The organism is Psychroflexus curvus (assembly GCF_020164585.1).
GTDB classification, from domain to species: Bacteria; Bacteroidota; Bacteroidia; order Flavobacteriales; family Flavobacteriaceae; genus Psychroflexus; species Psychroflexus curvus.
This window is the reverse complement of the sequence record NZ_JAIQZF010000001.1, coordinates 461,372-510,259: the sequence shown is the minus strand read 5'-3', so window position 1 is coordinate 510,259 and position 48,888 is coordinate 461,372. Positions and strand designations below refer to the sequence as shown.

At 35.6% G+C, this 48,888-nt stretch carries 41 protein-coding genes and 2 rRNA genes (1 of these 43 running past the window's edge); 19 read left to right on the top strand and 24 right to left on the bottom strand.

Annotated elements, in window-relative coordinates; genetic code table 11:
• Together LB450_RS02230 and rrf are read left to right on the top strand one after the other, a co-directional pair.
• Positions 1-110, top strand: a 23S ribosomal RNA gene (locus tag LB450_RS02230); the annotation flags it as partial.
• A 204-nt stretch (positions 111-314) separates the two neighbouring features.
• Positions 315-423: ribosomal RNA gene (rrf, locus tag LB450_RS02225) — 5S ribosomal RNA — on the top strand.
• 663 nt (positions 424-1,086) lie between these two features.
• Here the strand turns inward: rrf and LB450_RS02220 are convergent.
• The 7 genes from LB450_RS02220 to tsaD all read right to left on the bottom strand — a co-directional run bounded on the left by LB450_RS02220 (position 1,087) and on the right by tsaD (position 5,839).
• Positions 1,087-1,260, bottom strand: a complete 174-nt coding sequence (locus tag LB450_RS02220; protein WP_224486216.1) for a hypothetical protein — start codon at positions 1,258-1,260, stop codon at positions 1,087-1,089.
• 160 nt (positions 1,261-1,420) lie between these two features.
• On the bottom strand, positions 1,421-1,546 hold the full coding sequence (locus LB450_RS13685) for a hypothetical protein (protein WP_262902671.1): 126 nt from the start codon (positions 1,544-1,546) through the stop codon (positions 1,421-1,423).
• Between the two features lie 94 nt (positions 1,547-1,640).
• Positions 1,641-2,840, bottom strand: coding sequence for a THUMP-like domain-containing protein (locus tag LB450_RS02215; protein WP_224486215.1), 1,200 nt, complete (start codon positions 2,838-2,840; stop codon positions 1,641-1,643).
• A complete protein-coding gene (locus tag LB450_RS02210; protein ID WP_224486214.1) occupies positions 2,824-3,333 on the bottom strand; it encodes a TrmH family RNA methyltransferase in 510 nt (169 codons plus the stop codon). Before LB450_RS02210 ends, LB450_RS02215 begins: the two co-directional genes overlap by 17 nt.
• A complete protein-coding gene (locus LB450_RS02205; RefSeq protein ID WP_224486213.1) occupies positions 3,326-3,970 on the bottom strand; it encodes a DUF4159 domain-containing protein in 645 nt (214 codons plus the stop codon). Before LB450_RS02205 ends, LB450_RS02210 begins: the two co-directional genes overlap by 8 nt.
• Positions 3,967-4,695, bottom strand: coding sequence for a 16S rRNA (uracil(1498)-N(3))-methyltransferase (locus LB450_RS02200; protein ID WP_224486212.1), 729 nt, complete (start codon positions 4,693-4,695; stop codon positions 3,967-3,969). Before LB450_RS02200 ends, LB450_RS02205 begins: the two co-directional genes overlap by 4 nt.
• Positions 4,696-4,813: 118 nt before the next feature.
• Positions 4,814-5,839, bottom strand: coding sequence for a tRNA (adenosine(37)-N6)-threonylcarbamoyltransferase complex transferase subunit TsaD (gene tsaD / locus LB450_RS02195; protein WP_224486211.1), 1,026 nt, complete (start codon positions 5,837-5,839; stop codon positions 4,814-4,816).
• Between the two features lie 167 nt (positions 5,840-6,006).
• Between tsaD and LB450_RS02190 the strand changes: the two genes are divergently transcribed.
• Positions 6,007-10,398: a translocation/assembly module TamB domain-containing protein gene (locus LB450_RS02190; protein ID WP_224486210.1), complete on the top strand. Its 4,392-nt coding sequence runs from the start codon at positions 6,007-6,009 to the stop codon at positions 10,396-10,398.
• On the opposite strand, the gene LB450_RS02185 is transcribed toward LB450_RS02190, so the two are convergent.
• Genes LB450_RS02185 through LB450_RS02175 form a run of 3 tightly spaced genes read right to left on the bottom strand, consistent with a single transcriptional unit; the run spans position 10,391 to position 15,205 of the window.
• On the bottom strand, positions 10,391-12,115 hold the full coding sequence (locus LB450_RS02185) for a sodium:solute symporter family protein (protein ID WP_224486209.1): 1,725 nt from the start codon (positions 12,113-12,115) through the stop codon (positions 10,391-10,393). The two genes, LB450_RS02190 and LB450_RS02185, sit on opposite strands and share 8 nt — an antisense overlap.
• Before the next feature lie 6 nt (positions 12,116-12,121).
• On the bottom strand, positions 12,122-12,505 hold the full coding sequence (locus tag LB450_RS02180; RefSeq protein ID WP_224486208.1) for a Rid family detoxifying hydrolase: 384 nt from the start codon (positions 12,503-12,505) through the stop codon (positions 12,122-12,124).
• Positions 12,506-12,511: 6 nt separating this feature from the next.
• Positions 12,512-15,205 (bottom strand): putative LPS assembly protein LptD, encoded by a 2,694-nt coding sequence (locus LB450_RS02175; protein WP_224486207.1) that lies wholly within the window; start codon positions 15,203-15,205, stop codon positions 12,512-12,514.
• Between the two features lie 115 nt (positions 15,206-15,320).
• Between LB450_RS02175 and LB450_RS02170 the strand changes: the two genes are divergently transcribed.
• The 8 genes from LB450_RS02170 (at position 15,321) to bshA (ending at position 24,576) form a co-directional block, all read left to right on the top strand.
• The gene (locus LB450_RS02170; protein ID WP_224486206.1) at positions 15,321-16,436 is read left to right on the top strand and encodes an N-acetylmuramoyl-L-alanine amidase family protein; all 1,116 of its coding nucleotides are present in this window, start codon (positions 15,321-15,323) and stop codon (positions 16,434-16,436) included.
• Between the two features lie 43 nt (positions 16,437-16,479).
• Positions 16,480-17,418, top strand: coding sequence for an MlaD family protein (locus LB450_RS02165; RefSeq protein ID WP_224486205.1), 939 nt, complete (start codon positions 16,480-16,482; stop codon positions 17,416-17,418).
• Positions 17,418-18,755, top strand: a complete 1,338-nt coding sequence (locus LB450_RS02160; protein ID WP_224486204.1) for a (Fe-S)-binding protein — start codon at positions 17,418-17,420, stop codon at positions 18,753-18,755. The genes LB450_RS02165 and LB450_RS02160 overlap by 1 nt, the downstream gene beginning before the upstream one ends.
• A gap of 8 nt (positions 18,756-18,763) precedes the next feature.
• Complete coding sequence (locus tag LB450_RS02155; RefSeq protein ID WP_224486203.1) at positions 18,764-19,183, top strand: LNS2 domain-containing protein; 420 nt, start codon at positions 18,764-18,766, stop codon at positions 19,181-19,183.
• Positions 19,184-19,192: 9 nt separating this feature from the next.
• Positions 19,193-19,984: a (Fe-S)-binding protein gene (locus LB450_RS02150; RefSeq protein WP_224486202.1), complete on the top strand. Its 792-nt coding sequence runs from the start codon at positions 19,193-19,195 to the stop codon at positions 19,982-19,984.
• Between the two features lie 6 nt (positions 19,985-19,990).
• Positions 19,991-20,473, top strand: a complete 483-nt coding sequence (locus LB450_RS02145) for an ABC transporter ATPase (RefSeq protein ID WP_224486201.1) — start codon at positions 19,991-19,993, stop codon at positions 20,471-20,473.
• A gap of 42 nt (positions 20,474-20,515) precedes the next feature.
• Positions 20,516-23,392 carry a glycoside hydrolase family 3 N-terminal domain-containing protein gene (locus tag LB450_RS02140; RefSeq protein ID WP_224486200.1) on the top strand — a complete coding sequence of 959 codons (2,877 nt, stop codon included), beginning with the start codon at positions 20,516-20,518 and terminating at the stop codon, positions 23,390-23,392.
• 65 nt (positions 23,393-23,457) lie between these two features.
• Positions 23,458-24,576, top strand: coding sequence for an N-acetyl-alpha-D-glucosaminyl L-malate synthase BshA (gene bshA / locus LB450_RS02135; protein ID WP_224486199.1), 1,119 nt, complete (start codon positions 23,458-23,460; stop codon positions 24,574-24,576).
• Positions 24,577-24,652: 76 nt separating this feature from the next.
• On the opposite strand, the gene LB450_RS02130 is transcribed toward bshA, so the two are convergent.
• From LB450_RS02130 to LB450_RS02110, 5 genes are all read right to left on the bottom strand, one after another.
• Complete coding sequence (locus LB450_RS02130; RefSeq protein ID WP_224486198.1) at positions 24,653-25,564, bottom strand: mechanosensitive ion channel family protein; 912 nt, start codon at positions 25,562-25,564, stop codon at positions 24,653-24,655.
• A gap of 7 nt (positions 25,565-25,571) precedes the next feature.
• On the bottom strand, positions 25,572-26,060 hold the full coding sequence (locus tag LB450_RS02125) for a Dps family protein (RefSeq protein ID WP_224486197.1): 489 nt from the start codon (positions 26,058-26,060) through the stop codon (positions 25,572-25,574).
• Between the two features lie 36 nt (positions 26,061-26,096).
• Positions 26,097-26,585 (bottom strand): Dps family protein, encoded by a 489-nt coding sequence (locus LB450_RS02120; RefSeq protein ID WP_224486196.1) that lies wholly within the window; start codon positions 26,583-26,585, stop codon positions 26,097-26,099.
• A 1-nt stretch (position 26,586) separates the two neighbouring features.
• Positions 26,587-26,886, bottom strand: coding sequence for a phosphoribosylpyrophosphate synthetase (locus LB450_RS02115; protein WP_224486195.1), 300 nt, complete (start codon positions 26,884-26,886; stop codon positions 26,587-26,589).
• A 298-nt stretch (positions 26,887-27,184) separates the two neighbouring features.
• A complete protein-coding gene (locus LB450_RS02110; protein WP_224486194.1) occupies positions 27,185-29,737 on the bottom strand; it encodes an ATP-dependent Clp protease ATP-binding subunit in 2,553 nt (850 codons plus the stop codon).
• Between the two features lie 218 nt (positions 29,738-29,955).
• Between LB450_RS02110 and gyrA the strand changes: the two genes are divergently transcribed.
• Together gyrA and LB450_RS02100 are read left to right on the top strand one after the other, a co-directional pair.
• Positions 29,956-32,472, top strand: a complete 2,517-nt coding sequence (gene gyrA, locus LB450_RS02105) for a DNA gyrase subunit A (protein ID WP_224486193.1) — start codon at positions 29,956-29,958, stop codon at positions 32,470-32,472.
• A gap of 35 nt (positions 32,473-32,507) precedes the next feature.
• Positions 32,508-33,776, top strand: a complete 1,269-nt coding sequence (locus tag LB450_RS02100; protein ID WP_224486192.1) for a tetratricopeptide repeat protein — start codon at positions 32,508-32,510, stop codon at positions 33,774-33,776.
• A 124-nt stretch (positions 33,777-33,900) separates the two neighbouring features.
• Here the strand turns inward: LB450_RS02100 and LB450_RS02095 are convergent, their stop codons facing one another.
• Positions 33,901-34,317, bottom strand: coding sequence for an arsenate reductase family protein (locus LB450_RS02095; protein ID WP_224486191.1), 417 nt, complete (start codon positions 34,315-34,317; stop codon positions 33,901-33,903).
• Between the two features lie 111 nt (positions 34,318-34,428).
• On the opposite strand from LB450_RS02095, the gene LB450_RS02090 reads away from it, so the two are divergent.
• From LB450_RS02090 to LB450_RS02075, 4 genes are all read left to right on the top strand, one after another.
• A complete protein-coding gene (locus LB450_RS02090; protein ID WP_224486190.1) occupies positions 34,429-35,673 on the top strand; it encodes an NAD(P)/FAD-dependent oxidoreductase in 1,245 nt (414 codons plus the stop codon).
• 21 nt (positions 35,674-35,694) lie between these two features.
• On the top strand, positions 35,695-36,267 hold the full coding sequence (locus tag LB450_RS02085; RefSeq protein WP_224486189.1) for a DUF4251 domain-containing protein: 573 nt from the start codon (positions 35,695-35,697) through the stop codon (positions 36,265-36,267).
• 462 nt (positions 36,268-36,729) lie between these two features.
• A complete protein-coding gene (locus LB450_RS02080) occupies positions 36,730-37,299 on the top strand; it encodes a Crp/Fnr family transcriptional regulator (protein WP_224486188.1) in 570 nt (189 codons plus the stop codon).
• A gap of 68 nt (positions 37,300-37,367) precedes the next feature.
• Positions 37,368-38,108, top strand: a complete 741-nt coding sequence (locus LB450_RS02075) for an acyl-CoA desaturase (protein ID WP_224486187.1) — start codon at positions 37,368-37,370, stop codon at positions 38,106-38,108.
• Positions 38,109-38,520: 412 nt separating this feature from the next.
• Here LB450_RS02075 and LB450_RS02070 read toward each other — a convergent pair whose 3' ends face one another.
• The 5 genes from LB450_RS02070 to ychF form a co-directional block, all read right to left on the bottom strand.
• Positions 38,521-38,967, bottom strand: coding sequence for a KTSC domain-containing protein (locus LB450_RS02070; RefSeq protein WP_224486186.1), 447 nt, complete (start codon positions 38,965-38,967; stop codon positions 38,521-38,523).
• Positions 38,968-39,189: 222 nt separating this feature from the next.
• A complete protein-coding gene (locus tag LB450_RS02065; RefSeq protein WP_224486185.1) occupies positions 39,190-41,001 on the bottom strand; it encodes an ABC transporter ATP-binding protein in 1,812 nt (603 codons plus the stop codon).
• Positions 41,002-41,322: 321 nt separating this feature from the next.
• Complete coding sequence (locus LB450_RS02060) at positions 41,323-42,639, bottom strand: DEAD/DEAH box helicase (protein WP_224486184.1); 1,317 nt, start codon at positions 42,637-42,639, stop codon at positions 41,323-41,325.
• Positions 42,640-42,646: 7 nt separating this feature from the next.
• Entirely contained in the window at positions 42,647-43,975 is a 1,329-nt protein-coding gene (locus LB450_RS02055; protein WP_224486183.1) for a DEAD/DEAH box helicase, read from the bottom strand.
• 307 nt (positions 43,976-44,282) lie between these two features.
• A complete protein-coding gene (gene ychF / locus LB450_RS02050) occupies positions 44,283-45,377 on the bottom strand; it encodes a redox-regulated ATPase YchF (RefSeq protein WP_224486182.1) in 1,095 nt (364 codons plus the stop codon).
• 680 nt (positions 45,378-46,057) lie between these two features.
• On the opposite strand from ychF, the gene LB450_RS02045 reads away from it, so the two are divergent.
• Positions 46,058-46,297, top strand: a complete 240-nt coding sequence (locus tag LB450_RS02045) for a ribbon-helix-helix domain-containing protein (protein ID WP_224486181.1) — start codon at positions 46,058-46,060, stop codon at positions 46,295-46,297.
• The gene (locus tag LB450_RS02040) at positions 46,290-46,577 is read left to right on the top strand and encodes a type II toxin-antitoxin system RelE/ParE family toxin (RefSeq protein WP_224486180.1); all 288 of its coding nucleotides are present in this window, start codon (positions 46,290-46,292) and stop codon (positions 46,575-46,577) included. Before LB450_RS02045 ends, LB450_RS02040 begins: the two co-directional genes overlap by 8 nt.
• Before the next feature lie 9 nt (positions 46,578-46,586).
• On the opposite strand, the gene LB450_RS02035 is transcribed toward LB450_RS02040, so the two are convergent.
• The 3 genes from LB450_RS02035 to LB450_RS02025 form a co-directional block, all read right to left on the bottom strand.
• The gene (locus LB450_RS02035) at positions 46,587-47,909 is read right to left on the bottom strand and encodes a Y-family DNA polymerase (protein ID WP_224486179.1); all 1,323 of its coding nucleotides are present in this window, start codon (positions 47,907-47,909) and stop codon (positions 46,587-46,589) included.
• On the bottom strand, positions 47,909-48,361 hold the full coding sequence (locus LB450_RS02030) for a LexA family protein (protein WP_224486178.1): 453 nt from the start codon (positions 48,359-48,361) through the stop codon (positions 47,909-47,911). Before LB450_RS02030 ends, LB450_RS02035 begins: the two co-directional genes overlap by 1 nt.
• Before the next feature lie 134 nt (positions 48,362-48,495).
• Positions 48,496-48,888, bottom strand: partial view of a DUF2254 domain-containing protein gene (locus LB450_RS02025; RefSeq protein ID WP_224486177.1) — the end only. It continues 924 nt past the right edge of the window; only the last 393 of its 1,317 coding nucleotides appear in the window; its start codon lies beyond the right edge, outside the window — the gene reads right to left on this strand; the stop codon is at positions 48,496-48,498.

The window sequence follows — 48,888 nt, the reverse complement described above, 5'->3', positions numbered from 1 at the left end:
GATGAGATTTCTTTAAAGGATCCCCAAAGACGATGGGGTTGATAGGTCACAGGTGTAAAGGCAGTAATGTCATAGCCAAGTGATACTAATTATCCGAAGAGCTTATCTATGAAGATGATTATTATTTAATACAGATACTCCAACGTAAAATTAGCAATGCAATTACTATCGCTATTCCTATATATTTTTATTATGTCAACACATAATCCCTGTCCCCTCCTTTGGAGGGGCTAGGGGAGGACTTAAGGTGGCCCGCCCTTTTAAAAAAAAAGGTTCGGGTAAATTATAGCAACAGGCTATAGTGCACTAAGATTTAAGGTGGTTATAGCAACGGGGCTCACCTCTTCCCATTCCGAACAGAGCAGTTAAGCCCGTTAGCGCCGATGGTACTACATACCGTGGAAGAGTAGGTCGCCGCCTTCTTTATAGAAAAACCCTGACTTTTTAGTCAGGGTTTTTTTTGTTTAAAAAAATTCCCCTTGGCTTAGTGAATGAGCTAAGATGACTCTCATATAAACGATCATCAGCGTGGAAGAGCCTGCCCGAACGCCGACCTGTTTCAATTCTGGCAGGTCACCTTCAGCTGCGGGCGGGTAGGTCGCCGCCTTCTTTATAGAAAAACCCTGACTTTTTAGTCAGGGTTTTTTTTGTTTGATAAAAGCCCTTGGCTTAGTGAATGAGCTAAGATGACTCTTATATAAACGATCATCAGCGTGGAAGAGCTTGCCCGAACGCCGACCTGTTTCAATTTTGTCAGGTCACCTTCAGCTGCGGGCGGGTAGGTCGCCGCCTTCTTTATAGAAAAACCCTGACTTTTTAGTCAGGGTTTTTTTTGTTTAAAAAAATCCCCTTGGCTTAGTGAATGAGCTAAGATGACTCTCATATAAACGATCATCAGCGTGGAAGAGCCTGCCCGAACGCCAGCCTGTTTCAATTCTGGCAGGTCATCTTCAGCTGCGGGCGGGTAGGTCGCCGCCTTCTTTATAGAAAAACCCTGACTTTTTAGTCGGGGTTTTTTTTGTTTAAAAAAATTCCCTTGGCTTAGTGAATGAGCTTAGATGACCTCCCTATAAATTGCTGTGCTTTTTATTTAATCTCCAAGTCAAGTTGTCTTCCAGATTCATATGCTTTTTTATCTATACTAGAACCTAATGCCATGCCAATGACCATTCCGATAGGTAATCCTATTCCAAGGAATACATATTCCCAATACTTGTTCCAAAAGCAACTCCAAGAGGAAGCCCAAATGCGGTCATCCAAATAGCCAACCAAGTATTTCGATAGTGACTTTTCGTAACAAGTTTAAGCTCCTTCTCAATCAATTTAAGAATACTTGATTGAGCCTTTCTTACTTGCTTTCTCAATTCTTGTTCTGAATGCGAAACGGAGTTAATTTGGTCAATTTCATTATTAATAGACTTTACAATTTCATCTGTAAGTTTCTTTTTTTCAATTCCGTTAAAAGCTTATCGAATTGAGCAAAAGAATTTGCTAGCTTTTTATCTTGCTTAAAAATTGGTCTTTTTTTCAGTTCTTTTATTTCCATCTTACTATTTTATATGATGCACAATCCAAAACAAAACAATCTGAACAGACTTATTTATGCAGGTATTTCCAGATTGCTTCATTCTACTAAGTGTTTATAATCTAGTTGCTTTTATCACTTTATTACCTTCAATAGTTTTGGTAAAAATCAAATAATCCATATCACTTCCAATTTTACAATTTAATTTTTTTTGAATTTTATCCGTTGTTACTTTTATGTTCTTACTGATAATATTGACAAACCTTCCTTTGTATTCTTTCTTTAGATTCTTGAAATTGATAGAATTAACGCTTTCAACCTGATATATTTTTCCAGGAAAGCTGACTAATTGCAAGTCTGAAGTATATAAATTAGTGCTTTTTTCAAGCTTGCTTAAATTGTACTTACAGGCTAAAAAATCATATAAGCCTGATTTCATGATGCTTGAATTGAATTCGTAAATGTATTTTTTAGATTCTGAGTATGAAATCGTATCATTTGAAATAAAATTGGGTTTGATTTTTTGATATGAATATTTTTTGAACGAATCATAATTGAAAAGCTTCATAATTCTGCTGTTTTTAGCTCTCCAATCGATAATCCATAGCAATTCCTTGACTTCATTTTTAACAGATACAACATGCAATTCTTTGATACCTGAAAGCTCTTTATATCCCATTTCAATGTCATACATCGGAGAGGTTTTGATCATCAAATTGATTGACTTTTTTTTCAATAACTTCTGATGTTCCAACAAATTTGGTAACGAATCTTTAAGTAAAAATACTTTTTGATTTTTATTTCTCCGCGATGGATCTACGTAAATCCAATCGTATTTAAAATCAGCTGTTTTTAAATAATCAATCGAATCGGTATGATGACACTCAATATTTGTAAATGTGAAGGCATGGAAATTCTGCCTCGCTATTTCAAACAGTTCCTGATTAATTTCAACATAGGTAAGTTGATTTACTCTTTTTGAGAAATAAAAGTCGTCAACACCAAAACCCCCGGTTAAATCAATCAATTTTTCTCCGGATACTAATTTTGATTTATGATTTGCAGTAATCTCTGATGATGTTTGCTCCAGATTGACTTTATGAGGATAAACAATGCTTTTATTTTTAGACCAAGTGGGTAGTTTTTTCCTTGCTTTGTTTTTTCCAGTAATTTGGTTTGCTAAAAAGTTGATACTGATCGATTCAAAAGGACTCCCTTTTAAAATTAGTTTTGGAATAGGCGTAGTTAAGTTATCTTCAATGAACTGAATAACTTCAGGGTTTGATAACGCTTTTAAATCATCTTCTAACTTCATGTAGAGCAATACCTAGGGATTGTGAGACATTCAAACTTGAATTTTTTCCAAACATGTTTATATGATAGACTTCATCCAGTTCTTCAAGAATATCTTCTGCTATCCCAGATTTTTCATTTCCTAAGACCAAAAGAATCTGATCTGTTTCAATTTTACCTAATTTATAAATATTCCTGCTGTTACTGGTAATTTCTAAGCCAACTTTGAGACCTTTAGAGTATTTAAATACGGATTGATAGTTTTCATAAAATTCAATCTTTAAATTCCTCCAGGTAGATCTAGACGTTCTTTTAAAGCGAGTGCTTTCTAAATCTTTTTTGTTAGAATTATTTATCCAAATGGTCTCCACTCCAAAAGCTTCAGCATTTCTAAAGATGCTTCCCAAATTTGCCGGACTATCTATTTGTTCCAAAAATACATCGATTTGAAGGTTTTTAGATTTTTCAAAATTAACCTGATGGTGGTGAAGTTGCTTTTTTATCATTTTATTCATTAAAAGCATACTTAAGAAGGTTTGTACCCATCTTTAAAGCTTCAAGTCTAATTTCCTCCGGATCTCCATGTACCGAGGGATCTTCCCATCCATTTCCTAAATCGCTTTCATAAGTAAATAACACCATCAATCTTCCATTATCATTTTCAATTCCAAAAGCTTCAGCTGGTTTGCCATCATGCTCATGTATTTTTGGCAATCCATTTTCAAATTTGAATTCAGTATTAAAAATAGGATGTGAGTTTGATAGCTTTTTGAGTTTTCGGTCTGGGAATACTTTTTTAATAGCTTCTTCAAAATAAGGCCTTAACCCATAATTGTCGTCAGCATGCAGAAACCCTCCACTTAATAAATAGTTTCTCAGGTTTGTTGCTGCTTTATCAGAAAAAAAAATATTACCATGACCTGTCAGATGAACAAAGGGAAAATTAAACAGTTCTTGATCATCAGGCATCACTTCCTTAATTGTTTTACTGATTTTGCTTCCGGTTGTTTGATTAGTGAATTCAATCAGATTTGGCAAAGAGGTAGGATTACTGTACCAATCGCCACCGCCATCATATTTCAAGAGGGCAATTTCTTGAGCTTTTAAATATCCAATACTCAAAATCAAAACTAAAAAAAGTATGAGTCTCATAAAGATTGCATTAAATTTGCTGTATGACAAGCTACAATTCCGGCGGTTTCGGTTCTCAATCTTGAATCTGATAGCGATACAGCTTTAAAGTCATAAGAGAGTGCTAAATCTATTTCAGATTTGGAAAAATCACCTTCAGGACCAATCAATATTAAATTACGTTCACCAAGCAGTTTGGAAAGATTTTCTTTAGGTTCGTCTTCACAATGCGCAATAAATTTAGTTGAATCAAACCCTCCTTCACTTCCTGGACGGGCAGGTTCAGAAGTGATAAAATCAGAAAATGAAATCAAGTCATTTAATTTTGGTAAAAAAGAGCTCAAGGATTGTTTCATGGCTGCCTGCAAAACTTTTTCATAGCGTTCCAGCTTAATAATTCTTCGTTCACTGTGTTCGCAAAGCAAAGGAGTTATTTCCTGTATTCCTATTTCAGTAGCTTTCTCCAGAAACCATTCAAACCTGTCGTTGGCTTTAGTCGGAGCTATGGCTATATGAAGTTGTTGCTTTGAAGCCATTTTTTCTTCAATATTCAAGACTCCAATTTCGCATTTTTTAGGATGGTTGCTTTTTATAATTCCTTCAGCCAACAACCCTGAACCATTGGTAATAAAAACTTTATCACCGATATTCTTTCTAAGCACTTTAGAAATATGACGGCTTTCTACGGGATTGACTAGTATAAGCTGTGCATGAGCATCGAAATGAGGTTCGTAAAATAATTGCATGGATCTGGAGTTTCTAAGCCTAAAATTTATAATTCATATTAATTACACACATTTCATTGAGTAGGATGCTTAAGGCTAATCAAGTATAAGAAATATTAAATAATTTCATAGTTACAAATTAGATAGCATATCTGGCTTTTGAGGCCGTAGCGAAATCAGTAAATTGATTTTCTTTATATTTAAGATAACCTACAATTCCAATCATAGCTGCATTATCTGTGCAATATTCAAATTTTGGGATAAACACATTCCACTGATTTGTTTTTTGCTTTTCTAAAAGTGCTTCTCGGATACCCGAGTTAGCAGAAACTCCACCGCCAATGGCTATCTCCTTAATTCCGGTCTCTTTGACGGCTTTCTTCAATTTGGAGATCAATATGTCAACGACTTTTCTCTGAAAGGAAGCACAGAGGTCTTCTATATTTTCTTCGATGAAATCTGGATTTTCCCTTGTCTGTTTCTGAAGAAAATAAAGGACAGAAGTCTTCAATCCGCTAAAGCTAAAATCTAATCCCTTAACATTAGGTTTTGCAAATTCAAATTTTTGAGGATCCCCTAACTTAGACAGTTTATCAATTTCCGGACCCGCTGGATAGGGTAGGTTCAGCATTTTACCACATTTATCAAAAGCCTCACCAATGGCATCATCGAGTGTTTCACCAATCACTTCCATGTCAAAATAACTCTTCACGTTCACGATCTGAGTATGACCACCACTTATAGTTACCCCTAGAAATGGAAACTTTGGCGTTTTAGACGTTGTATCCTTTATGAAATGAACGAGTAAATGCGCTTGCATATGATTGACTTCTATGAGTGGAATTTCTAAGGCAAGACTCAGAGATTTTGCAAACGAACTGCCAACCAGTAAAGACCCCATCAAGCCAGGACCTCTTGTAAATGCAACAGCTGACAACTCATTTTTAGTAATCTTGGCCTTTTTAAGGGCTTGGTCTACAACTGGTACAATATGCTGTTGATGAGCTCTGGAAGCAAGTTCAGGCACCACACCGCCATATTCTTTGTGAACCTGCTGTGTTGCCACAATATTACTCAGCACTTTATCATTACAAAAAACAGCCGCAGACGTATCATCACAAGATGATTCTATACCTAATATGTAAATGTTTTTTGTGTTTGACATTGCTTTTTCCTTATTCTGTAATTTAATAGCAAATCTAAATAAATTTGTGGCTTGGTTGAAGGCATTTAGGATTAGTATTTGATATATCTTTGAAAAAAAATACAATTATCAGATTACTCAGAAAAGTTTGGAAATTTATAAAAAAAACATTTATAGCTTTCCTGTTGATGTTTTTACTCCTTGTGTTAATTTTCCTGATTCCACAAGTCCAAACTTATTATGGAAAAAAACTAACCGATAATTTTAACAATGCATATCAAACCGACCTTAGTGTCAGTGGTTTGAAGATTAATTACAAGGGAAATATAGTTTTAGATAATCTTTTGCTTAGGGATGACTATGAAGATACCATCATCTATGCGAAATCTCTATCGACTTCTCTGATTAACCTCTCTAATATTTCAGGTAGCAATCTTCATTTTTCAAATACAGAATTCGATCAGCTTAAATTTAAGTTGAAACACTATCGAAATGAAGAATCCGATGAATTTACAAAGTTTATTGAAAAACTAAGTGATACAACATCTCAATCAAAAGCTTTTCAGCTTAAAATCAACAGAGCCCTTGCTTTTGAAAGTGAATTTGTTGTCATCAATGAAAACATAAGCCCAGACCCGACTTTTTTTATAAAAGATTTGGATTTTAATATTTCCAATTTTAAACTTCTTGGACCAGATTTGAATTTCAATCTTAGACGAATGTCAGGAATTCTAAAGCAAGGAATTCTGATTGAAGATTTTAAAACTCAATTTTCTTACAGTCCAAAGCAAATGGATTTTCATAATCTCTTGTTGGAAACCCCGTATTCTCATGTAGAAGGCAAACTTAAATTTACTTACATACGAGAAGACCTTCAGGATTTTTTTGATAAGGTAAATATTGAAGCTGCCTTTGAAAAATCCCTACTATCTACCACAGATTTGCGTCGCTTTTATGATGGATTTGGATATGCTCAGGAAATGAATTTAAGTGGAATTGCCAGGGGCCAGCTTAACAATCTGGATTTGCAATCTTTAGATGTTCAAGGTGTTGATAATACAAGTATTAAGGGAAGCTTGAAGCTCATCAATTCTTTTGGGGATTCTCCTTTTAAAATGGATGGGAACTCTGTAGATATCACTACAACTTACGAGGACCTGATAGCCCTTTTTCCTAAAGCCTTACAAGCTAATTTACCAATATATTTCAAATCGTTTGGAATAACTCAGCTCAATGGAAAAATTGAATTGTCAAACGACAAATTGTTCACTGTTTTAAGCATGAAAACAGAGTTGGGAAACGCAGCAATGAACTTAAATTTTGAAAATTACCAAAAACCTGAAACTGTACAGTATAAAGGCTTTTTAGATGTTTCTGAATTTAATATCGGTGAATTTTTTAATATCAATACCCTTGGAAAAACAACATTTAATTTTAACGTAGATGGTTCTGGCTTTACAGAGTCTTCACTCAATACATTGGCCAAAGGCAGCATCAAGTCAATAGGAGTGAATGGATATACCTATACTAATATCAAGCTCAACGGAAACCTAAAAGCTCCATATTTTAACGGGGAGTTAGAAAGCTTAGATCCAAACTTTTTGTTCTCTTTTAAAGGTTTACTTGATGCTTCCAAAGAAGAAAATACGTTCAACTTCAATGCAAATATTGACCACGCAGACCTATATGCCCTAAATATTATAAAGCGTGATACAATGGCCGATTTTCAAGGAAACTTAAGAGTTGATTTGAAAGGCAATTCCATAGATGACTTGAAGGGTAAGCTGGACTTTAATTCCTTTAGATATGAAAACGAGCGGGAAATTTATGCTTTTGAAGATTTGGTAGTAGAATCTTCGTTTAAGGGTTCTAAACAAATCATAAGCATAGATAGTCCAGACGTCATAAGTGGAAATCTTGAAGGCGAATTTAAATTGTCATCATTACCGCAATTATTCTCTGATGCAGTAGAAAATTTGTATTTCAGGAGAAAGAAAGATTCAGTAGATAATTACCAGTATGTAGATTTTGACTTGAATATTTATAATAAAATAGTCGAAGTTTTCTTTCCAGAGATTGAAGTAGCCTCCAATACTTTTATAAGAGGAAGCATTGATGCAAGTGAGACCGACTTTTCTTTAAATTTTAGATCTCCAAGAATTCGTATTTATGATAATACCTTGGAAAATATAAATATCCAGGTAGATACGGATAGTCCTCTGTATAATTCTTATGTTGAAATTGAGAATATCATGACTTCGTATTATGATATTTCAGACTTCAATATGATCAATGTTAACTTAAAAGACACTCTTTTTGTAAGAACTGAATTTAAGGGAGGGCGACTTCAAAAAGACAATTTCAATTTGAGTATTTATCAAACTTTAAACGATAATAACAAATCAACATTTGGCTTTAAACGTTCCAGTATTGTTTATAACGAAAATTTGTGGTTCATCAACAGAGAATCTAACAAGAACAATAAAATAGAGATAGAACGGGGTTTTCAAAATTTCAATATTGATTCTTTAAAATTATCGAGCGGTGAACAGTCTTTACTGTTTGATGGGATTTTGAGAGATTCTACTTTTAAAGATGTAAAACTGAATTTTGATAAAGTACAACTTGCTGATGTCATACCAAAGCAGGACAGCATTCAGTTTGCGGGCGTCATGAATGGTAAACTGGATGTTTACCAAGAAAATAAAATTTATGCACCAAATCTTGATGTTGACATTGAGGGTTTTGAGTTTAACAATGTAAAATATGGTCAGTTTTCTTTAGAAGCTGATGGAAACAAAGATTTAAGTTCATTTGATATCATTTCAGAATTGAGATTGAATGACAATTCTTTATTTAAAGCTGAAGGTTCTGTGTTTACCATTGAAAATGATCAATATTTTGATGTTGGGGTAAATTTCAATCAGTTTGATTTGAGTTCATTCAGTGTTTTTGGAGAAGATGTGATTTCAAACATCAGAGGATTCGCCTCTGGAAATGTCCAGATAGGAGGAAAGGTAGGTAATCCTTTTTTGAATGGGGAACTGAGACTGAATGATGCCGGTCTTAATGTTCCATACCTCAATATTGATTTTGATTTTGATGAAAATTCAAGAATAGGATTTGAGGATAAAGATTTTGTTTTTAATTCTATTGGCATTGCCGATACTAAATATAATACTAAAGGCTTACTTGATGGAAAAATCAGTAATCAGAATCTTAGTGAATGGTTTTTGGACCTGAATATTAGTACTGACAATTTGGTAGCTTTAGATACTAAATTCAATGAAGGAGATTTGTATTATGGTACAGCTTTTATCGATGGGAGTGCTTCTATTGTTGGACCTTCAGATGAAATTGAAATTAACGTTCAAGCAGAAACACAGGAGAATACAGTTTTCAAAATCCCACTTGACGATACTGAATCGCTGGGAGATAATTCATTTATTTACTTCTTAAGTTTAGAAGATAAACTCTCTAAAAAAGCAGGTCGAAAAATTAAATTGAAAGAAATAAAAGGTTTGAACCTCAATTTTGATTTAGATATCACAAGAGATGCAGAAGTAGAAATAGTAGTAGATCCAGTGAATGGCAGTAGTTTAAGAGGAAGAGGGGTTGGTACTTTATTGATAGAAATCAACACAAATGGAAAATTCAATATGTTTGGTGATTTTGTAGCTTATGAGGGAGAATATATGTTTAAATATTCAGGCTTAGTTCAGAAGCGATTTGAAGTTGTTCCTGGATCCAGCTTAACCTGGAATGGAGATCCGGTGAGGGCTAATATTGATATCCAAGCAAAATATGTTACTGAAGCCAATCCAGCCATTCTCTTAGAAAATCCTTCAATAAACCGTGAAATACCTGTTGAAGTTCTTATAAATCTTGGTGGACAAATCGTTCAACCTAATATTGAATTCAGTTTAAACTTCCCCAACCTGTCTTCTGTGGTTAAAAGTGAGCTGGAATATCGAATTCAAGGCCGGGAAAATACAGAGCTTCAGGCTTTATCTCTTGTAACTCAAGGAACTTTTTACAGTCAGGCAGGATTAGGTCAAAATGCCATCACTGGAAACCTAATAGAAAGGGCTTCTGGTATAGTAGATGATATTATATCCAAGGAAGACAACAAATTTAAGCTTGGATTGAATTATCAACAAAACGACAGAAGTTTAACACAAAATAACCTGGCCGATAGGGTAGGACTTTCAATAAAAACAAAAATCTCCGACAGGGTATTAATCAACGGCAGATTTGGTGTTCCAGTTGGTGGAGTCACAGAATCTGTGGTCTTTGGTGATGTAGAAGTCAACTTTTTATTGAATGAAACAGGAAGCCTCAGAGCAAATGTTTTCAATAGAGAAAGCGATATTCAATTTATAGGTGAAGAACTGGGATATACTCAAGGAGTTGGACTTACTTATACTGTAGATTTTGATACTTTTAAAGAATTGATGAATAAGATATTGAATAATGAATTCACTAAAAACGGCAAAGAGAAAAACGAAAAAGAGCCTCTTACCGACAAAAAAGAACTGCCTTCATATATCAAGTTTCCATCAAATAAAAGCCTTAATTGATTATCCTTTTCCAGTAGGCTATCAAAATGGAAATGGATGCCAGACAAACTACTGCCGAAATTGAAAAGAGAAGCATGTCGCTATATATAAGATATCCAGTTGCGAACAAGGCAGAGTAAACTCCAGCAACACCAGCAATAAAACCGATTATTTTATATTTAAAACCTTCAAATTTTTGATTGTTGTCGAAGACCTTATTTTCAAAAGTTTTAATGGTTTCTTCTGAAGATGGTTTCGTTAAAAAAGTGACTGTAACCCAAATACAGGTTGTCACTACAACTCCGATAATGAGTTCTACATAAGAGTCAATCTGCCAAAAATTATTCGTCTTTCCTACAAAGAATATAACCGCAATGATAAATGAAGACAGCATAGCGGCGATCTCACTGTAAGGGTTAATTTTATACCAGAACCATCTCAATATAAAAAGCAAGCCCGTACCAGCTCCAATTTGTAGTAACAAGTCGAAAGCTTCTTTTGCTTCTTCCAGAACAAGTGCTAATAGTGCCGAAAAAACCATCATCAGTAAAGTGGAAAGTCTTCCGATTAAAACTTTATTAGCTTCAGAAGCATTCGGTTTCAAAAACCTGACATAAAAATCGTTGACTACATAGCTACTTCCCCAGTTGAGATGCGTTGAAATTGTACTCATAAAAGCAGCTATTAATGAGGTGACAACGAGTCCTAAGAGTCCTGCAGGCAAATAGGAAAGCATAGCGGCATACGCCAAATCATTTTTGATAAATTCGTCGCCGAGATCTGGAAAAGCCAAGGCTAAACTCTGTAAATCTGGAAATAAAACCAAAGAAGCAAGACCAATTATGATCCAGGGCCATGGTCTTACGGCGTAATGAACAACTGTAAATAGGAGCGTAGCAAGTGTTGCATGTTTTGTGTTTTTAGCTGCCAGCATACGTTGAACGATGTAGCCGCCTCCACCTGGCTCAGCACCGGGATACCAAACACTCCACCACTGAACGGCGAGAGGCACAACAAGTATAGGAACATAAACTTTAGGGTTGGAAAAATCAGGAAATATGGAACTTTTATTTTGAACTTCAGGAATAGAAAGCAGTTCCTGTATGCCTCCAATTTCAGGCATCTCAACAATATAAATGGTAGCCCAAATACTTCCTACAATCGCTATCGCAAATTGAATAAAATCTGTAAGGACGACGCCTTTAAGACCACCAAGCATTGAATATAGCACAGTTACGGAGCATGAAATCACCAGTGACTCTACAGCTGAAAAATTGAACATCACATGTCCTATTTTTATAGCAGCCAGGCAAACTGTAGCCATGATAACAATGTTGAAAAACACCCCTAAATAAATTGCCCTGAATCCTCTTAAAAAGGCCGCGCTTTTACCACTGTATCGTAATTCATAAAATTCTAGGTCTGTTGAAATTTCACTTTTTCTCCATAATTTGGAATAAAAGAAAACGGTTAGCATACCGGTAAGAAGAAAACTCCACCAGACCCAGTTGCCATAAACCCCGTCATTCCTTACGATGCCAGCCACAAGTCCAGGAGTATCTGCGGCAAAAGTCGTTGCCACCATAGAAATACCAAGTAGCCACCACGACATATTTCTTCCAGAAAGAAAAAAATTCTTGGAGCTTTTGCCACTGGTTTTTGAAGCGTAAATACCAATTCCCAGGCTTATGGCAAAAAAAGCTATAATGATGACCCAATCTACAAAGCTTAGAAGCATACGGGTTTATTCTTTAAATGCAATAAGGCTAATTTCTACACTTGCATCTTTGGGCAACCTTGCGACTTGTATGGTTTCCCGTGCAGGAGCAGTCTCTTCATCAAAATAAGCCCCATAAATCTTATTGATTTTACCAAAATCATCCATGTTGGAGATGAAAATACTCGTTTTTATAACATGTGAAAAATCCAGTTGGGCTTCTTTTAAAATAGCTTCGAGGCTCTTCATCACCCGAGTAGTCTCCTGTTCAATAGAACCAAATTCTGTCTCTCCAGTTTTAGGATTGATAGCGATTTGACCTGAGGTGTACAAAAAACCATTGATTGAAATTGCCTGATTATAAGGGCCTATTGGTGCAGCAGCATTTTTAGTTTTGATAATTTTTTTCATGATATGTTATCTTAAAGTTCTATCTCGTTCTCTGTTTTTATCGTATTTCACATCCTGCAAGATGTTGGATTTTATACCGATAAAGAAAAACCAGGACCTTCTCACACCGAAAGGTGTCCAGTTGAAACTCATTTGCCAGCTTTTCAAATCCTTTGCAAACCTAAGTTGTGTAAATGAAAATCCCTTATTTTTAATATCATAACCAGAGGATACCCCAACTTTCCATGTTGGCGATAATTCAACATCTCCAGAAAACATAAGCGAATGAGAACTTATCTCGTTTTCCCTCGCATTGTTGGAGTAGGTCATTGTGTAAGAAAGATTTAGATTCCATGGTATAGCATAGTTATACCTCTGGTTTTCATCCTTCTTGGGGTCTTTATTTTGATTTCTCTGATTCATCAACTCACTGGAACCAAAAAGATCATCGGGTCGCCCCCCATTTCTGAAACTCTCCGAATCATACTCCTCATCTTCTTCTTTTTCACCTTTCTCATCATCTTCTTTTTGAAAATCTTTATTGGAAAATGAATAACTGAAGCTTGCATTAGCTCTTGTAAGTCTGAATAAACTCCCGCCATTATTTATGTTGAGCGTATTAATTCTCCTGTTATTGCTATTTAAAGCATACATATCCAAAGTTCCTAAAAAGTTGATAGACAACTTGTCTTGAACAATTGGCAGAGTTCCTCTCATCGAAATAGGACTTAAATTTAGAGAATCTGCAGCAAAATTATAATTAGTGCTCAATCCAAAATTGCTTAAAAGGCTTCTTTTTTCAAAACGGTCTTCTCCTGTGAGTGTAGAATCTTTTTTTCTGACTTTTGCTTCAAAGTCGTTTGTAAGACTGAAAGACATACTGCTGGAGAAATTATTTCCAGGTGCACCATTTAGAGTCCCTTCAAATCTTGAATATTCCACAACTTCATCTTCTAGTCCGGCTATACCTGTTCTGGTATATTCATCGTAATATTGATCAAAAGCTGGGCTTATATTATAAGAAATTGAAGGTCTTATGACGTGTCTAATGGCCTTTATCTTTTTATCATCTCCGAAATCAAACATACCGTAGACTGTAGTTCCTACAGATGTAGAAAAATCATAAGTTCTATAAGAATCAAAACCGTTTATGGTGTCTCTTTCAACCTGGCGAAGTTGTTCATCATAGCGTTGTTCAAATGTTTTAAGTGTCCATACTTCATTATAGTTGGCACTAGTACTCACGCTGAAATGTTCAAACACTTTAAAGTTTGTAGAAATTGGAATCGAATGTCTTGCCCCAACATCAGCGCCTTGAAACATTTCTGGCTGAAAGAATAAGGAGTCAGTTGTTTTTATTCTATTTTCAGCTCTTACATTATATTGTAAATTGATATTATGAATTGCTCCTTTTTTAGTTCCTGTTTCTGGTGCAAAAGGAAAAACCCTTCCTATACTGAATTGTAAAGTTGGTAAGGTAAGGTTGATGACTTCAGTATTTGTATTCTGATTGTGTGTCGCAGATATGTTTAAATTCATAGCTGGCTCGCCTTCAAAGGTTTTCGAATAAGATACAGAAGAGCTCAGCGTGTTGTTTAAGAAGTTACCCGTATTATTTTGATTTACAGATTGTTGGTAATAGTCGCTTGAGCCAAGATTTACAGAAGCTGAAAATCGTGATGACGGATTAGCTTTTTGATCCTGACTATGATTCCATCTCAAGTTATAAACAGTAGTTTCACTAAAGTTGGGAAACCCTCGTTCTTCAAGCAATAGTTTTTCATATCTAAAAGCTACATTACCATTAAAACGATACCTTACTTTGTAATTACTTTCTAGTCGCAAACCGTAACTTCCGTTGGTATAATAATCTCCTTGCACTGCTAAATCCACATAATCATTTATAGCAAAGTAATAACCACCATTCATCAGAAAAAAACCTCGATTTCTATTTTCGCCATACGAGGGAATTATAAAACCAGATGCTTGCTTATCTGTTAGAGGGAAATACCCAAAGGGTAAACCTAGTGGTGTAGGAACATCTGCAATGTACATATTCACAAAGCCTGTCACGATTTTACTGTCTGGCACAAATTTTATTTTCCTTGCAAAAAAATAATAATCAGCATCATCCACATCTTCTGCTGTTGTAAATTTTGCATTGGCAAGATAGTATATAGAATCGTTTTGCCGTTTGGAAATTTCACCCTTGACTTTGAACCCTCCTTGCTCAGTTCTGGAATTGAAAACCAGGGCTTTTTTAGAGTCGAAATTAAAAATTAAACTATCGGGTTCTACTAGATTATCACCTTGTTTAAAGGTGGGAGCTTGCGTATAAGTTCCTGTAGAATCAACAATACCAGATGCAAAAACCTCTTTTGTTGAATTATCTACAATGATCCATCCTGCATTTATTTTCATGTCCCCATACTCAACAACTGCTTCATTAAATAAGTACATTTTATCATTCTTCCTGGACAGCCTTTTGTAATCTTTGGCATAGGCATCAACAATATCGGTAAGGGTTTCACGTTTTTTTACAGGTTTGTTTTGACTCAGTGTATCTCCAATGACATATTTAATACGCTGTGTAATTGAATCGGCTTCATTTTTGATAAGGTAACCAAAGTCTACTTTCTGAGGTTCTTTCTCTTGAGCATAAAGCCCGAAATTGACAAGAAACCCAATGCAAAAAAGTATATGAAGTAAGTTTGTACGCAATGCTTTTAGTACTATTTTTGTAAATGAAGTCACTATTATTAAGAAGTTTCAAAATTACATTTTATTTTTATGCTTCCTAAAGAAGTTTCAAATAACATACAGAATTATAAAATCTATGTTTAGACCCAACTCCCGTCTACGATTATTACTACTAGCATTTCTTGTGACTTTTTGCTTTAATTTCATGTACTCTCAGACTAACCCAAACAAGTTTGTAGTGGTTATAGATGCAGGTCATGGTGGTGAAGATGCAGGTAATACAGGTAACAATTATTACGAAAAGGATATCGCTTTAAAAATTGCTTTAAAGGTTGGTAAACAACTCGAAAAGTATGAAGGATTAGATGTTCTTTATACCAGAAAAACAGATGTCTTTATTCCGCTTAACAAAAGGGCTGAGATTGCAAATAAATCTAATGCAGATTTATTTGTGTCAATTCACTGCAATGGAGTTAGAAATCAAGCTCCTTCTGGTACAGAAACATTTATTCTTGGTCTCCATAGAAATAAAGATAATCTAGAGATAGCGATGAAAGAAAATTCTGTTATCAAGTTTGAAGAAGATTACGAGGTGAAATATGATGGTTTTGATCCAAACTCTCCTGAATCGTACATCGGATTTACAATTATGCAAGAAGAGTTTTTAGATCAAAGTGCTTTGCTTGCAAATTTTGTTCAAAAACAATTTTCAAGTACGATGACTCTTAAAGATAGGGGTGTGAAACAGGCGGGGTTTCTTGTTTTAAGGGAAACTTATATGCCAAGCGTTTTGATAGAAACAGGATTTTTAACCAATAAGAAGGAAGGCGCTTTTTTAAATTCCAGAGCAGGGCAAACTCAACTTGCAGATGCAATAGTGAATGGAATCAACAACTATAAAAACATCATCAATATAGAGGCTTTGGAGTCTGAATTAAAAGAATATAAAGTAAGTTCTAGCGATGTAATGGAAGATTTCTCTTCAGTTATATTTAAAATCCAGTTAGCTGCGAGTTCAAGAAAAATAGATCCAAGTCCGGAAAATTTCAAAAAATTAAATCCCATTACACGTTACCAGGAAAATGATTTGTTTAAATATTTATTTGGAAAGACCAGTAACTATCTGAGTGCACAAACTTTGAGGGATAAAGCTAAAGCAGAAGGTTATACGTCTGCATTTATAGTTGCATTTAATTCTTCAGGTGATAAAATTTCAATAAAAGAAGCCCTCAATACAAGAGTTGGGGAGTAATTTTCATTAAAGTTTATTACATTTGAAGCAAAACAAAATTCCTTTGAAAAAAGAACTTAAAGTAGGTATTCTAGTTATAGCAGCAGTTGCCTTGCTCGTATTTGGATATAATTTCCTGAAGGGAAATAACTTATTAAACTCATCACGTACGTTTTATGCAGTTTACGATAACGTAGAAGGCCTTAGTGCTTCTGCTCCAGTCACTATCAATGGTTATCAAGTAGGAACGGTGACTGACATTAGATTTGTTGATTCCGGTGATTTACTTGTGACTTTTAATTTTAACAGTGATTTCGAGTTTCCTAAAGAAAGTGTTGCTCAAATTTACGGAGGCGGATTAATAGGTGGTAAATCTATACAAATCGAACTCGATAAAGATTCTGATGTTATGGCAAAATCTGGCGATACATTACAATCTGCTGTAGAAGAAGGTTTAATTGAGTTGGTGAATGAAAAGCTTACGCCTCTTAAAGATAAAATAACTAACGCTGTTGTTGAAGTGGACAGTCTACTGAAGTCAATAAACTATGTTCTGGACATGGATACCAGGAATAATTTGAAAAAATCTATAGAAAACCTAAGCGGCACACTTGGTTCATTGAATTCATCTTCGTCTGATATTGAAAGTGTTTTAAAGGTTAATAAAGATAAAATAAATAATTCTATAGATAAATTTAGCCAAACGGCAGATAATTTGTCTAAGTTCTCTGACACCTTATCTCAAATTGAATTGAATAAAATTGTCCAAAATGCTGACGAGACCATTTCAAATCTTAATGAATTTTCAGATAAATTAAACAATGGTGAAGGAAGTATAAGTAAGCTATTAAACGACGATCAGTTTTATCTAAATTTGGAAAATGCAACCAAAGAAATGGAAGAACTTATGCGAGACATAAAATTAAATCCTAAACGTTATGTTCATTTTTCCTTATTTGGAAAAAATGATAAAAAGTACGACAACTCTGAAGAAAAAGAATAATGCTAGACTATTTACCACAAATTTTATTTGCCTTAATTTTACTTGGAGCAATTTTGTTTTTTGTAAAGAATGTATCCTCGTTAAAACGTAATATCAATTTAGGGAAAGATGTTAATCGAACCGATCAGAAAGATAAGCGTTTCAAAAAAATGATGAGGGTGGCTCTAGGCCAGTCCAAGATGGTAAATAGACCCATAGCAGGTATTCTTCATATTATTGTTTATGTAGGCTTTGTAATTATCAATATAGAAGTTTTAGAGATCATCATTGATGGTGTTTTAGGTACACATAGAATATTTGGTTTTCTCGGTCCTGTATATGATTTCCTGATTGGAAGTTTTGAAATATTGGCTTTTTTAGTGCTGGTGAGCGTCATCATTTTTTGGATTAGAAGAAATATGATGAACATCAAGCGATTTTTATCTAAAGAACTGAAAGGCTGGCCTAAAAATGATGCTAATTATATTCTTTATTTTGAAGTGGTTTTAATGGTTTTATTTTTAACCATGAATGCTGCAGATTATCAATTACAGTTAATGGGAGCATCACATTATACAAGTGAAGCTGGGATAATGGGGTCTTTTCCAATCAGTCAATTTTTATTGCCACTATTTGATGGAATGAATATAGGAACTCTTATTCTAATTGAAAGAACAGCATGGTGGCTGCATATTGTTGGCATTTTAATTTTTCTAAATTATCTGTATTATTCAAAACACCTGCATATCCTTCTTGCTTTTCCAAACGTTTACTTTTCTAATTTAGATAACTTAGGTAAATTCAAAAATCTTGAAGCTGTAACAAATGAGGTGAAATTGATGATGGATCCTAATGCAGATCCTTTTGCAGAACCCGAAGCTGATGAGGCTGATGATGTACCAGAGAAATTTGGAGCTAGCGATGTTCAGGATCTTAACTGGTTTCAACTATTAAGCGCTTACACCTGTACTGAATGTGGACGTTGTACTTCAGAATGTCCAGCAAACCAAACCGGTAAAAAATTATCTCCAAGAAAGATAATGATGGATACCAGAGATCGATTGGAAGAAGTTGGTAAACAGCTGCATAAAGATGTTGAAATAACAAGTGATAATCAGCTTCTGGACAATTACATCTCCAGAGAAGAACTCTGGGCGTGCACAACTTGCAATGCATGTGTGGATGCTTGTCCAATAGGAATTGATCCATTATCCATTATTATGGATATGAGACAATACCTGGTCATGGAACAGAGTGCTGCACCCCCCGAACTCAACAATGCAATGACTAACATAGAAAACAATTCTGCACCTTGGCCATATAATCAACAGGATAGATTAAACTGGGCAGAAGAATAAAAATTATTATGTCTTTAAAAAACGAACAAGAAACTTCAAAAGGGCAAACCGTTAGTCCAAGCTTACCAGATGGTGTTAAGAACTATCTAATAGATATCGATGGTACAATAACAGATGATGTTCCAAACGAGGAACCTGAAAGAATGGCTACTTGTGCGCCATTTCCAGATGCATTGGAAACTGTGAACAAGTGGTATAATGCAGGTCATCAAATTTGTTTTTTTACTTCAAGAGTAGAAGAGCACAGACAAGTCACGGAAGATTGGTTAAATGAACATGGATTCAAATACCATAGTTTATTGATGGGAAAACCTAGAGGAGGAAATTACCATTGGATTGATAACCATATTGTAAAAGCAACTCGTTACAAAGGTCAATTTACAGACTTAGTGGATAAGCAAGAGACTATTCAAGTATTTAAAGATTAAAAAACAGATATGAGTGATAATTTGAAAGTGCCTACAATGGCATCTTACTTAGCAGAAGGAAAGCAGCCCGAAGTATTGTTCTGGGTAGGTTGTGCAGGTAGTTTTGATGACAGAGCTAAAAAGATCACAAAAGCTTTTGTAAAGATTTTAAATAATATCAATGTAGATTTTGCAGTTCTTGGAACTGAAGAAGGCTGTACAGGAGATCCTGCCAAAAGAGCTGGAAATGAATTTTTATTTCAAATGCAGGCTTTGACTAATATTGAAGTATTAAATGCTTATGAAGTCAAAAAGATCGTTACTGCTTGTCCTCATTGTTTCAATACTCTTAAAAATGAATATCCATCTTTAGGAGGAAATTATGAAGTGATTCATCACACTCAGTTTTTAAAACAGCTATTGAATGAAGGAAGATTGAAAGTAGAAGGAGGAAAATTCAAAGGAAAACGAATCACGTATCACGACCCTTGTTATTTGGGTAGGGCTAATGGTGAATATGAAGCGCCAAGAGATTTATTGCGTAAACTTGAAGTTGAGTTGGTCGAAATGAAATCCTGTAAATCTAAAGGGCTATGCTGTGGAGCAGGAGGAGCTCAAATGTTTAAAGATGCAGAAAAAGGAGACAAAGAAGTAAATATTCATAGAACAGAACAAGCGGTAGATGTGAAACCTGAAGTTATTGCTGCAGGTTGTCCGTTTTGTAATACCATGATGACTGATGGTGTGAAAAATAAGGAAAAACAAGACGAAATTGAAGTTTTGGATGTCGTAGAAATGATTGCAAATGCAGAAGATTTATAAAAATTTATGGTAGTAGAATTCAATGAATTACCAGATTCATCACGGGTATGGGTCTTCCAGGCCAATAGAGGATTTAGTGAAGACGAACTTGAACAAATAAAACCTAAAATTAAAGGTTTTTTAGAAAACTGGACCGTTCATGGTCAATCCTTAAAAGCGGGTTTTGAGATTAGATACAACCGCTTTATCGTATTAGGTCTTGATGAGTCTCAAGCGAATGCGAGTGGTTGTTCTATTGATGCTTCGGTACATTTTATCCAAGGTTTAGAAAAAGAATACAATGTCGATTTGCTGGATAAAATGAATGTCAGTTTTAAAAATGGCGAATTTGTAGCGTATAAGCCACTTTTGGATTTCAAAAAAATGGTAAAGCAAAAAGCAGTGTCACCTCAGACTATTGTTTTTAATAACCTGGTAAATACAAAATCAGAATATAAAGAATTTTGGGAAGTGCCCATGACAGAGAGCTGGCACAGCCGATTGTTATAAAAAGATATGAGTTCTGACAATTATTTTAAAGTCGTCTTTTTGATGACTTTTTTTTCATTCAATTGTGTATTAGCACAAAGCAGTTTGTTTTCTGAAGATATAAGGTCTCAAAGAAAATGGGTGGATTCTGTGTATTCGAACTTGAGTCTGGAAGAAAAGATCGGACAATTATTTATGATCGATGTCTTTACCAATAAATCTGATGCGGAACTTGAAAACATAGCAGACTTTATAAAGTCCAATCACATTGGTGGTGTCATTTTTTCAAAAGGAAACCCTTACAGACAGGCTAAATTCACCAACAAAATTCAATCTGAAAATAAAGTACCTTTGCTTATAGGTATGGATGCAGAGTGGGGGCTGGCTATGCGTTTGGATTCAACCTATGCATTTCCCTGGAATATGACCTTAGGGGCTATAAAAGATACATCTATAGTAAGAAAGGTGGGATACCAAATTGGAAAGCATAATAAAAGACTTGGTGTCCATATCAATTTTGCACCCGTAGCAGATATTAATACCAATCCATCAAATCCAATAATTGGTAATCGCTCATTTGGTGAAACCAAAAAAGTAGTAATCTCTCATTCTGTAGCATTGATGAAAGGAATGCATGATGCTGGAATACTCACAAGTGCCAAGCACTTTCCAGGTCATGGAGATACACATCAGGATTCCCACAAAACCTTACCAACAATTAACTTTTCTGAAGAACGCATCAGAAAAATTGAATTGGAGCCTTTTAGGGCATTGATAAAAGAGGGGGTGAGTAGTATCATGGTGGCTCATCTCAACATCCCAAGTCTGGAAAGCAAGACCAATTTGCCCTCTTCTTTATCACCTAAAATTGTATCAGAATTGCTAAAAAAAGATCTTGGTTTTAATGGTATCGTCATTACAGATGCTTTAAACATGAAAGGAGTAAGTAATAATAATTCCCCAGGTCAAGTTGATCTAAAGGCTTTTAAAGCAGGCAGTGACATTTTATTGATTTCTGAAAATGTTCCTAAAGCTGTTCAAGTAATTAAAAAAGCAATTTTAGACGAGGAAATTTCTAAAAAGAGATTAGCGAATTCAGTGAAAAAAATACTGTATGCTAAATATAAAGTAGGGCTAAATAATTTTGAATCTATCGAAACCGCCAAGCTAACCTCAGATTTAAATTCAGAAAAAAATGACGCCATTTATCAAATGGCAATAGAGAATGCGACAACGCTATTGAAAAATGATTTGGGGTTATTACCTATTAATGATATTGGAAACCAATGCATTGCGTATTTACCACTTGGAGATGCTAGTAGTGATACATTTTATAAAACTCTAAATGATTATGCTGATGTTCAAAAAATAGAGAATAAGGATTTGATTTTAAAAAATAAAGGCAAATTGGATTTTGACCACATTATCATAGGTTATCATAAATCTGATGCAAATCCATGGACAAACTATAAGTTTACTCCCTTCGAAATTAGTTTGATTGAGAGCGTTTCACAACAAAATAAAGTCACTTTAGTTAATTTTTCCAGACCCTATAGTTTATTGGACTTACAGAGTTTTATTAATATTGATGCTATTTTTCAGGTTTATCAAAACAGTAAAATAGCCCAGTCAGTAGCAGCTCAGCAAATATTTGGTGCCATAGAAACAAAGGGAAAGCTTCCTGTGAGCATTACTTCTGCATTTCCTGTAGGAACTGGATATAACTTAAAATCTAACGGTAGATTAGGCAAAGACTATTATCAAAATTTAGGTTTTGATAGCGAATTAGAAGCAAAAATTGACTCTTTAGCAAGCTATGCCTTAACAGAAGAGATGACCCCTGGTATGCAAATCTTAATTGCTAGAAAAGGAAAAATCATTTATGATAAAAATTTTGGATACCATACTTATGACAAGAAAATAGAAGTTAAGAGCGATCATGTATATGACCTTGCCTCCTTGACTAAAATTTTGACAACACTACCCATTCTTATGACAATGGAAGAAGCAAATAAGCTTAGTTTAGATTCTAAGCTTTATGAACTTTTACCTGAACTCGCAGGATCCAATAAAGCCAATATTAATATTCTGGATATGTTATCGCATTATGCAAGGCTTCAATCCTGGATCCCTTTCTACAAAAAGACTTTAGAAGATAAAGAAAAATATTATGCGGCAGAGTCTTCAAAGAAGTTTAGTATAAAAGTAGCTCAAAATATGTATTTGAGAACCGATTATAAGGATTCTATTTATTCTGAAATTGTTGAAAGTGAATTAAGAGACACTTTGGAATACAAATACTCAGATTTACCTTATTATTTTTTGAAGAAATATATAGAAGAGGAATTTGATAACACTTTAAATACTTTAGCGGAAACTTACTTTTATAAGCCGATGGGATTAAAGCATTTAAAATTCTTCCCTTTAAATCATTTTGACAAAAAGGAAATTGTTCCTACAGAGTTAGATGAAAAATGGAGAAATGAATTAATTCATGGAACTGTTCATGATCAGGGAGCTGCTATGCTTGGGGGTATTGGAGGTCATGCCGGGCTATTTGGAAATGCACATGATGTTGCATCCTTCATGCAGTTGTATTTGAATAATGGGAATTATGGTGATAGAAGTTATTTTTCTAAACAAACAATGTCCAAATTTAATACCTGTTACTATTGTGAACAGGAAGTGAGACGTGGTGTTGGTTTTGATAAACCACAGCTAGAAGATATAGGCCCAACCTGTGGTTGTATTTCTATGTCGAGTTTTGGCCATTCTGGGTTTACAGGAACTTATGCCTGGGCAGACCCAGAGCAGGAGATTATTTATGTTTTTCTTTCCAATAGGATACACCCTGACGCGTCCAACAGAAAACTGATAGAAGAAGATATAAGAACCAAGATTCAGGGAATCATTTACGAGAATTTAATAGAAGAGAATTAATTTGAGATTAGTTTAAGACTCAATCTGTCTTCATTCTTCTATTTTTGAAGTCTATAAAATTAAATATGAAAATAGCCATAGTGTGTTATCCTACATTTGGTGGGAGTGGAGTAGTAGCTACTGAACTTGGAATAGCTTTATCCAAACGTGGCCACGAGATACATTTTGTAACTTATAAACAACCTGTAAGGCTCGAATATTTGAGTAAATCTATTCATTACCATGAGGTTTTAGTTCCTGAATATCCTTTATTTCATTACCAACCTTACGAACTAGCACTTTCCAGTAAGCTAGTGAATGTTGTGCGAAAACATAAAATTGATGTGCTTCATGTTCATTACGCCATTCCTCACGCCTATGCTGGGTTTATGGCTCAGCAAATGCTTCTGGAAGAAGGTATAAAACTTCCTATGATGACAACCTTACATGGAACTGACATCACATTGGTAGGAAGTCATTCTTTCTATAAACCAGCAGTAAACTTCAGTATCAATAAAAGCGACATAGTAACGTCGGTTTCTGAAAGTCTTAAACAAGACACCCTCGATATTTTTGATATTAAAAAGAAAATTGAAGTCGTTCCAAATTTCATTGATATTTCTAATCTCAATGAGCATTTTGAAGAATGTAAACGCCATATGGTGGCTTTTGAAGATGAAAAAGTGATTACTCACGTTAGTAACTTAAGAGAAGTAAAGCGTTTGACAGATGTCATTGAAATTTTCTACAGAATTCAATCCAAAGTAAAATCAAGATTGGTTATTGTAGGTGATGGACCAGATCGTGAAAAAGCCACAGAACTGGCCAAAAAATTGAAAATTAGAGATCAAGTCATATTTCTTGGAAAGAGCAACGAAGTGGAAAGAATACTTTGCTATTCAGACTTGTTTTTATTACCATCTGAGAAAGAGAGCTTTGGTCTTGCAGCACTAGAAGCTATGGCTCACCGAGTTCCTATTATTTCTTCAAACGCAGGAGGTCTGCCAGAAGTCAATATCCATGGAGTTTCAGGTTATCTTAGTAATATTGGAGATGTAGAAGAGATGGCTTCTAACGGAATAAAGATTTTATCTGATGAAAAGATACTGGAAACCTTTAAAAATAGAGCCAGAGAAATAGCTGAAAGATTTGATGTTAAAAAGGTTGTTTGTCAGTATGAGGCTCTATATCAGCAAATGATCTAATCCAAAGACTTATCATCAACTAATATAAGTTAAAACTAAAATTATACCCCGAAGATTTCACCTCGGGGTATTTTGTTTAGTCTTGTATATTTCGGATATCAATTTTTTCAGACCTGAACTTATTCTTACCAAAGTCTAAAGTACGTATTGGGAATGGAATATTGATATTATTTTCATTGTAGGCCGCTTTGATTGCTAAAATTGCTTCATGTTGAGCCTTAAATACGTCAGCCTGATTGGCTACTTTAGCCCAGAATCTTAATTGATAATTAATTGAACTATCTCCGAATTCAGTATAAAAAAACTGTATACTTTCACCAGGCCGTTGTTCAAAGATTCCTTTGATAGCATTTTCGGTTATTTCCTGCACTTTAGGAAGATCACTTTCATAGCCGACTCCGCAGGTTAAAATAATTCTTCCTCTTGGGGTTCTGCTAAAATTTTTAAAAGGAGCATCAACAATTTTAGAATTAGGAATCACTACCAGATTATAATCCACTGTCTGGATAATTACACTTCTTAAATTGATGTCAACAACAAATCCGCTGTGATCATTAGTTTCAATCCAGTCTCCGATTTGTAATTTTGGTATAAAACTGATGATTACACCAGCAAACGTATTATGAAGTGTGCCTTGAAGTGCAAAACCTACGGCAAGACCAACTACACCAGCTGCCCCCAGTATTGATGTAAGAACCGTATTTAAATTTAATATACCGAGTGATAAAAATATGCCAAGACCAATTATTGACACTTTAAATACTTTTACAGAAACAGTACGTATAGAGTCCTGAGCACTGCTTTTTCTGAAAAGTTTATCAATTAGTTTACTTGAGTATTTTGCGAAAACTACAAAAATAACAAGAACTAAAACCGCAAGCAAAAAATTAGGTAAATTCAAAATTAATGAATCTACCCATTCTAAAATTTTATCAGTTAATTCTGACCATGATTTTTCAGTTTTCTCTACTATTTCAGAATCTTGCATCTTTTATCTATGAGTGTTGCTTTTCTTCAGTTTTCATAATCCATGCATCCAGCATCCAACTGGTTTTTTCAAGTTCTCTGATGTAAGCCCCAACAAGATCAATAGTTCCCTCATCACCATTTTTATCTGCGATCTCAACAACTTTTCTCATCTGTGAAATAATTTCACCGTGATCTTTTAAAAGGGTCTTAATCATTTTAAAATCTTCAATATCTGAAGAAGCTTCTTTTAAATTTGAAATCTTTAAATATTCTGTAAAATTGCTTTCTGGCTGAAAGCGTAGTGTTAAAATTCGTTCTGCAATTTCATCTATTTTCACTTTTGCATCGTTGTACATATCTTCAAATTGTATATGCAGGTCAAAGAAATTCTGACCAATAATGTTCCAGTGAAAATTTCTGAGTTTTTGATAGTATAAGTGATAATCTGCAAGAAGTACATTGAGTTCTCTTACAGTGTCTTTTGTTTTGGATGTATCTAAATTTAAGTAACTCATAAATTAATAATTTTTGAATTTAATTTAAACTTCGTATTAAGCGTTTCTTTTGTCTGCCAACTTCATATTCCAGGCATCCAGCATCCAGCTTGTTTTTTCTAATTCTCTGATGTAGGCGCCTATTAAATCAATTGTACCTTCATCGCCATTTTTATCTGCAACATTAATAACAGTCCTCATTTGATCAATGATAACGCCATGATCGTGTAAAAGATCTTCCACCATCTGTACATCAGTTCTTTCACTAGTAGATTCTTTTACATTTGATAATTTCAAGTATGTAGAAAGATTGCTTTCAGGTTGAAATCTTAAGGTGAGTATACGTTCTGCAATCTCATCAACTTTTAGCTTTGCATCGTCATACATGACTTCGAACTGTTCATGTAAATCAAAAAAATTATGTCCAGTGATGTTCCAATGGAAATTTCTTAATTTTTGATAGTACATGTGATAATCAGCTAAAAGCACATTTAATTCTTCTACAGTGTCTTTAGTTTTAGATTTATCTAAATTTAGGTAACTCATATTATTTTATTTGTAATTTATTAAGCATTTTCTCTGAAACTTGACCTCCGGATTTTCCGTAGCCGTCTACCAGCATTCCTTTATGACCATCTGAAGTTGTGATAGCATAAAGTATAGAACTATCTGCTGGGTTTGCCATCCCTTCGAATCTAAAGTAATGATCGACTTCAAAATCATCGATTGGATATTTTTTACCTTTAGTTCTATTTTCTATTTGATCATCAAGTAAATTTAAGTCATCTACATAACCTTTATCTCTTAAGGCATTCATAGTTTCGGATAATGTATCATTTTTTTTCATAGTAAGAATTTAATATAAAAGTAGAGTTTAAGTCAGTCTAAGTCAAAAAATTTTATTGGTTTAATCAATATTTAACTATTTGTTTTTCTTATTATTATTTTTTGTGTAATAGAATATACCTAAAGGGAAGCTTAGTAATAAAAAAATGAATTGACGAGTAACAATACCATACAAAGTAACCAGTGCAGCGATGACATAAATCCAGGTAAATTTTGTAATCTTCATAAATTTGTGTTTTAAAAAATCTATTTATAACAAAAAAAACTCCTGTTCAGGAGTTTTTTTTGTTATAAACTAATTATGATTCTTTATCTGCGGTCTTTTGAACTTCTATAACCAACTCATCTTTTTCTTTATCGAAATCCATAAACAGAGTGTCTCCTTCAACGATGGAAGAATTGATGATTTTTTCAGCTAAAGCATCTTCAATGTATTTTTGAATAGCTCTGTTTAGAGGCCTTGCTCCATATTGTCTATCGAAACCTTTATCGGCAATAAAATCTTTAGCAGAATCACTTAAAGAGAAACTATACCCTACATCATTTATTCTGGAAAACAGCCTTTCCAATTCAATATTGATAATTTTCTTAATGTCATCTTTTTCTAAAGCATTGAAAATGACTACATCGTCAACCCGGTTCAGGAATTCTGGAGCGAAAGCTTTTTTCAAAGCTCCTTCGATAACTTTTTTGGTATTATCGTCTTCCTGTTGTTTTTGAGACTGTGTTCCAAAACCAACACCAGTACCGAAATCTTTAAGTTTTCTGGCACCTACGTTTGAAGTCATAATGATGATTGTATTTCTAAAATCAACTTTACGTCCCAAACTATCCGTTAGATGACCATCATCTAAAACCTGGAGCAACATGTTAAATACATCGGGATGAGCCTTTTCAACTTCATCTAGCAGGATGACCGCATAAGGCTTACGTCTCACTTTTTCTGTTAATTGTCCACCTTCTTCGTATCCCACGTATCCCGGAGGTGCACCAATTAATCTTGAGACTGCAAATTTCTCCATGTATTCACTCATATCAAGTCGAATCAAAGCCTCATCGTTATCAAACAACTCTCTAGCCAAAACTTTAGCTAATTGGGTTTTACCAACACCGGTTTGACCTAAAAATATAAAAGAGCCAATAGGTCTGTTTGGGTCTTTTAGACCAGCACGGTTTCTTTGAATTGCTTTCACAATCTTGGTTACGGCTTCGCTCTGGCCAATTACTTTATTTTTAATTGTTTCAGGTAACTCAGCTAATTTATTTCCTTCTGTTTTAGCAATTCTTTTTACAGGAATACCAGTCATCATAGAAACAACATCAGCAATGTGATCTTCAGTTACAGTTTCTTTATTTTCTTTTGAATCTTTTTCCCATTCTTCCTGAGCCTGCTGCAAATCATTTTCAATTCGCTTTTCATCATCTCTTAGCTTGGCAGCCTCTTCGTATTTCTGTTTTTTAACGACAGAATTTTTTTCTTCACGAATATCTTCAAGTTCTTTTTCCAATTCCAGAATACGTTTTGGAACATTGATATTTGTAATATGAACTCTACTACCAGCTTCATCTAATGCGTCAATGGCTTTATCTGGAAGAAACCTGTCGGTCATATATCTATTGGTGAGAGTAACACATGACTTAATGGCTTCTTCTGTATAAATAACATTATGATGATCTTCATACTTGTCCTTTATATTGTGAAGAATTTCCACTGTTTCATCAATAGAAGTTGGTTCTACAATGATTTTCTGGAATCTTCTTTCCAAAGCGCCATCCTTTTCGATATGCTGTCTGTACTCATCCAGAGTTGTTGCACCAATACATTGTATTTCTCCTCTGGCCAAAGCAGGTTTGAACATATTACTGGCGTCTAAACTACCTGTAGCTCCTCCTGCACCAACGATGGTATGAATTTCATCTATGAAAAGAATGATATCATCATTTTTTTCAAGTTCATTCATTACAGCTTTCATTCGCTCTTCAAACTGACCTCTGTATTTCGTGCCGGCTACAAGGCTAGCAAGATCTAAAGTTACAAGTCGTTTATCATACAGTATTCTTGAAACTTTTCGTTGTATAATTCTTATGGCTAAACCTTCAGCAATAGCACTTTTACCAACACCTGGTTCCCCGATAAGGAGGGGGTTATTTTTCTTTCTTCTGCTTAAAATTTGAGAAACTCTTTCTATTTCTTTTTCTCGGCCTACAACAGGGTCCAGCTTTCCCTCTTGAGCCATTTCAGTAAGATCACGACCAAAATTATCCAAAACTGGAGTTTTAGATTTTTTAGCAGTTTTTCCCTTATTAGAATTTTCAGAACCTCCTAAAGACTCCCTTCCAGAATCTCCAGAGTTTGGAATATCATCAGAAAATGCATCAGTCGGAGTATCTAAATAATCACCATCTTGAGTAATCATAGCTTTAAACTCCTCTTTTACATTGTCATAATCCACTTTTAATTTATTCAAAAGCTTAGTTGTAGGATCGTTTTCATTTCTGAGAATACATAATAACAAGTGTGCAGTATTAATAGAAGAACTTTGAAAAAGTTTTGCTTCCAAAAATGTTGTTTTGAGTGCTCTTTCAGCCTGTCTTGTTAAGTGAAGGTTCTTTTTTTCTTGAGATATATCTGTGTTAGTATGATCTGAAGGATTTAAGATTTCCACTTTTCTTCTCAACAGCTCCAAATCTACATTCATTGCATCTAGAATATTGATAGCTTTGCCTGACCCGTCACGAAGTAAACCCAGCATCAAATGCTCTGTTCCTATAAAATCATGACCAAGACGTAAAGCTTCTTCTTTACTATATGCTATTACTTCTTTTACTTTTGGTGAAAAATTATCATCCATAGTCTTTAAATATTTATTAGACATTACTCAAAAATAATACCTTAATACCGATATATGCTATTTCAATAGTGAAAATCTTATTAAATATACTTAGTAAAAAAAAGTTATAATAAGAGATTAAGGGTCTTTAAGGATTTGATAGGTTTTGTATATTTGCTAATTAGCAACTTATGTTGTTGAATTAAACTATTTTTAAATATTAATTTAAATTGAAATAAATGGCGAACGGTGAACAGCTAATACCAATTAATATTGAAGATGAAATGAAAACAGCCTACATCGATTATTCGATGTCTGTTATTGTTTCTAGAGCACTTCCCGATGTAAGAGATGGCTTGAAACCCGTACATAGAAGAGTTCTTTTTGGATTACAAGAACTTGGAATCTTTTCCAATAAATCACATAAAAAATCAGCCAGAATTGTTGGTGAGGTTTTAGGTAAATATCACCCTCATGGTGATACTTCTGTTTATGATGCCATGGTAAGAATGGCTCAAGAATGGAGCATGCGTTACCAGCTCGTAGATGGGCAAGGTAACTTTGGTTCTGTAGATGGAGATAGCCCTGCGGCTATGAGGTACACAGAAGCAAGAATGAGAAAAATCAGCGAAGAAATGCTGGCTGATATCGACAAAGAAACGGTTGATTTTGCTTTAAACTTTGATGATACCCTAGAGGAACCTACTGTTCTTCCTACACGCGTTCCCAACTTACTGGTGAATGGTGCCAGTGGTATTGCTGTGGGTATGGCCACCAACATGCCGCCACACAACTTAACCGAAGTTGTAGATGGTGTTAATGCTTACATCGATAATAGAGATATAGAGATTGAGGAACTCATGACTTATATCAAAGCTCCTGATTTTCCAACTGGTGGAATTATTTACGGCTATGAAGGTGTCAAAGATGCCTTTATGACAGGTCGGGGTCGAGTTGTCATGCGAGCTAAAGCTGAAATAGAAGAAGTGAAAGGGAAAGAATGTATCATAGTTACTGAAATTCCTTACCAGGTCAATAAAGCAGACATGATTAAGAAAACTGCAGATTTGGTCAACGATAAAAAAATTGAAGGTATTTCTCTTATTAGAGATGAATCTGATAGAAATGGTATGCGTATCGTTTACATTTTGAAAAAAGACGCGCTGCCGAACGTTGTTTTAAATACCTTATATAAGCATACCGCTTTGCAATCTACCTTTAGTGTAAACAATATTGCACTCGTAAAGGGTAGACCTCAAATGCTAAACCTCAAAGACATTATCTACAATTTTGTAGAGCACAGACATGAGGTGGTTATTAGAAGAACAAAATATTTGCTTAGAAAAGCAGAAGAAAGAGCTCATATCCTTGAAGGACTTATAATTGCTTCAGATAATATCGATGAAGTTATTGCGCTTATAAGAGGTTCACAAAATGCTGAAGAAGCAAGAAATAAGTTAATTGAACGGTTTGAACTTTCAGAAGTACAGGCAAAGGCCATTGTAGAAATGCGCCTTAGACAACTTACAGGTCTTGAGCAGGATAAATTGAGAAGTGAGTATGATGAACTGATGAAAACTATTGAGGATTTGAAAGACATTTTGGAGAATGAGCCTCGTCGAATGGAAATCATCAAAGAAGAGCTTGCAGAAATCAGAGAAAAATACGGAGATGAACGCCGGTCTGAAATCAACATGATAGGTGGAGATTTTAGTATGGAAGACATGATTCCAAACGAAAGTGTAGTTCTTACAATTTCACATGCCGGATATATTAAAAGAACTGCTCTAAAGGAATATAAAACACAAAATAGAGGAGGGGTTGGGCAAAAAGCATCAACAACTAGAGATGAAGATTTCTTAGAATATATTTTTTCAGGAACCAATCACCAGTACATTTTATTTTTCACTCAAAAAGGTAAATGTTTTTGGATGCGGGTTTTTGAAATCCCAGAAGGGAGCAAGACCAGTAAGGGTAGAGCAATTCAAAACCTGATGAATCTTGATCCCGATGATAGAATAAATGCCTTTATTTTAGTTGAAAATCTTTCTGATGATGATTATATTAATAATCACTATGTTTTGATGGCAACTAAAAAGGGCCAGGTTAAGAAAACAGTACTGGAACAATATTCCAGACCAAGAGTAAACGGGATCAATGCTATCTCTATTAAAGATGGAGACGAACTGCTTTCTGCTGTGCTAACTGATGGAGAAAATCAAGTCATGTTAGGCTTAAGAAGTGGTAAAGCCCTAAGATTTGAAGAAAAACACATTCGACCAATGGGACGGGGAGCCGCTGGTGTCAAAGGGGTCACCTTAGCTTCAGATAAAGATGAAGTTATTGGCATGATTTGTGTAAAAAACCCTAAAGACGAAACAGTTTTAGTCGTTTCTGAAAAAGGGTATGGTAAGAGAACCTTCATCGACGACGAAGATGGAGAGCCAGTTTACAGAATCACTAATAGAGGTGGAAAAGGTGTAAAAACAATATCTATTTCAGAAAAAACTGGAGAGTTGGTTGCCCTCAAAACGGTACAGGATGATGATGATTTAATGATTATTAAAAAATCTGGAGTTGCCATAAGAATGTCTGTATCGGATATTAGGACCATGGGAAGATCGACACAAGGGGTGAGGTTAATTTCTCTTAAAGGAGAAGATGAAATCGCCGCAGTAGCGAAAATCGTTAATGAAGACAATGACGAAGAAAACGATGAGTTGCCTGAATCAACTGACGAAACAACAATTGAATAATATTAATAATTAACTTTAAATAAATTAAATAGAACATGAAAAAATCAATTTTAGCAATAGCTTTATTAGGAATAAGTACTTTGGGATTTTCGCAAAGAAGTGAAATACGAGATGCTGAAGATGCTATCGAGGATCAGAACTATAAAGAAGCTTTAGCAGAATTAGACCTAGCAAAAACTGAACTAGCAGATGAGAAAGACAAATGGGTAATCAGATATCATCTGGCAAAAGCTAAAGTCCACGGTAGTATGGCTTCTGCACAATCTGGTGATGAGATGATGGAAAATCTCAATACGGCTTTAGAATCTGTCGACAAAGTTCTTGAATTGGAAAGTGACAATGAAGAAGCATTAAATTACCAAATACAAGTAAGACAAACTATGGTTCAATCAGCTATAGATAGTCAAAATGAAGGAAATTTTGATACAGCAGAGAAGTTGCTTTACAAAACTTATCAACTTAACAACAATGACACAGTGATGTTATATTATGCAGCTTCAGCAGCTGTTAACGGGCAGTTGTATGAAACAGCTCTCAAGCATTATAATGCGCTACTGGAGATGAACTTTGACGGTTCTACTACTCAATATATAGCGATTAATAAAGAAACTGGTGAAGAAGAAATTTTTGAATCAAAAAACATGAGAGACATTGCTGTAAAAACAGCAGAGTTTACTGAACCTGCTCAAAAGAAAACTCCTAGACTTACAGGTGAAATCGCAAAAAATGTGTCTTTGATTTATATTCAACAGGATCAACCCGATAAGGCGCTTGTTGCTATTGAAAAAGCAAAAGAAGAAAATCCAGATGACATAAGCATTATGCAAGCTGAAGCTGATTTATATTATAAATTAGGTAAGATTGATAAGTACGATGAGGTGATGAAGGAAGTCGTTAAAATGGACCCGGAAAACCCATCCTTATATTACAATCTTGGTGTTGCTTCTGAGCAGCTTGGAGATAAAGAGTCTGCAAAAGAATATTATTTAAAAGCAATTGAGCTCAACCCAGAAATGGTAAACGCCTACATCAACTTAGCAGCTATAACTTTAAGCGAAGAAAGAGATCTTGTTGAGCAAATGAATAAGCTTGGAAATTCTAGAGCTGACAATAAAAAGTATCAAGAATTAAATGAAAAAAAGAAACAATTTTACATTGATGCTTTACCTTATTTAGAAAAAGCTACTGAATTGGATCCTACAAATTTAGATGCTTTACAAACTAAATTGAACATCTATTATCAATTAGGTAAAAATGAAAAAGCAAAAGAACTAAAGAATAAAATCGATTCAATAAGAGAATAATTTAGTTTAACGAAATTTATATCTTAAAAAGCTGTCTCAATTGAGACAGCTTTTTTTTGCAATAAAAAACCCTGCCTCATTTAATTGATATGAGACAGGGTTTAATTCATTTAATAATGAAAATTTATGGCAATTTAGCGTCTTTAGAATCCATTTCCTGGAACTGCATTAAGTCGTTAATTCCAAAAACTTCGATAATTTTATCACCTTTCATGGCGATAGGATGCCTTAAAACTTCTGGATTGTTCACCAAAACTTTTAAAGCTTGATTTGGATCCATATCTGGATTCTCGCTCAGCGTTTCTTTTATAAAAGGATGATCTGTATTGATTAATTCTGTAGGATCTTTATCCAATAATTCTGAAAGTTCTCCCCACTGGGTTTCAGTAAGTTTAACTTCTGCTAAATTTATCAGTACTTTTTCAGCTTTTATAGTTTCTGCAAGTGCAATGCATTGCTTAGCTATTCTAGTATCTGGATGATAATATAACTTCAATTCATCATCACTTTTTGCTATTACTCCCATATCTTCTTTACTCATGGTTATTATTTTTTTTAAAAGTATAAATTAATTAAGGGTCTTAGAAAGATTTAGGAATATTTTGAGGTTTAAAAACACTAAGTTTTTCGACCTTTAAAAAAACAATAATTAATGCAGGATCAAAAAATAGCGATAGTTGGTGCGGGCCTTAGTGGACTTGTAACAGCCATCAATCTGGAACAGGCTGGGTTTAAACCTCAGTTGTTCGAAGCAACAGATAGAGTAGGAGGTCGAGTAAAAACGGACTACAGAGATGGATATACCTTCGATCACGGATTTCAAGTCTTACTGACTGAGTACCCAGCCACACAAAAATATTTAAATTATGATTTGTTAGAACTACAACACTTCTATCCTGGTTCAGTTATTTACAATAAAGGTCAATTAGATAAAATAGGGGATCCGTTACGACAGTTCAGTCTGTTGTGGCCAACCTTAACCTCTAAAATTGGAAGCGTTGCCGACAAGCTAAAAGTCTTAAAACTCAACACCGAGTTAAAAAAGAAATCTTTTGATGATATTTTCTTAGCTGAAGAGAAAACAACTCTTCAATATTTAAAAGATTATGGCTTTTCTGAAGACATTATACATAATTTTTTCAGACCATTTTTTACAGGAATCTTTTTGGAACATGAACTAAAAACCTCTTCAAGAAAATTTGAATTTGTATATAAAATGTTTGGAAAGGGAAGTGCAGCGATTCCTAAAAAAGGTATACAGGCTATTCCCAATCAATTGATGGCACAACTAAAACAAACCAAAATCCACTTTAATACGCCGGTAAAATCTGTTCAAGACCAGGAGGTTACATTTGTTAACGATTCTAAAGAAACTTTTGATTATGTCATTATTGCTACTGAAGCCTCATATCTAATTCCAAATTTGAAAAACCAACATAGCCTTTGGAAAAGTGTTGACAATTTTTATGTCAGTGTAAAGCAACGGGCTTTTAAGGAACCTATGATAGCTTTAATTGCAGATGAGGAAGCTTTGGTCAATAATATCTATTACGTTTCCAAGCCTAATGCAGAAGAACATATACTTTCTGTAAGTATTGTAAAACCACATAAATTATCAAACGAAGAACTCAAAGAAAGAGTTACTCAAGACTTAAAGACTTACGCAGGTATTGATACTATAGATTTTAAACAATTCTATCACATCAATAAAGCTTTACCAATCATGCAAACGGTGAATTATATGTTGCCAAGATCTGAAACTCAATTAAAAGATCAGGTGTTTTTAGCGGGAGACCATCTGGCTAATGGTTCCATAAATGCAGCCATGCTTAACGGAGAATCCGCAGCTCAAGCAGTGATTTCAAAAATTAAAGATGGAATTATTAATTTAAGTTAAATATAAAGCTTAACTTTAAGTATGATGTTTAAACATATAAAAATCAGTCATCTACCATTAATTTTAGTATTTATTTCCTTGGTTTCTTGTGGATCATCCAGTGAAGCTTCATCAGAAGATTTAGCGCGTCTGGATAAACTCGTTGAAGACAGGTATTTTGAAATTGAAACCCAATGGGCAATGCCGTTAGCAACAAATTCAATGAATCAAATTGCTACTGCTGGATTATTACCACCAGGAGATAGCGCTTCACAAATAAATATACAAGGGGATTCCAATTACTTCAAATTTGAAGGCGACACCGTTTCGGCCGATTTACCTTATTTTGGTGAACGACAGATGGGTGGAGGCTACAATCAAAATACAGGAATAGAATTTAAAGGTGTACCAAAAGATTTGGAAATCCTTAAAAAGGAAAATAAAAATTATTATACCATCAGTTTTAATATTAGTCATGAGACAGAAAACTATCAAATCTCTCTAAAGCTATATCCAAATCTAAATGCATTAATCTATATTAATAGCTCAGATCGTTTTTCCATTAATTATAGAGGTAAGTTGGAAACTCTAAATAATATCCCGAAGAAGAAGTAATTGGTAGTGTTATAAGGGTAACAATGAATTTCAATAATTCTATTTTACATAATATAAATTATAGGACAAATAGGTAATCAAAAGGATGTAACGAATAGAACTTAAAAAGTTCTATTCTACATGGTTGCAGATAGGACTGCCTTTAGGCTCATATCGATAGTAATGATGTAAAACGGTTAATCTTACTCAAATTTAATATTTTAAGAAAAATAAAACCCACGGGTAATACGAACCTATGAAACTTGAATCAATTCAAACACCATACTCAAGGCTTAAAATAAACTCTTTTTTTATCTACAGAAACATAGAGTTTTAAAATTTAGGATATTTTAAAATTTCCTGTACACTTGTGGGCATTCAAAAACTGTGTATTTTAGAAAAGCTGTCATTAAATTTGTTAATCGGCCTCAATAATGATTTTTGAACATTTATATTTATTCTTAAAATTTTTGAATTCAGACTGTGGAACAAATCAAAGCTTATTTAGACCAGATTGCAGATATTTCGCCATCAGACTGGGAGTATTTCACTTCCAAATTAGAACCGCGTTTCTTCTCTAAAAAAACAATATTTTTAAGACAAAATGAAGTTGAAAACCACATTTCCTTTATAGAGTCTGGTGTTGTTCGTTTGTTTATACCAAAAGAAGATCCCAGTAAGGAAATTACATTCGGTTTTTGTTTTAAAGACGAATTTGTCAGTGCTTACGATTCATTCTTAACTCAATCGCCAACCGCTTACCAGTTACAGGCTTTATCGGATACCAAAATGATGAGTATCACTTATGGGGATTTGCAGTTGGTTTACAAGCATACAGAACTTGGGAATCTTATTGGCCGACTGACAGCTGAGCGGCTTTTTTTGATAAAATCTAAACGTGAGCAAAATTTACTTCATCTTTCTGCAGAAGAACGTTATCTCAATCTATTTAAAGAACGTCCAGAGCTTTTAAAAGAAGTTCCACTCAAATATATCAGTTCATATATCGGGGTGACTTCACAAGCCTTAAGTCGAATCAGAAAACGGCTTTAAGCAGCGCTTTTATTGATCTGGGTTCATTGTTTTGAGGTCGATAAGCCTCTATCTTTGTATAAAAAATTATGTGGATCATTCTTTTCGTCGCCATACTCTGGTATGGAGGTTTGTTTTTTCAATCGTTCTTTTTGCATCGTTACGCAGCACATCAGGTGTTTACGATGTCTAAATCGATGGAACGTCTTACTTATGTACTCACCTGGATATTTCAAGGGCCTAGTTATTTGAGTGCTTATGGTTACGGGATTATGCACCGTATGCACCATGCTTACACCGATACCGAAAAAGATCCCCACTCCCCTTCCCACGATCCCAATTTGTTTGCGATGATGTGGAAGACCAAAAAAATCTATCAGGATATCAATACTCAACAAGTGGCTGTAGACAGTCGATTTACGAAAAACGTACCACAATGGGAATCCTTTGACTTGTTTGCCAGTTCCAGACTATCCCGTGTGTTTTGGGTTTCCTCCTATATTGCTTTTTTTGCGTTTTTTGCAACGACCTGGTGGGAATGGGCATTATTGCCTGTCACCTTTATGATGGCACCGATTCACGGAGTGATCATCAACTGGTTTGGTCATATTTTCGGGTATGTGAATCACCAGATGAAAAACACCAGCAAAAACCTTTTCCGTTTTGACTTTTTAATGATGGGTGAAGGTTACCACAACAACCATCATAAGCATGCGAGTCATGCCAATTTTGGTGAAAAGTGGTACGAAATCGATATCACGTATTTAATTATAAGAGTCCTGAATGCTTTGGGCCTTATAAAATTAAAGCCTATAAAAGTCAGGGACTGATAGATTTAGCAGACTATGTCTAAATGCAATCCATTTTAAATTTTTATAGTCATTTCATCTGTTTTCTCTTTTAGGGAAATCCCAGCAGGCAAAGGGTATATTCCCTCTAATTGTAGCCATGATCAATCTAAGAAACTTGATACTACATAAATTCAAACAACCTATATAAACATCGTGTTTAATTGAATATTATTTTGACTTTAGTAGTATACTTGACCTCACAGGTCTTTAAGACCTGTGAGGTCTGGTACGTTTTAAATCTTAAGTGACCCGAATTAGCCATAATTTGTATAAAACAGGACTCAAATTATTGAAGATTTGTGTTGCAAGGCCTATATTTTATTCAATTTTTCTCTGTGACCCTGCCTTCCAAGTGAAACGCAGTCAGGTTTGTGATAAATTCTCTTTAAATCTATGCCTCTACATTCTCTCGCTTAGCCATTCTGAAGGTATAATTAGGATAGATAGATCGTTTTGCAAAGCGATTGAGTTTACTGCTATTGATCATTTTGATAAAGACAGGTTTGGTAACTCCGAAATATTCATAGGTCGTTCCATCCATAAAAGTGATTTCCAACACATTGCCCTTATGCTGAAAATCAGCAATCCCCGTGTTTATACTTTCTGCATACTGATCAGCATTGGCTAAAATAGTTTCAGGAGCAATACTCACTAGAAAGTGATAGCCATCAATGATTTTTCTACTTTGGATTTCAGCTTCGGCCTGACGATCGTCACCCGCCTGAAATTTATCAGGATGCCATTCCTTAACCAAATTACGGTAGGCCTTTTTTAAAGATTTTAATTCAATGTCTTTTTCAACTCCAAAGAGTTTTTTATATTCACCAATGCGTTTCATCCGGAAATTTTAATTCTATATCAAATAAGTTGGCAAAAGTAGGCTTTAAAAGCAGACGAAAAACATAAAGTTTACGGCCAGATTGAAATAATTTTCAGAAGTTAACTTTATAAAAAAGGGTGGATTATAATTTTAATTTTAAGATTTAAATATAGCTGATTTCAAAACTCAAGAAAACAAAACCAAAGGAAAGGTAAAGTTTAAAATAAAAACCATTTTTAGTTACTCCCTGTAGCCTTCAGCCTGTAATTCAAAAAGTTCTGCATACAGCTGTGGTTTGGCCAATAATTCCTGATGTGTGCCAAGCTCTAAAATCCGACCGTTTTGCAAGACCAAGATTCGATCTGCCATTCTCACGGTAGAAAAGCGATGAGAAATTATAATACTGGTTCGGTCTTCAGTTAAACCTATAAAGCGCTGAAAGACTTCAGATTCGGCACGGGCATCCAAGGCAGAGGTAGGTTCATCGAGAATTATAATTGGTGCAACCGACATGTAGGCTCTGGCCAAAGCTATTTTCTGCCACTGTCCGCCAGAGAGTTCTGCTCCCTTCCTGAAACGCCTGCCTAAGCCCTGATCATAACCTTCGGGCAGACCTTCTATAACATCATTGGCAAGACTCTGCACAGCGGCATTTTTAATTTTATCCAGGTTATGCTCTTCCTCAATATTCCCAACCGCTATATTAATTTTAGCGGTTAAGTAATACTTGACAAAATCCTGAAAAATAGCCCCCAGCATCTTCTGGTAATCTGGTTTTCTATACTCCTGAACAGGAACGCCATCCATCAATATCTGGCCCTCCGTGGGGTCGTATAGTCTGAGCAATAATTTAATTAATGTCGTTTTCCCAGCACCGTTCTCCCCTACCAGCGCTAACTTTTCACCTTTGATCAGCTCAAAAGAAATGTTGGTCAGTACATCTTTTTCTGAACCCGGATAACGAAAGCTAACTTGTTCAAACCGAATACTGTGCTTAAATTCTGTTGGCCCCTCGCGATACTGCTCTGGATGGTCACCACTAAAATCCATGTCTATAAACTCAAAATAATCCTGGAGATACATAGCGCTTTCTGTGATGTTAGAAAATCTGGAGAATACAGTTTGCAACTGACTTCGAAGTCGGCTGAATGAACCAGCCAGGAATGTTAAATCACCAATAGTCACAAACCCGGCAACAGCTTTCAAAACGATAAACACATAAGCCCCATAATAAGCCAGGTCTCCAAAAACATGAAAGGTACCACCCCATAAGCTTTTTTTGATGGATAACTTTTTGTTGGCTTTGTAATATTTATCTGAAATCCGTTTAAAGGTATTACTGATAAAATCTGCCAAACCAAACAATTTGATTTCCTTAGCAGTCACATCGCTTGCCCCGATCATGCGCATATAATCGAGCTCACGCCGTTCCGGGGTCCAGCTCTTCTGAAGCGAATAGCTGGACTGGCTGTATTTTAATTCATTGATGAAAGATGGTATAATTGATATGACCAGAAGCACAATCAGAATAGGATAAAAATAAATCAAACCCGTAATCAATGAAATGATGGTAATAATATCTTGGATTTGTGCCAAAACATTCGACATCAAGGTAACTCGACTGGTGGTTTGCTGACGTGCACGCTCGAGTTTATCGTAAAACTCGGAATCTTCAAGACTTGCCAGTTCCACTTTGGCCGTTTTCTGGATGAGTTCGATAGAAGATGAATTGGAGTATAAATCGCCCAAAAGGCCGTCGGTAAGAGCAATCAACCGATTAAACACATCACTGAAAATCGCCAGAAGCAGTTCGATACCGATTAACCAGTACAGACGGGTTAAGTCTTTGTTGTCAAGGTCCACCTGCAGGATGACTTCATCGATGATCTCCTTGCCCACCCATAACAAGGCAATTGGAATCAAAGATTTGAGCAATCTCAAAATCACATTAGCAACAAAAAGACCCGGATGCGTGTGATAGACTTTACTTAGAAATCTGGGAATAAATTTAAGGGAAGCAAAATTGCTTTTTTTCTCGCGAGCTTTAGCCATATTTGGGTTATCAATTGTATTGAGTAATTTCACGTAAAGAACGCAAAGCTTATCGCAAAGGTATAAAAGTCAGAAGCATTTCAACTTTACTTTATGCTTTGATGCATATTTAAAAAATGAATTCTTATAAAATCACACCATCTACAAATTCACTAAAAACTCACTGACTCAATAACTACATACTTTAAGTTCATCACATCTTTACCCATCAAAGCAGACTCTTTGCATTTAAAATTCAGTATGGTCATTTTCAGATGTCTTTCCTCTTTCCTCTTTTTTCTTTACTCTTTGTTCTTTACTCTTTTCTCTTTGTTCCCGTCATCAGTCAAGAATCCTGATGCGCACTTTTTTGGTTTTCAGTCTGGAGTTGTTCAATTTATCTACAAGCGTATCGGCCAAACGTGAAGGAACACTTACAAAAGCACAGTCAGGTTTCAGTTCTATAGTGCCTAGCTGATCCTGGTGTAGTCCGCCTTGTTTAAAAAATAATCCGGCAATATCTCCTTTTGAAATCTTATCTCTGCGACCACCTGAAATAAACAGGGTTTCCCAGTGTCTGGGTTTAAGGACTGTTTTTTTGGAAATATCGGCACTGCTCACCTCGCCAATAAATTCAGGTAAAGGCTCGCGTTCCCACTTTAAGATATAGGCCGTTCCTTTAGCATCTACTCTGGCTGTTCTCCCATTTCTGTGAATAAATTCTTCCTCATGACGCGGGAGTTCATAGTGAATAATAAATTGCATTTCCGGAATATCGATTCCTCTGGCTGCCAGGTCGGTAGCCACCAAAAGCTGTGAACTTCCATTTCTGAATTTAATCAAAGCCCTTTCCCGGTCTTTTTGTTCCATCATCCCTGAAAAACAGGTGTGACTGATGTGATGCTGACTAAGATAAGCACTCACATTATCTATGCTTTCTCTCAAATTACAAAAGACAATGCCCTGGCTATTGCCCAAATGCTGGATCAGTTCCACCAAGGTTTTTAATTTGTTTTGGGACGGAGAGATCACAGTTCTAAGGCTTAATTTAGAATTTTGTTTTTTATCTAAATAGTTAACTGTAGTGGGTTTATCCAAATTGACGAAATTTGGAATTTTAACCCCCTGGGTAGCGGAGGTCAACACCCGCCTGGAGAGGTTAGGCAACTGACTTAAGATCGACTTCATGTCTTCTTCAAAGCCCACTTCCAAAGATTTATCAAACTCATCCAGAACGAGGGTTTTAATACTTGCTTTAGAAAAGTTATCGCGGTTAAAGTGATCCAAAATTCTTCCTGGTGTTCCAATAAGAATAGCGGGGTTGTGTTTGATTTCTATTTTATCCTTGGACACAGGTCTGCCCCCGTAAACCGCATTGACTTTATAACCGGACCCCATCGAACGAATCACTTGTTCAATTTGAATAGCCAGTTCTCTGGAAGGCACCAGAATTAAAGCCTGAACTTCCGGAGATTCCGGATCCAGCATAGTCAATAAAGGCAATGAAAAGGCTAAGGTTTTGCCGGTTCCTGTTGGGGACAACAGCAGAATATTCGTCTTGCTTTCGATCAAAGGAATAGCTTCCGCCTGCATGGGGTTCAGCGTCTGTATATTTAGTTTTTGTAATATCTCTTCCTGTGACTTTATAGAATTGGCCATAAGCTTATTATTTTTTAGTAGGTTCAGTGGTTGTATGCTCAGTCTTAGCTTGCTTCAACTCATAGGCAAGTACTTTATCGATGAGCTCTTCTTTGGTTAAATGATGAAATACCGTTTGGATCTTTGTTTTGAATTCGGAAGAGACCTCCCGATTGGGTTTGGTTTTAAATACCTTTTTAGCCCATAATAGGGCATTGTTTTCTTCAAGACTTTGAGGATCTGCTTTTGGTACTTCATGAAAGGTTATGCCTAATTCACTTTCAAAGTTAGCCACTTCCACGACTTCATCTTGCTGTAACACCGTAAATGAAAGTCCTTCTGCTCCTGCTCTGGCAGTACGTCCGCTCCTGTGAACATAGGCTTCATAAGTATCTGGTAAGTGGTAATTGACCACAAAGGATACCGCTTTCACATCAATGCCCCTAGAGGCAAGATCAGTAGAAACCAAAATATCAATATGCCCCTCCCTAAACTGTCCTAAAATACGGTCCCTTATCCCCTGGGTAAGACTTCCGTGAATGGCTCCCGATGAAAATTTATTGATGGCCAGCTTTTTCGCCAGTTTATTGACAGCTGCTTTAGTCTTACAAAAGATAATACCTCTCTCTCCGGCTCTCGAATTTAAAAAATGCAGTAAAACCTCCAGCTTTTCGATGGGTTCGACTACGACGTAGTGATGTTCAATCCCCTGATGGCCAAGCGTGGACATCTCTGCATTGATCTGGAGTACATCCCAGGACATGGAGTTTTGTACGATCTGCTTTAGGCTTCCCGGAAGCGTAGCTGTAAATAGGAAAGTTCTTCTCGTTTTAGGCAGAATTTCAAGGATTGAATCCACTTCTGTCTTCAGTGCACTCAGCATTTCGTCGGCTTCATCTAAAACCAAATGTGTAATGCGGCTCAAATCTATAGCCTTTCGTTTTACAAGATCCAATAATCGGCCAGGTGTAGCCACAATAAGCGCGGGTGCCTGCTTTAGCGCTTCTACTTGAGGCTTTACAGGTGTTCCGCCGGTTAAACACAGCATATGCAGTGGATCGGAATACTGAGTAAATGCGACCAGTTGCTCATGAATTTGCTGAGCGAGTTCCCTGGTTGGAGCCAGAATAAGCACCTGCATCTCAGTGGTTTTTAACTTCAGTAAGTGAAGTAAGGGTAAACCATACGCCGCTGTTTTCCCTGTTCCCGTTTTGGATAAAACGACAAGATCTTCGGTTCGATTTAAAATACGAGGTATGGTTTTCTCCTGAACCTCTGTAGGTGTATGGATCTGTAAGTCCGCTAAACTTTTTAGTAAGAACTCATCTATGTTTAATTCTGAAAACTGTTTTGACATGGGGAAATTTTTGCAAAGGTAAGGCTTTGCAAGTCTTAAAAAACCTTCAACTCAATTATGAATCTAAGCAGGAGCCAGTTATCGGTTTTCTGTTTACCGGAAGTTATAATTGAGACTGGGTTTAATAAACTGACTTAACGCCTGTAAACCTTTAATCTTGTCATGCTGAATTCAAAAATTATAGGACCTGATTAAATAAGTACAAGGTCTTGTAGTGTATGGTCTTGATTCCTGTTTCCAGAAGTTCAGACTCTAAACCAATAAACTACTCAATACTAACTACTTGATACTGACTACCTGATACTCACTAAACATTAAACCTAAAATTCATCACATCGCCGTCTTTTACGATATATTCTTTGCCTTCCACGTTCAGTTTTCCGGCATCGCGCACTTTAGCTTCACTGCCGTAATGCACAAAATCGTCATATTTAATGACTTCTGCACGAATAAAACCACGTTCAAAATCAGTGTGAATCACACCTGCTGCCTGCGGAGCCGTAGCACCAACTCTCACCGTCCAGGCCCGAACTTCTTTTTTACCGGCTGTAAAGTAAGTTTGCTGATTTAGCAATCTGTAAGCAGAACGGATCAACTTTCCGGCCCCGGCTTCTTCCAGGCCAATATCCTCAAGAAATTCCTTCCGTTCTTCATAATCATCCAACTCAGCAATGTCGGCTTCAATACCAACTGCTAGTACAAGCACTTCAGCATTTTCATCCTTTACCGCTTCTTTTACACGATCCACGTGCGCATTACCGGATACTGCAGAACCTTCATCCACATTGCAGACGTACATGACAGGCTTATCTGTAATCAGTTGCATCGGCTTTACAAAATCAGTTCTGTCTTCCTCAGTAATCGTCAATGCGCGTACTGAAGTTCCGCTTTCCAATCCAGCTTTCAAAGCTTCCAAAACTGAAAATTCACGCTGAGCTTCCTTGTTGCCGGTTTTGGCGGCACGCCTGGTTTTTTCCATTTTTTTCTCAACCGATTCCAGGTCTTTCAGCTGCAATTCGATATCGATGGTTTCTTTATCCCGTATCGGGTCGATATTCCCATCCACATGCACCACATTATCATCGTCAAAACAACGCAAAACGTGTAAAATCGCATCGGTCTCCCGTATGTTTCCAAGAAATTGATTGCCTAAGCCCTCCCCTTTACTTGCTCCTTTTACAAGGCCGGCAATATCCACAATCTCCACAGTTGCAGGCACCACACGCTCAGGATTTACAAGGGATTCCAGCATCTCAAGACGTGGATCCGGCACGTTCACGACCCCGATATTGGGCTCTATCGTACAAAATGGGAAGTTCGCACTCTGCGCCTTGGCATTGGAGAGCGAGTTAAATAAAGTCGATTTTCCTACGTTGGGTAAGCCTACAATTCCTGCTTTCATATCAAGTAATCTTCAAATTTTTAAAGTTGCAAAGTTAAGGTTTTTTGAGCACATTACATTCGGCTTAGGCTTGTCAAATTCAAGGATATTTTTCTTCGGAACCTGTCCGTCCAAAATTTACAGGCGAGTTTGATACTGCACGTCTTCATGATTTTACCAGTTAGCTTAATGCTTTTCGTTCACTTACTCCTACGCCTGGGCTGTAAAGTTTTGACTGAAGGGCTTAAGTAAGATTGTAAATTCAAAGACAAATTAAATTTTTTGCTTAAAATTTTCACTTTTTTAATCTAAAAAGATTTTAGTACATGATAAAAATATCAATATGATAGAAACAATCAATAGGAAATTCTAGCCCTGAAATGGCTGTATTTACTATCATTGGGCAATGCCCAATGGCAAAAGAGTCGTTAGTTTGGAAGCCCTGAAAGGGCGGTATATTATTAGTGCGATAGGATATCACCCTTTCAGGGTTTTATTAAAGTTAGTATTTTTAAGATGAGCTTTTCTACATCTTTTCTGCACTTCGCCCTTTCAGGGGTAAACAACACTACTTTATAAATTACTTTGTTAAATTTCAATAATATGAATCTATAAGAATCAATTAAAAAAACTTAGTCTAATAGTTAACTACTCTTTGATTTGGTGCTAATTTGGTGTAATTTTACATCAAATTTTTAATTATGAGCAGACAGAGCATTTCACTTACAGAACCAAACGACAACTGGTTAAAAAATCAAGTAAAAAGTAAAGAATACTCTAGCAAAAGTGAACTCATCAACGACTTGATTCGGCAAGCCAGAAATCAACAAGTTCAGGTGGATTGGATTCGTACTAAGCTTGAAAAAGCTGAAAATAACGGATTTACAAGCGATAGTAAGGATCAAATTTTAGCAGAATCTAAGTCATTACTTAATGACTAATTATAAACTGAGTCAAGTTGCTAAAGATGATTTGATAAGAATTCATCAGTTTAGTGTCCGAAAATTTGGACTAACTCAAGCTGATAAATACTTTAATTCATTTTTTGAGTATTTTGACATTATTTCCAATCAACCATTTTCATTTGAATCTGTTGACTTCATCAAAAAAGGATACAGACGCTGCACCTGCGGATCTGATAGTATTTACTATAGAATTAATAATGATACTGTTGAGATAATGACTATCATTGGTAAGCAAGATTTGAGTAATATTTTATAATTTCTTGCTTTAAAATAAACCCACAAACATTTCAGAATTTTTATCGCCTTTTGTTTTGTCCTTCTCCTCCTCGCCTACTTTCACTTCTATGATATGGTTCAAACTCGTGGTATAAGCCTGAGAAAGTCGTTCTCTGCGCATTTTCCAGACTTTGCCCAAATCCTGGCTACCGAAGCGCACTGCACCTGTGCCATAGATGCCATTCAATCTGTCAACTTTTTGCATCAACTCTTTGTGTTTGGGATTTTCTGCAGTAAAAAACGCCAGTTGTCTTTGGTCTTCAGGTACCAAACCCATTACAATCACGCCAGCTTTTTTGTAGTAATAATCGGGATGATAAATCTTTTTAAGACCTTCTACGGCAAATTTGATGAGATCTATACTCGAGTTGGTCGGGTACCCCGTTTGCACCACGATACTATTTTGGTACTGTGGTAAGTCCTGCCGAAATTTGTTGGTTTTCAGGAACACGTAAACCATCTGGCAACAACTCCCCTGCCTTCTCAGTTTCTCTGCCGATTTGATGGCAAAACTACTCACCCGTTCCTGGATATAATCAAACTCTTTGTACTGCTTGTCAAAAGAACGTGTAGTAGCGATGGCTTTTTTATGGGCAGGGGTTTCCAGCTCCAGTGTTCTGCAACCTTGTAATTCTTTTTTGAGTCGCAGGCCGACGACGCTCATTTGCTTTCTCACCCAGTCGTCCGGGAGTTCAGAAAAGTTATAAGCCGTGTGAATGTTGTGTTTTTTGAGACGCAGGGCATGTTGGCGACCAATGCCCCAGACGTCTTCGATTTTCAGCCACTTCAAAGCTTTTATTCTGGCAGCATCATCTTTCACGATAAAAACACCTTTGGTCTGCTCTGGAAACTTCTTGGCAATTCTGTTGGCTATTTTGCTTAGGGCTTTTGTAGGAGCTAAACCAATGCTTATGGGAATACCTGTTGATTTCTCCACCACATACTTTATCTTTTCACAATACGCCTGCATGTCGTAATTCTCGAAGCCTGTAAATTCCAAAAACGACTCATCGATGCTGTAAATTTCAATATCTGGCGTGAACCCGGCCAAAATATTCATTACTCTAGCGCTCATATCTCCATATAAAGCGTAGTTGGAAGAAAACACCTGGACCTTATGCTGCCTGAATATCTTTTCAAACTTATGCGTAGGTGCCCCCATGGGGATACCCAAAGCCTTGGCCTCATTGCTTCGGGCAATCACACAGCCGTCGTTGTTGGATAAAATCACCACAGGCTTGTCGCGAAGACTGGGATTAAAAACCCGCTCACAAGATGCATAAAAATTATTGCAATCTACCAAGGCAAACATCAGTCTACTTTTTTGATAACCGTAGTCACCACTCCCCAAATGATAAATTCATTATCATCGCTAACTTTTAGGGGTGGATAGTCTTTGTTCTCCGGCATAAGCCAGATATTATCATTTTCCTTTTTGATGCGCTTAACGGTAAATTCTCCATCGATAAAACACACGGCAATCTTTTTGTTTTCAGGTTCCAGGCTTCTGTCAATAATCAGTAAATCTCCGTCTCTGAGCCCCGCTCCTATCATACTACTTCCTCGAACTCGAGCGTAAAAAGTGGAATTGGGGTTTTTGATAAACTCTCTGTTCAGATCGATTTTGATATCCAAAAAATCATCGGCAGGACTAGGAAACCCTGCACTAATGCCCTGGTTTACAAATGGTAAATCCAGACTTTTAGATAAGTCTGGAGGATAGATTTCCAAGGCGCGATGAGCATGATGAACCAAATGTAGCATAGTATTTTTTCTACAAAACTAGGATATATTCCAATATTAAGGAATATATCCTAGTTAATTAACGTTTGTAGAATTGATGTTTATCCGTCTGCGAAACTTGGTCGTACACGTTAAAAAGCAAAGACTATTAAACCCTAAGAGTTCTTTAATATTTTTCGACTTCGCTCACGCATATCTTCCAGGTCATGGCTTTCTTCAAAAGAGTCTTCGGCGACTTTCAGCACCATTTCGGCATGTTCTTTTACGGCTTTTTTGTGAATCTTATGGGATGTATAATCGTGAATTTTAATCATAGCTTCCATAAGTCTTATCACGACGGCAGGGCTGCCTTTAGAAAATTGCCGAATCTGTAAAAATGCGGCATCAAGCATACCCTGAAAGGTTAAAGGTTTAAATGCGTAACGAAGTTTGTCATCATCAAATTTATACTTGGATGGAAATTTGACGCGGGTCAGATAACACAAGGTAGACGTGAGGTTGTCTATACAGGATATAGCTGTAAACGGATCGTTTATACCAGGAGATAA

Coding starts and splice junctions, on each gene's coding strand:
- LB450_RS13685 (WP_262902671.1), bottom strand. CDS start 1,546: ATGGAAATAAAAGAACTGAAAAAAAGACCAATTTTTAAGCAAGATAAA.
- LB450_RS02215 (WP_224486215.1), bottom strand. CDS start 2,840: ATGAAGTTAGAAGATGATTTAAAAGCGTTATCAAACCCTGAAGTTATT.
- LB450_RS02210 (WP_224486214.1), bottom strand. CDS start 3,333: ATGAATAAAATGATAAAAAAGCAACTTCACCACCATCAGGTTAATTTT.
- LB450_RS02205 (WP_224486213.1), bottom strand. CDS start 3,970: ATGAGACTCATACTTTTTTTAGTTTTGATTTTGAGTATTGGATATTTA.
- LB450_RS02200 (WP_224486212.1), bottom strand. CDS start 4,695: ATGCAATTATTTTACGAACCTCATTTCGATGCTCATGCACAGCTTATA.
- tsaD (WP_224486211.1), bottom strand. CDS start 5,839: ATGTCAAACACAAAAAACATTTACATATTAGGTATAGAATCATCTTGT.
- LB450_RS02190 (WP_224486210.1), top strand. CDS start 6,007: ATGTTTTTACTCCTTGTGTTAATTTTCCTGATTCCACAAGTCCAAACT.
- LB450_RS02185 (WP_224486209.1), bottom strand. CDS start 12,115: ATGCTTCTAAGCTTTGTAGATTGGGTCATCATTATAGCTTTTTTTGCC.
- LB450_RS02180 (WP_224486208.1), bottom strand. CDS start 12,505: ATGAAAAAAATTATCAAAACTAAAAATGCTGCTGCACCAATAGGCCCT.
- LB450_RS02170 (WP_224486206.1), top strand. CDS start 15,321: ATGTTTAGACCCAACTCCCGTCTACGATTATTACTACTAGCATTTCTT.
- LB450_RS02160 (WP_224486204.1), top strand. CDS start 17,418: ATGCTAGACTATTTACCACAAATTTTATTTGCCTTAATTTTACTTGGA.
- LB450_RS02155 (WP_224486203.1), top strand. CDS start 18,764: ATGTCTTTAAAAAACGAACAAGAAACTTCAAAAGGGCAAACCGTTAGT.
- LB450_RS02150 (WP_224486202.1), top strand. CDS start 19,193: ATGAGTGATAATTTGAAAGTGCCTACAATGGCATCTTACTTAGCAGAA.
- LB450_RS02145 (WP_224486201.1), top strand. CDS start 19,991: ATGGTAGTAGAATTCAATGAATTACCAGATTCATCACGGGTATGGGTC.
- LB450_RS02140 (WP_224486200.1), top strand. CDS start 20,516: ATGACTTTTTTTTCATTCAATTGTGTATTAGCACAAAGCAGTTTGTTT.
- bshA (WP_224486199.1), top strand. CDS start 23,458: ATGAAAATAGCCATAGTGTGTTATCCTACATTTGGTGGGAGTGGAGTA.
- LB450_RS02130 (WP_224486198.1), bottom strand. CDS start 25,564: ATGCAAGATTCTGAAATAGTAGAGAAAACTGAAAAATCATGGTCAGAA.
- LB450_RS02125 (WP_224486197.1), bottom strand. CDS start 26,060: ATGAGTTACTTAAATTTAGATACATCCAAAACAAAAGACACTGTAAGA.
- LB450_RS02120 (WP_224486196.1), bottom strand. CDS start 26,585: ATGAGTTACCTAAATTTAGATAAATCTAAAACTAAAGACACTGTAGAA.
- LB450_RS02115 (WP_224486195.1), bottom strand. CDS start 26,886: ATGAAAAAAAATGATACATTATCCGAAACTATGAATGCCTTAAGAGAT.
- LB450_RS02110 (WP_224486194.1), bottom strand. CDS start 29,737: ATGGATGATAATTTTTCACCAAAAGTAAAAGAAGTAATAGCATATAGT.
- gyrA (WP_224486193.1), top strand. CDS start 29,956: ATGGCGAACGGTGAACAGCTAATACCAATTAATATTGAAGATGAAATG.
- LB450_RS02100 (WP_224486192.1), top strand. CDS start 32,508: ATGAAAAAATCAATTTTAGCAATAGCTTTATTAGGAATAAGTACTTTG.
- LB450_RS02095 (WP_224486191.1), bottom strand. CDS start 34,317: ATGAGTAAAGAAGATATGGGAGTAATAGCAAAAAGTGATGATGAATTG.
- LB450_RS02090 (WP_224486190.1), top strand. CDS start 34,429: ATGCAGGATCAAAAAATAGCGATAGTTGGTGCGGGCCTTAGTGGACTT.
- LB450_RS02085 (WP_224486189.1), top strand. CDS start 35,695: ATGATGTTTAAACATATAAAAATCAGTCATCTACCATTAATTTTAGTA.
- LB450_RS02075 (WP_224486187.1), top strand. CDS start 37,368: ATGTGGATCATTCTTTTCGTCGCCATACTCTGGTATGGAGGTTTGTTT.
- LB450_RS02070 (WP_224486186.1), bottom strand. CDS start 38,967: ATGAAACGCATTGGTGAATATAAAAAACTCTTTGGAGTTGAAAAAGAC.
- LB450_RS02065 (WP_224486185.1), bottom strand. CDS start 41,001: ATGGCTAAAGCTCGCGAGAAAAAAAGCAATTTTGCTTCCCTTAAATTT.
- LB450_RS02060 (WP_224486184.1), bottom strand. CDS start 42,639: ATGGCCAATTCTATAAAGTCACAGGAAGAGATATTACAAAAACTAAAT.
- LB450_RS02055 (WP_224486183.1), bottom strand. CDS start 43,975: ATGTCAAAACAGTTTTCAGAATTAAACATAGATGAGTTCTTACTAAAA.
- ychF (WP_224486182.1), bottom strand. CDS start 45,377: ATGAAAGCAGGAATTGTAGGCTTACCCAACGTAGGAAAATCGACTTTA.
- LB450_RS02045 (WP_224486181.1), top strand. CDS start 46,058: ATGAGCAGACAGAGCATTTCACTTACAGAACCAAACGACAACTGGTTA.
- LB450_RS02040 (WP_224486180.1), top strand. CDS start 46,290: ATGACTAATTATAAACTGAGTCAAGTTGCTAAAGATGATTTGATAAGA.
- LB450_RS02035 (WP_224486179.1), bottom strand. CDS start 47,909: ATGTTTGCCTTGGTAGATTGCAATAATTTTTATGCATCTTGTGAGCGG.
- LB450_RS02030 (WP_224486178.1), bottom strand. CDS start 48,361: ATGCTACATTTGGTTCATCATGCTCATCGCGCCTTGGAAATCTATCCT.